The following is a 42747-nucleotide window of genomic DNA, read 5'->3' as shown; positions in this document are numbered from 1 at the left end:
AGTTTCTGGCTGACCTTGACGGTGAACGACGGCTGCTGGTCTTCAGTGACATTGCCGTTGCCGACGATGGTGACGGTAACCTTGTCGCCTTGGTTATCAGTACCTGGAGTGCCAGTACCTGGCTCGTCAGTCACGGTGGTGGTGACCGAGTTGTCGCCGAGGGTCAGTTTCTCGAAGTTGTCGCCACCGGCAACGGATTCGATCTTGTTGACGATCGAAGGCTGGCCACCGACAAACACGTCGTCCGGTGCGGTGATGGTGAAGGTACCGCTGGCGCTGCCGGCCGGGATGGTGACCTTGGTGCCATCGGTCAGGGTGAAGGTCAGGCCGTTGTGGCCGGTGACCGACAGGCCCTGGGCATTGGTCAGCGTGACGGTGTAGGTGATCTGGCCGCCTTCACTGACGGTGGTTTTGTCGGCAGACAGGGTCGCGACGACTTCGCTGACGGTGTCGTTGATCTGAACGCTGGCGTTGCCACCGAGCTCGAGGTTCTCGAAGGTCTTGCCGGTGACCGACGCATCGGAAATGCCGACGGTCAGGGTGTCGCCATCCTTGAAGACGTCATCGCCTTGGGCTGTAGCCTTGTACTCAACCTGAGTCTGTCCCGCCGGGATCACGACTTTATCGCCGTTGCTCAGGGTTACGGTCAGGTCCTGACCGAGTTTTTGGCTGACCTTGACGGTGAAGGCAGGCTGCTGGTCTTCGGTGACATCGCCGTTGCCGACGATGGTGACGGTGACCTTGTCGCCCTGATTGTCGGTGCCCGGAGTGCCAGTGCCCGGCTCGTCGGTCACGGTCGTGGTGACCGAGTTGTCGCCGAGGGTCAGCTTCTCGAAGTTATCCGCGCCGCTGACGCTTTCGATCTTGTTGACGATGCTCGGCTGGCCACCGACGAACACGTCGTCCGCAGCGGTGATGGTGAAGGTGCCGCTGGCGCTGCCAGCCGGGATGGTGACCTTGGTGCCGTCGGTCAGGGTGAAGGTCAGGCCGTTGTGGCCGGTGACCGACAGGCCCTGGGCGTTGGTCAGGGTGACGGTGTAGGTGATCTGGCCGCCTTCACTGACGGTGGTTTTGTCGGCAGACAGGGTCGCTACGACTTCGCTGACGGTGTCGTTGATCTGAACGCTGGCGTTGCCACCGAGCTCGAGGTTCTCGAAGGTCTTGCCGGTGACCGACGCATCGGAAATGCCGACGGTCAGGGTGTCGCCATCCTTGAAGACGTCATCGCCTTGGGCTGTAGCCTTGTACTCAACCTGAGTCTGTCCCGCCGGGATCACGACTTTATCGCCGTTGCTCAGGGTTACGGTCAGGTCCTGACCGAGTTTATGGCTGACCTTGACGGTGAAGCTTGGCTGCTGGTCTTCGGTGACCGCGCCGTTGCCAACGATGGTCACGGAAACCTTGTCGCCTTCGTTGCCAGTGCCTGGAGTGCCAGTACCTGGCTCATCGGTCACGGTCGTGGTGAGGGTGTCCTTGCCGAGCGTGAGCTTCTCGAAGTTATCCGCGCCGCTGACGCTTTCGATCTTGTTGACGATCGAGGGCTGGCCACCGACGAACACGTCGTCCGGAGCGTTGATAGTGAAGGTGCCGCTGGCACTGCCGGCCGGAATGGTGACTTTGGTGCCGTCAGTCAGGGTGAAGGTCAGGCCATTGTGGCCGTTGACCGGCAGACCTTGGGCGTTGGTCAGCGTCACGGTGTAGGTGATCTGGCCACCTTCCGACACAGTGGTCTTGTCGGCGGTGAGGGTCGCTACGACTTCGCTGATGGTGTCGGTGATCTGCACCGAGGCGTTGTCACCCAGTTCCAGGTTCTCGAAGGTCTTGCCATCGACGGCGGCATCGGTGATGCCGACGGTCAGGGTATCACCGTCCTTGAAGACGTCATCACCTTGGGCCTTGACCTTGTACTCGGCTTCGGTCTGACCGGCTGGAATGACGACTTTGTCGCCGTTCGACAGGGTTACGGTCAGGTCGTGGTCCAGTTTCTGGCTGACCTTGACGGTGAAGGCTGGCTGCTGGTCTTCGGTGACATCGCCCTTGCCGACGATGGTGACGGTGACCTTGTCGCCCTGGTTGTCGGTGCCTGGATTGCCGGTACCTGGCTCGTCAGTCACGGTGGTGGTGACCGAGTTGTCGCCGAGGGTCAGCTTCTCGAAGTTGTCGCCACCGGCAACCGATTCGATCTTGTTGACGATGCTCGGCTGGCCACCGACGAACACGTCATCCGGTGCGGTGATGGTGAAGGTACCGCTGGCGCTGCCGGCCGGGACGGTGACCTTGGTGCCATCGGTCAGGGTGAAGGTCAGGCCGTTGTGGCCGGTGACCGACAGGCCCTGAGCATTGGTCAGGGTCACGGTGTAGGTGATCTGGCCGCCTTCGGTGACGGTGGTCTTGTCGGCGGTCAGGGTCGCGACGACTTCGCTGACGGTGTCGGTGATCTGCACCGAGGCGTTGCCGCCCAGCTCCAGATTCTCGAAGGACTTGCCGTCAACGGCAGCATCGGTGATGCCGACAGTCAGGGTGTCGCCGTCCTTGAAGACGTCGTCGCCCTGAGCCTTGGCTTTGTACTCGGCTTCGGTCTGACCGGCTGGAATGACGACTTTGTCGCCATTCGACAGGGTCACGGTCAGGTCGTGCTCGAGCTTCTGGCTGACCTTGACGGTGAAGGCCGGTTGCTGGTCTTCGGTGACATCGCCTTTGCCGACGATGGTGACGGTGACCATGTCGCCCTGGTTATCGGTGCCTGGAGTGCCGGTACCTGGCTCGTCAGTCACGGTGGTGGTGACCGAGTTGTCGCCGAGGGTCAGTTTCTCGAAGTTGTCGCCCCCGGCAACCGATTCGATCTTGTTGACGATGCTCGGCTGGCCACCGACGAACACGTCATCCGGTGCGGTGATGGTGAAGGTACCGCTGGCGCTGCCGGCCGGAATGGTGACCTTGGTGCCATCGGTCAGGGTAAAGGTCAGGCCGTTGTGGCCGTTGACCGGCAGGCCCTGGGCATTGGTCAGGGTCACGGTGTAGGTGATCTGGCCACCTTCGTTGACGGTGGTCTTGTCCGCAGTCAGGGTTGCGACGACCTCACTGACGGTGTCGGTGATCTGCACCGAGGCATTGCCGCCCAGTTCCAGATTCTCGAAGGCCTTGCCGTCAACGGCAGCATCGGTGATGCCGACAGTCAGGGTGTCGCCGTCTTTGAAGACGTCGTCGCCTTGGGCTTTGGCTTTGTACTCGGTTTCGGTCTGACCGGCTGGAATGACGACTTTGTCGCCGTTCGACAGGGTCACGGTCAGGTCGTGGTCCAGTTTCTGGCTGACCTTGACGGTGAAGGCGGGTTGCTGGTCTTCGGTGACATCGCCTTTGCCAACGATGGTGACGGTGACCTTGTCGCCTTGGTTATCGGTGCCAGGAGTACCAGTGCCCGGTTCGTCAGTGACGGAGGTCTTCACTTCGTCCTGACCCAGGGTCAGTTTTTCGAAGTTGTCGGCGCCGGTGACGCCTTCCAGCTTGTTGGTGATGGTCGGTTGACCACCGACGAACACGTCATCCGGTGCGGTAATGGTGAAGGTACCGCTGGCGCTGCCCGCCGGAATGGTGACTTTGGTGCCATCGGTCAGGGTGAAGGTCAGGCCGTTGTGGCCGTTGACCGGCAGACCCTGGGCGTTGGTCAGCGTCACGGTGTAGGTGATCTGGCCACCCTCGGACACGGTGGTCTTGTCGGCGGTCAGGGTCGCGACCACTTCGCTGATGGTGTCGGTGATCTGCACCGAGGCGTTGCCGCCCAGTTCCAGGTTCTCGAAGGACTTGCCGTCAACGGCAGCATCGGTGATGCCGACAGTCAGGGTGTCGCCGTCCTTGAAGACGTCATCACCTTGGGCCTTGGCCTTGTACTCGGCTTCGGTCTGACCGGCTGGGATGACCACTTTGTCGCCATTCGACAAGGTGACGGTCAGGTCGTGGTCCAGTTTCTGGCTGACCTTGACGGTGAAGGCAGGCTGCTGGTCTTCGGTGACATCGCCCTTGCCGACGATGGTGACGGTGACCTTGTCGCCCTGGTTGGCGGTGCCTGGAGTGCCGGTACCTGGCTCGTCAGTCACGGTGGTGGTGACCGAGTTGTCGCCGAGGGTCAGCTTCTCGAAGTTATCCGCGCCGCTGACGCTTTCGATCTTGTTGACGATGCTTGGCTGGCCACCGACGAACACGTCGTCCGCAGCGGTGATGGTGAAGGTGCCGCTGGTGCTGCCTGCCGGAATGGTGACCTTGGTGCCATCGGTCAGGGTGAAGGTCAGGCCATTGTGGCCGCTGACCGGCAGACCCTGTGCATTGGTCAGGGTCACGGTATAGGTGATCTGGCCACCTTCGGACACAGTGGTTTTGTCGGCAGTGAGGGTTGCGACGACCTCACTGATGGTGTCGGTGATCTGGACGGAAGCGTTACCGCCCAGCTCCAGATTTTCGAAAGCTTTGCCGTCAACGGCAGCGTCGGTGATGCCGACGGTCAGGGTATCGCCGTCTTTGAAGACGTCATCACCTTGAGCCTTGGCCTTGTATTCGGCTTCGGTCTGACCGGCTGGAATGACGACTTTGTCGCCGTTGCTCAGGGTCACGGTCAGGTCATGGTCGAGCTTCTGGCTGACCTTGACGGTGAAGGCGGGTTGCTGGTCTTCGGTGACATCGCCTTTGCCGACGATGGTGACGGTGACCTTGTCGCCCTGGTTGTCGGTGCCTGGCGTGCCAGTGCCCGGCTCGTCAGTCACGCTCGTGGTGACACTGTTGTCGCCGAGGGTCAGCTTCTCGAAGTTGTCGCCACCGGCAACCGATTCGATCTTGTTGACGATGCTCGGCTGGCCACCGACGAACACATCGTCCGGCGCGGTGATGGTGAAAGTGCCGCTGGCGCTGCCGGCCGGGATGGTGACCTTGGTGCCGTCGGTCAAAGTGAAGGTCAGGCCATTGTGGCCGTTGACCGGCAAACCCTGGGCATTGGTCAGGGTCACGGTATAGGTGATCTGGCCACCTTCGGTAACGGTGGTCTTGTCGGCGGTGAGGGTGGCGACCACTTCACTGACAGTGTCGGTGATCTGCACCGAGGCGTTGCCGCCCAGTTCCAGATTCTCGAAGGCTTTGCCATCGACGGCGGCATCGGTGATGCCGACGGTCAGGGTGTCGCCGTCTTTGAAGACGTCATCACCTTGGGCTTTCGCCTTGTACTCGGCCTCGGTTTGACCGGCTGGAATGACGACTTTGTCGCCGTTCGACAGGGTCACGGTCAGGTCGTGGTCCAGTTTCTGGCTGACCTTGACGGTGAAGGCCGGCTGCTGGTCTTCGGTGACATCGCCTTTGCCGACGATGGTGACGGTGACCTTGTCGCCCTGATTGTCGGTGCCTGGGGTACCAGTGCCCGGCTCGTCAGTGACGGAGGTCTTCACTTCGTCCTGACCCAGGGTCAGTTTTTCGAAGTTGTCGGCACCGGTCACGCTTTCCAGTTTGTTGGTAATGGTCGGTTGACCACCAACGAACACGTCGTCAGGAGCCGTGATGGTGAAGGTACCGCTGGCGCTACCGGCCGGAATGGTGACCTTGGTGCCATCGGTCAGGGTGAAGGTCAGGCCGTTATGGCCGTTTACCGGCAGACCTTGGGCATTGGTCAGGGTCACGGTGTAGGTGATCTGGCCGCCTTCGGTGACGGTGGTCTTGTCGGCGGTCAGGGTAGCGACCACTTCGCTGACAGTGTCGGTGATCTGCACCGAGGCGTTGCCGCCCAGTTCCAGATTCTCGAAGGCCTTGCCGTCAACGGCAGCATCGGTGATGCCGACGGTCAGGGTATCGCCGTCCTTGAAGACGTCGTCGCCCTGAGCCTTGGCCTTGTACTCGGCTTCGGTTTGACCGGCTGGGATCACGACCTTGTCGCCGTTGGAGAGGGTCACGGTCAGGTCGTGGTCGAGCTTCTGGCTGACCTTGACGGTGAAGGCTGGCTGTTGGTCTTCGGTGACATCGCCTTTGCCAACGATGGTGACGGTGACCTTGTCGCCCTGGTTGTCGGTGCCTGGAGTGCCAGTGCCCGGCTCGTCAGTCACGCTCGTGGTGACACTGTTGTCGCCGAGGGTCAGTTTCTCGAAGTTGTCGCCACCGGCAACCGATTCGATCTTGTTGACGATGCTCGGCTGGCCACCGACAAACACGTCGTCCGGGGCCGTGATGGTGAAGGTGCCGCTGGCACTGCCCGCCGGAATGGTGACTTTGGTGCCATCGGTCAGGGTGAAGGTCAGGCCATTGTGGCCGTTGACCGGCAGACCTTGGGCATTGGTCAGCGTCACGGTGTAAGTGATCTGGCCGCCCTCGGACACGGTGGTCTTGTCGGCGGTGAGGGTTGCGACGACTTCGCTGATGGTGTCGGTGATCTGAACCGAGGCGTTGCCACCCAGCTCCAGATTTTCGAAAGCTTTGCCGTCAACGGCAGCATCGGTGATGCCGACGGTGAGGGTATCGCCGTCTTTGAAGACGTCATCGCCCTGGGTCTTGGCCTTGTATTCGGCTTCGGTCTGGCCGGCCGGGATCACGACCTTGTCGCCATTGGACAGGGTGACGGTCAGGTCGTGGTCGAGTTTCTGGCTGACCTTGACCGTGAAGGCGGGTTGCTGGTCTTCGGTGACATCGCCCTTGCCGACGATGGTGACGGTGACCTTGTCGCCTTGGTTATCGGTACCAGGAGTACCAGTGCCCGGTTCGTCAGTGACGGAGGTCTTCACTTCGTCCTGAACCAGGGTCAGTTTTTCGAAGTTGTCGGCGCCGGTGACGCCTTCCAGCTTGTTGGTGATGGTCGGTTGGCCACCGACGAACACGTCATCCGGTGCGGTAATGGTGAAGGTGCCGCTGGCGCTGCCGGCCGGGATGGTGACCTTGGTGCCATCGGTCAGGGTGAAGGTCAGGCCATTGTGGCCGTTGACCGGCAGACCTTGGGCGTTGGTCAGCGTCACGGTGTAGGTGATTTGGCCACCTTCCGACACAGTGGTCTTGTCGGCGGTGAGGGTCGCTACTACTTCACTGACGGTGTCGGTGATCTGCACGGTGGCATCGCCACCCAACTGCAGGTTCTCGAAGGTCTTGCCCGTCACGCTGGCATCGGTCACGCCGAGGGTCACGGAGCCGGCGTCCTTGAATACGTCGTCGCCTTGGGCCGGCAGGCTGTAGGTGGCCTGGGTCTGGCCGGCGCCGATAACCACAGTGGCGCCATTGGAAAGGGTCACGGTCAGGTCATGGTCGAGCTTCTGGCTGACTGAAACAGTAAAGGTCGGCTGTTCGGCCTCGGTCACGTTGCCATTGCTGGCGATGCTGACGGTCACCGTGTCGATGCTGTCGCTGATCACGGTCTGGGTTGGCGTGGTGTCGGGCACCAGTTTTTCGAAGTTGCCGCCGGTGGCGCCGGTGATGCTGGTGCTGACCGTGCTGCCGTTGACGAACACATCGTTGGCCGGGGTCTGGAAGTCGACGCTGCCAGCGCTTTCGCCGGCTTTGACGGTAATAGTCTGGCCATTGGACAGAGTGACGCTGACCGGAGTCTGGGCCGGGTTGGTCAGAGTCACGGTGTAGGTGATCACGCCGCCTTCGGTGACGCTTGGGGTCGCGGTCAGGGTGGCAGTGGTAGTGTCGATCGAATCGTTGATCTTCGTTTCCGCTGGTGCCGGGTTCGGCTCCAGTTTCTCGAAGTTGCCGCCCGTTGTGCCCGTGATCGTGGTGCTTACAGTGCTGCCATTGTTATAGACGTCATTGGCCGGGGTCTGGAAGTCAACGCTGCCGGACGACTTGCCGGCGTCGATGGTGACGGTCTGTCCGTTGGACAGGGTGATGGTGACTGGAGTCTGGGCCGGGTTGGTCAGAGTCACGGTGTAGGTGATCACGCCACCTTCGGTCACACTTGGGGTCGCGGTCAGGGTGGCGGTGGTAGTGTCGACGGAGTCGTTGATCTTCGTTTCCGCTGGTGCTGGGTTCGCCACCAGATTCTCGAAGTTGCCGCCCGTTGCCCCCGTGATCGTGGTGCTTACAGTGCTGCCATTGTTATAGACGTCATTGGCCGGGGTCTGGAAATCAACGCTGCCTGACGACTTGCCGGCTTCGATGGTGACGGTCTGGCCATTGGACAGGGTGACGGTGACCGGGGTCTGGGCCGGGTTGGTCAGGGTCACGGTGTAGGTGATCACGCCACCTTCGGTCACGCTTGGATTGGCGGTCAGCGTGGCAGTTGTGGTGTCGATGGTGTCGGTGACCTGGGTCACCGCCGGGGTGGTACTCGGCGTGACGATCAGGCCATTGCCGCCGCTTGTACCGGTGATGGTCGCGGAAATCTGGCCGCCATCAATGTAGGGCGTGTCGTTGGCCGGGATATTGACGTTGACGGTGCCGGTAGTCTGGCCGGCCGGGATCACGATGACGGCGCCGTTGGACAGGGTCACGGTCAGGTTGGTCAGCGGAGGCTGGCCGACGGTGGCGGTATAGACGATGACGCCACCCGCCTCGGTGATCGTGGGGGTGGCGCTCAGGGTCAGACCGGTGGTGAGCGGGACGTTGGCCGTGTTGGTGCTGGCAGCGTTGCCGTCCAGTCCGCCCAGCTCCTCGACCGCCAGGCCGTTGCCGAAGCCTATCGGACCGGTGGGGAAGCCGATGGTCGCGTCGACCACTCCGGCGGTTTCCTGAAGCAGGACGAAGCTATGCCCGCCGCCTACCGAACCGCCGCCCGCCGCGGCCGGGCCGGCTGCGGTGGCTTCAAGTTCGGTGGTCGGGTCGACGCCGGCGGCAATGGCTTGCTGCAGCTCTTCGACCGAGGGCGCCGCCTGGGCGGTGGCCTGGCTCAGGTCAATACTGCTGTCGGGGGCGTCGGCACTCCACTGGGTGTCGCGACCGAGGTCGAGCAAACGGCCGTCGGCCAGCTCCAGAGTGACCGCGCCGCCAGTGCCGGTGTCTACCTGTTCACCGGCAAGCAGGCGATCGCCTTCGATCAGAACGCGCCGGATGCCTTCTGGGGAAACTGCGATGACTTGGCCAACAATGCTTTTGACGATGGCAACAACAGTGCTCATTGGACTCTCCGGACTACCCGTTCAGTTGGCTTCCATGCCCGGCCGGCATTCGAAGGCGGCGACTGATGGAATGTTTCAATAATGTTTTTGACGCATAATTGCGTCAATTTTACGTCTATAATTTCTGGCTATTAAGTTTATGCCAAACTATTGACCTTCTGGCTGCCATCCTAAACAATCGCCAAGGTAATGTCACATTGATATTTGGCCAGCCAACCCCTTTCTTTTGTATTAATCGCACTGCCTATTCGGAAGCTTCCTACATACAGATCAGGGTTCGCCATTTTCCAAGGCAGGCACGGCTTCGGCTGTGATTTGGGACAACAGCTCTCTCGGGAACCAGTAAAAATGCGTGCGTCACTGTTCACCGCTCTTCCTTTCGCTCTCGCCGCCTCTTTCGTTCAAGCACAAACCTTGCCCGAAGCCATGCAGAAGGCCCTCGAGGTACACCCGGAAATCCAGGCCGGCGTGAACGCGCGCACGGCCGCGGACTATCAACTGCGTGCAGCCCAGGGCGGCTATTTGCCGCGGGTCGATGTGACGGCCGGTTATGGCCGCGAGGGCACCGACAGCCCAAGCACCCGCAACCGCTGGGAGACGCTCAACCGTGGCGAATCGGCGATCCGCCTGCGGCAAATGGTCTTTGACGGTTTTGCCACCTCCAGCGAGGTCGGGCGTCAACAAGCCACCGTCAACGCACGTGCCTACTCCCTGCTGGGGACCTCCGAGCGCACCGCGCTGACCGTCGCCCAGGTCTACCTGGACGTGCTATCGCGCCGTGAGATGGTGCGCCTGGCCGAAGAAAACCTGCGCAACCACGATCGTATCCTCGACCAGATCAAGTTGCGCACCAGCCGTGGAGTAGGCCGCATGGCCGACCTCGACCAGGCCGAAGCGCGCCAGGCCCAGGCCCGCAACAACCTGATCACCGAGCAGACCAACCTGGCCGATGCCAACACCAACTACCTGAGCGTCGTCGGGCAAATGCCCGACGAGTTAAGCACGCCCGCGCCATTTGTCGACCTGTTGCCGGCGACCCTCGATGAAGCTCGCCACCAGTTGGTCGAAGAGAGCCCGATCCTGCGTTCGGCCGAGTCGGACATCGCGGCTGCCGAGAAGCAATACGAAGCGGCAAAGTCTACGTTCTATCCACGTTTCGATGCCGAACTCGGACGAACGGCCGACAACAACCTCGACGGCGCGGTCGGCCACAACAACGAATGGCAGGCCATGCTGCGCATGAACTTCAACCTGTACGCCGGCGGCAGCAACAAGGCGGACCTGGAATCGAAGTCGTATCTGGCCAACCAGGCACTGGACATCCGCAACAACGCCTTGCGACAGCTCAATGAGGAGTTAGGCCTGGCATGGAATGCTCTGGAAAACGCCAACGCCCAGGTGCCGATCGCCCAGCAGTACGTCGATCACAGCAACCGGGTGCGCAGCGCCTATCAGCAGCAGTTCGGCCTGGGCGAGCGAACCCTGCTCGACTTGCTCGACAGCGAGAATGAAACCTTCACCGCCCAGCGCCGCCTGGTGGAGGTGAAGAACATACAAATGTTTACTCAGTACCGAATCAAGGCGACCATCGGCCAGCTGCTCAAGAGCCAGGGTGTCGTCGCGCCGATGGCGACGGTTGTGCAGAACGACCTGAAGCCCAAGGTGAACCTGCCGGGCATGAACTGAGGGAAGTCTTGAGTATCCCTGGCTCCTTCCGACGGTGGCTGCAGGCCGTTGGTTGGAGCGGGTTCAGCTGTTGGAATGGTCGACCTTGATGGTCGGATCGGCACCGCTGATCAGTGACTGGATCGTGGTGTTCGACCAGTTGACACCCTCGAGCTTGATGCTGACATCGGCATTTGCCAAGCCGCCGGCAGCGTTCAGTTTGCCGTCGCTGCTCGCCTGTAGCGTGGTCTCGCCGTCGACAGTGGTGATTCTGAGGAAGTTGTCGATGGCAATGTCCTCCTCACTCTGTAGCAGATCGCGCAGGTCGAGTCGGTCGCCTTCCTGGACGTTGAAGTCCCGGATCACATCGTTACCTTCGTCGCCGGCCCTCCACACGAAGGTATCGGCCCCTTTGCCTCCGATCAGCACGTCGTCACCTTTGCCACCCTCTATGTGATCGTCGCCACCCTGGCCGAAGATAATGTCCTGGCCAGCACCGCCCAGCAGTGTGTCGGCTCCATCATTTCTGCCCGAAACGTTAAATTCGGCGCTGTGCTCGGTGATGAAATTGTGCATGGTTTCGGTATTTACAGCATTCACCGGCATGTTCAATTTGTCGGCGACGTAATCTTGAATTGCATGAACACCAGCGCTGGCGATGCCGTCGAAGGTGATCAGGTCGCCGAAAAGAATGTCGTTGCCGCCACCACCATCGACGGTATCGTTACCCGGTCGGACAGACTCGGTGGTTCCGAAGATAGCCTCGGCCAGCTTGCTCGGGTCGATATTGGCCTGCGGCACGCCGTCGGAATCAAAAGGGTTCAGTTCCACAAGCTGGATACTGTCATTTATGCCGATGGCCTCGACATTGGACAGGTCTTTCAGCAGTTCGAAGCTGGCAAGTGCGTTGAGGAGGGAGTTAGGGCCCTGCTTTGGGTTTTCATGTACGACAGTAGACAGTTCGTAACCGCCATGGCCATTTGCGTACAATTTCCCAAGTGGCTCATGCTTCCATGTTTTATCGCTGTAATAGCTCAGCGTCAGGCTGCCATCGCTATCGATATTTATAGTGGAAGTGCCGCTGCCAAGGTGGCCGTTGTATGTCATGCCCTTCTGATAATCTATAGTGCTCAGGAAACTATCCAGAGTAGTGCCTGAGTCACCCAGTATCGGGTTGATGCGCTCTTCTTGATAATGGGTTGGTACGCCATCGGTGAGGAAGAACGTCTGGTTACTGGCACAGCTGCCAGCACTCTGGAGATTATTGAACCAATTGGCAGTTGTCTTGAATGCATCTTCATAGTTTGTGCCAGCGTTATCGCCCTCTCCCGGTTTGAGGGTGTTCAAGGCATCGAGCAATTGCTTTAAGCCTTCTTCGTTCAGGGTAACCGAAACGATGCTGTTGACGTTGGAGGAGAAGTCCACCAGGAGGATGTTCACGCTGCCTGAGTGGGCGCTCTGGGCGCTGGCGGCCAATACCTTGAACACTGTCTCGAGAGACTTTTTCGCTGCACCGACGCCTTCTTCTTTCATACTGGCAGAGGTGTCCACGATGAACGCAAGGTTGTAGTTCTGCCCGGGCAGGACACGCCAGCCCGCAATGTCTGCCACAACGATATTGTGATCAGCGGTGAGGGCGTAGGTGTCATCTCCCTCGTTCAGATTGATGCCGACGTAGGCCTGCGGCTGATCAGTAAAGGATGACGTCGCGTTAGGTGCATGGATCGTGTTGAGCGCCCGAGCGCCTGAGGTATATGCATTGCCAGGGGATTCGTGGAGATCGCTACAACTCGATGGCGTGCCAGTATCGGTTGGGAAGCCGATTCTCGGGGCGACCATCCCTGCGGTTTCTTCTAGCATGACGCGGCTGTGGCCACCGTCATCAGGGGCGTTTGGGGCGACGATTGGGATATCGAATTCGATAGTCGCGTCTGCGCCCACCGTGGTGGTTTGCTGCAGTGCTTCGCTCGACGATGCGGCTGTGCTGAGGTCGCTGCTGCCTGGAGGAGTGCCGGTCCACCGGGTGTCGCCACCCAGTTCGAAGATGCGACCATCGGCCAGTTCAAGGGTCACCGAGCCGCCGATGCCAGTGTCGAGTTGCTCTCCGGCAAGCAAGCGGTCGCCTTCGATCAATATACGCTGGATACCCTCTGGAGAAACTGCGATAACCTGGCCAACAAGGCTTTTTACGATGGCGGCAACAGTGCTCATTTAACTCTCCAAACTTTTATGCAGGGGTCTGCCATAGTGGCGGCCATGTGGTTATGTCACTTGGGCTTGGTGTGCTTGAATATGTGGCGCAAGCTTTAGGCTTTGCCTGCTCGATGGGCATGCTGCGTTGAAATAGGCTCGAGTTGAACTTTTACAGCCTGTAGGTTCGAGCACGGCCCGACCGCTCTTCGCCTTTTTTTGCCTTGCCTGATCGCCGCGCGACAACTATTCGTGATAACCCTAGGCCTGACTATGCCCCTAGGGTTTGCCTGAGTCCTTGGCATGTTTCGGATGATGCTAAGCAATAATTTTTGCACTTCATATCGGAAATCGTGTTTCTGAAGAGTATTCCTACATGCCGTACATGATTGGGTAAATATTCCTACTGCTACAAGTGAGCTTTCATCTTAAAAGGTTAGGAGGAATTAGCTCTTATAGTCGTGACAGTATTTTTCCGGGAATCAGTTGAATGCGTGTGTTCTTGTTCGCCGCTCTACCTTTCACTTTCATCACTACGCTTGTTCAAGCCCAGACGTTGCCCGAAGCCATGCAGAAAACCCTTGAGGTGCACCCGGAAATCCAGGCCGGCGTGAACGCACGCGCGGCTGTGGACCATCAATTGCGTGCAGCCCAAGGCGGCTATTTGCCGCGGGTCGAAGTGACCGCCGGCTATGGCCGCGAGGGCAGCGACAGCCCAGGCACCCGCAATCGCTGGGAGACGCTCAACCGTGGCGAATCGGCGATCCGCCTGCGGCAGATGGTCTTCGACGGCTTCGCCACTTCCAGTGAGGTCGGGCGTCAACAGGCTACCGTCAACGCTCGCGCCTACTCCCTGCTGGGCACCTCTGAGCGCACCGCGCTGACAGTTGCCCAGGTCTACCTCGATGTGCTGTCGCGCCGGGAGATGGTGCGCCTGGCCGAAGATAACCTGCGAAACCACGAACGCATCCTTGACCAGATCAAGTTGCGAACCAGCCGTGGCGTCGGCCGTCTTGCCGACCTCGACCAGGCCGAGGCGCGCCTGGCCCAGGCCCGCAACAACCTGACCACCGAGCAGACCAACCTGGCTGATGCCAATATCAATTACCTGAGCGTCGTCGGGCAGATGCCCGACGAATTAAGCATGCCTGCGCCATTTCTGGACCTGCTGCCGGCCACCCTTGAGGAGGCCCGTCATCAGTTGATCAAGAACAGTCCGATTCTGCGTTCGGCCGAGTCGGACATCGCCGCCGCCGAAAAACAATACGAAGCGGCAAAGTCCACGTTCTATCCGCGCTTCGATGCCGAAATTGGACGAACGGTAGCCAACAACCTAGACGGTGCGACCGGCCACAACAACGAGTGGCAGGCGATGCTGCGCATGAACTTCAACCTGTACGCAGGCGGCAGCAACAAGGCGGACCTGGAATCGAAGTCGTACCTGGCCAACCAGGCACTGGACATTCGTAACAACGCCTTGCGCCAACTCAATGAGGAGTTAGGCTTGGCATGGAATGCTCTGGACAACGCCAACACCCAGGTGCCGATCGCCCAGCAGTACGTCGATCACAGCAAGCGGGTGCGCAGCGCCTACCAGCAGCAGTTCGGCCTGGGCGAGCGAACCCTGCTCGACTTGCTCGACAGCGAGAATGAAACCTTCACCGCCCAGCGTCGTCTGGTGGAAGTGAAGAACATACAAATGTTTACTCAGTACCGAATCAAGGCGACCATTGGCCAACTGCTCAAGAGCCAGGGTGTTGTAGCCCCGATGGCCACCGTTGTGCAGAACGACCTGAAACCCAAGGTGAACCTGCCAGGCATGAACTGAAAGGCGCCTTGAACCCACCCCCCGCAAGGATGAAGAGAGCGCCGCGTGGAATCCGAAGTCAGTCGAGTCCAACTCAGCCACGATCCACGCAGTCAGCATGACGACCCGCTGCTGGACAGTCTGCTGACCCTGTGTGTCCTGCATCAGAAACCCGCCAGCCGGGCCATGCTGACCACCGGGCTGCCCTTGCCCTCACAACGCCTGACCGCCGAGTTGCTGCCGCGTGCGGCCGCACGGGCCGGGCTGCAGGGGCGCCTGTTGCAGCGCAAGCTGGAGCAGATACCCAGCATCGCCATGCCGGCGATGCTGCTGCTCAAGGAAGGCCGCTGCGCGGTGCTGCTGGGCTGGGAAAATGAAGACACCGCGCGGCTGCTGCTCAGCGAAAGCGACGGCGGCGAAGTGCATGTCACCCGTGAGGCGTTGCTGGGCGACTATAGCGGCAAGGTGTTCTTCGCCCAGCCCCAGCACAAGTTCGACGTCAACCACGGCAACCTGATCCCTCGCGCGCGCTCCTGGTTCCGCGACACGCTGCTGCGCAGCAAATGGCTGTACATCGATGCCATCGCCGCGAGCCTGGTGATCAACCTGATCGCCCTGGCAGCGCCGCTGTTCGTGATGAACGTCTATGACCGCGTGGTGCCCAACCAGGCCACCTCGACCCTGTGGGTGCTGGCGGTGGGTATCGCCGGGGCCTATGTGTTCGACCTGATCCTCAAAGGACTACGCAGCCTGTGCCTGGACCTGGCCGGCAAGAAGACCGACCTGATCATATCGGCGACGCTGTTCGAGCGTATCGTCGGCATGGCCATGAAGTACCGGCCGGCGCGGGTCGGCAGCTTCGCCCAGAACATCCATGAGTTTCAGGGCCTGCGTGACTTTCTTGCCTCGTTGACACTGACCAGCCTGATCGACCTACCGTTCACTCTGCTAATCCTGGTGGTCATCGCCATCATCGGGGGGCACCTTGTATGGATTCCGATCCTGGCGTTCCCCCTTGCCTTGGGTATTGGCTACGCCTTGCAGAAACCGCTGATGGCGACCATGGAACGCACCATGGCTTTGGCCTCCGAGCGGCAGTCGAGCTTGATCGAGACCCTGGCCGGACTGGACGGGATCAAGGTCAACAACGCCGAGAGTGAGCGTCAGTACATGTGGGAGCAGACCCTAGGCACCTTAAGCCGACTGGAACTGCGGGTGAAGGTGCTGTCGGGCCTGGCCATGAACATTACCGCGCTGGTCCAGCAATTGGCGGGCGTGGCCATGATCTGCGTGGGCGTCTACCTGATCATCGACGGCAATCTCAGCATGGGTGGCCTGGTGGCCTGCTACATGCTCAGCGGTCGGGCCCTTGGCCCACTGGGCTCGCTGAACGGCCTGCTGGCCCGCTATCAGCAAGCCAAGGTGACCATGGTTGCCACCGACCAGATGATGGAGTTGCCCCAGGAGCGCAATTTCGAAGAGCGTCCGCTGAGCCGTCAGGTGCTGCAGGGCGCGATCGAGTTCCGCGGCGTCGAGTTCACCTATCCAAACCAGCAGAACCAGGCGCTCAAGGGCATCAACCTGAATATCCGTCCGGGTGAGAAGGTTGGCATCATCGGTCGCAGTGGTTCGGGCAAGAGCTCCCTGGCCAAGCTGATCGTCGGCCTGTACGAACCAGATAACGGCTCGCTGCTGGTCGATGGCGTGGATATCCGCCAGATCGACGTCAGCGAACTGCGCCATAACATCGGCTACGTGCCCCAGGACATCCAGCTGTTGGCCGGCACCCTGCGCGACAACCTGGTCAGCGGCGCCCGCTACATCGAGGACGAGCTGATTCTCCAGGCCGCGGAACTGGCCGGCGTGCACGAGTTCGCCCGCCTGCACCCCGACGGCTACGAATTGCAGGTCGGCGAGCGCGGCCAAAATCTTTCCGGTGGCCAGCGGCAGAACGTCGCTCTGGGTCGTGCGTTGTTGCTCAACCCGCAGATTCTGCTGCTCGACGAGCCCACGAGCGCCATGGACAACACCGGCGAGGAGCGGCTCAAGCAGCGCCTCGCCGCAGTGGTCGAGAACAAGACCGTGCTGCTGGTTACCCACCGGGCGTCGCTGCTGTCGCTGGTGGATCGATTGATCGTCATCGATCGTGGACAGATCGTCGCGGATGGCCCGAAAGCCGCCGTCATGGATGCGCTGAAGAAGGGGCAGATCAGTGTTGCATAAGCTGGATATGGGGCGTTTCAAGGACAACCTGCGCCGCTACTTCAAGGGCTCCGAGTCGCTGGCCGGGCAGCCGCTGCCCGAGGTCAACAAGGCGCTGATCGAGGACGCGCCGCGAGTGGTGCGTCTGACCATCTGGGGCGTGATCGCGTTCTTCTTGTTTCTCATCGTCTGGGCCAGCGTCGCGCCCATCGACGAGGTGACCCGTGGGGAGGGCAAGGCCATCCCGTCATCCAAGGTGCAGAAAATCCAAAACCTTGAAGGTGGCATCGTTGCCGAGATCTTCGCCAAGGAGGGGGAGATCGTCGAAGTCGGCCAGCCGCTGCTGCGCCTGGACGAGACCCGCTTTGCCTCCAACGTCGACGAGACCGAGGCCTCGCGCTTGGCCATGGCTCTGCGTGTGCAGCGTCTGAACGCCGAGGTCGAGGACAAGCCGCTGCAGATTGACGAGGAACTGCGCAAAGCCGCCCCAAGCCAGGCGGCCAACGAGCAGTCGCTGTACCTGAGTCGGCGTCAGCAGCTGCAGGACGAGATTGGCGGTCTGCAACAGCAACTCGTGCAAAAGCAACAAGAGCTACGCGAGTTCAACTCCAAGCGCGCCCAGTACGCCAACAGCCTGCAGCTGCTGCGCCAGGAGATCGCCATGTCCGAGCCGTTGGTGGCCCAAGGCGCTATCTCTCAGGTCGAGGTGCTGCGGCTGCGCCGGGCCGAGGTTGAGAACCGTGGGCAGATGGACTCCACCGCCCTTGCTATCCCGCGGGCCGAGGCGGCGATCAAGGAGGTCGAGAGCAAGATCGAGGAGACCCGCGGCAAGTTCCGCAGCGAGGCGCTGACCCAGCTCAACGAGGCCCGCACCGAGCTGAACAAGGCCACCGCCACCAGCAAGGCGCTGGATGACCGCGTGCACCGCACCATGGTCACTTCGCCAGTGCGAGGTATCGTCAAGCAGTTGCTGGTCAACACCATCGGTGGAGTGATCCAACCGGGCAGCGACATCATCGAGATCGTGCCGCTGGACGATACCTTGGTGATCGAGGCGAAGATCCTGCCCAAGGATATCGCCTTCCTGCATCCAGGCCAGGAAGCCACGGTCAAGTTCACAGCCTATGACTACACCATCTATGGCGGGATGAAGGCCAAGCTGGAGCAGATCGGCGCCGATACCATCACCGACGAAGACAAGAAGACCACCTACTACTTGATCAAGCTGCGCACCGAGAAGAGCCACCTGGGCAGCGACGAGAAGCCGCTGCTGATCATCCCGGGAATGGTGGCGACGGTAGACATCATGACCGGCAAGAAGACCATCATGAGCTACCTGCTCAAGCCGATCATCAAGGCGCGCAGCGAAGCGCTGCGTGAGCGCTGATCGCCTCAAGGGGCATCAGCAGTGCTTGTGGGAGCGGGCTGCGCCCGCGATGGCGTAAGTGCAAGCAGAGATGTTGCTTGGTCCGATGCCATGGCGGGGCAGTCAGTCATTCCAGATATTGCGCCGCCGCGTTGACCAATGTCCGTGCAATCTCTTCACGTAGCGTCTGCGGCGCTTCCACCACCAGTCCATCGCCCTGGCTCAGCAACCACCAGCGCAAGGGCCAACCGTCCGCCACCGTCGCTCGCAGTCGGTGCCCCTGATCCAGGGCGGTCAACCGCATATCCGCGCTCAGCGGTGTCTCGCGCAGGCGGCGGGCCAGCAAATCGCTGATCCACGCCTGCAGTTCGATGCCCTGACCTTGTCCAGGCTGCAAAGTATCGCCGCGCAGATACCCCTGCAGGTCGAAATTTCCGCGTAACTCCCCGCCGGCGTTGGCCGACCAGTGCCAGCCGAACGGGATGCTCTTGTCATTGCGCTCCAGTGGAAAGATCAGCGACAGCTCGTTGAGGTCGCGCTCGACCGTGCGTTTGCTGACATTGAAGCCCACGTCACGCAGGCGCCACACCAGTTCGGCACTGGTGATCCCGGGGGAGCGGCTGGGCAACTGGCGCAGCAATGCCCATTGGCGGCTGAGGGTGGCACGGGTGGTGGCGAACGGCAAAAGGAAACGTCCTTGTCTAGGCTTGCGGGCATAGGATGGCGGCACGTGCAGGGCATGGCAATTGGCCACAGCCTGCTCAGATCAAGGAAGATGCAATTGGTTGCCTGGGATCAATTCGTTCGCGACAGGTTTTGTCGTGGCATCGCGCAGAATCACGCCTCATCACAGTGGAGGTTGGAGCTGTGGGTCGTTCAATGAGGATGAACATGTCTGCCGCCAGCAATATCCACTCGCTGCTTGCCCGGCTTCTACCGGAGCGGATCGTCCCGGCGCCGGCTCGCCCGGGGCAGCGCCACCGGCTGTTCGCCGGGGTCGGCATGCCCGCCCAACAGGCCCTGAGCGGCGAGCGCTTTGGCCTGATCGACCGCCTGGACGAGGCAGTCGACCTGCAGGCGGTCTACCACGACCTCTGCCGCCAGGCCCTGCTGGGCAATGTCGCGGCGCTCAACGACCTGGGCTGGGTCTGGCTCAATGGCAAGTATTGGCGCGGCGACACGGTGCTGGCGGGGCACCTGTTGCGCATGGCGGCGTTGCAGGGCAACGCTGCCGCCTGGTTCAACCTCGGCCAGCAGCAATACTTCGGCAAGGGCGTCGATGTTTCCTACGTTAACGCGGCCGAATACTACCGCCATGCTTTCGAGCGGGGCATGGTGCATGCCGCTGCGGCGCTGGGCGATCTGTACGAGGAAGAGGTGTGCGACGGCGAACAGGAGTGGCAGGTCGACCCTCTCGAGGCTTACCAATGGTTTCTGCGTGGCGCCGAGCGTGGCGAGAAGCGCTGCCGCTTCGAAGTGGGGTACCGACTGCTGCACGGCCTGTACGTCGAGGCCGATATCAAGGCCGGTCTGTACTGGCTGGAGTTGGCGGCGGCAACCGGGGTGATGCAGGCCGCCGAGGAGCTGGCTGTGCATTTCAGCAGCCGCGACGCGGCGCGCTACCTGGGCTGGCGCGACCAGGCAATCCAACTGGGCAGCACGCTGGCACTGACCATGAAGCTGGAAGACCAGATCCAGCCTTAGCGCAGCGCGCCTGCCGGGATCATGAACAACCTTTCATGTTTTCCCTCCGTCACCTGCGGTTGACGACAGGGGGAGGGCAGGGCGTATATTGATAGTTAGCAAACTATGAATATCCTCGGTTCTCACATGTCCCTCGACGCACTGCACCTGAAAATCAGCAGCGGCATGGTTGTGGCTGCCCGGCACTGGCGCCGCCTGTGCCAGGGCGCCCTGACCGGCTACGGTATTTCCGAAGCCTGCGCCGTCCCCTTGCTGATGATCGTGCGCCTGGGCGATGGCGTGCATCAGGTGGCGGTGGCCCAGGCGGCCGGGTTGGAAAGCCCGTCGCTGGTGCGCCTGCTCGACCAGCTGTGCAAGGCTGGCCTGGTATGCCGCAGCGAGGATCCGCTGGACCGTCGTGCCAAGGCGCTGAGCCTGACCGTCGAGGGCCGCGCCCTGGCCGAGTCCATCGAAGGCGAGCTGGTGCGCCTGCGTCGTGAGGTGCTTGGAGGCATAGACCAGGCCGACCTGGAGGCCACCTTGCGGGTCATCCATGCCTTCGAACAGGCAGGCCTGCAGCCATGAGTGGCTTCTTCAGCTCGGTCCCGCCTGCCCGCGACTGGTTCTACGGCGTGCGCACCTTCGCCGCCTCGATGATTGCCCTGTATATCGCCCTGCTGATGCAGCTGCCGCGCCCGTACTGGGCCATGGCCACGGTCTATATCGTCTCCAGCCCATTCCTCGGCCCGACCACATCCAAGGCGCTGTACCGCGCCCTGGGCACCTTGCTGGGCGCTGGCGGGGCGATCCTGCTGGTGCCACCGCTGGTGCAATCGCCGCTGCTGCTGAGCATCGCCATCGCCCTGTGGACCGGCACGTTGCTGTTCCTCTCGCTGAACCTGCGCACGGCCAACAACTACGTGCTGATGCTGGCCGGCTACACCCTGCCGATGATCGCCCTGGCGGTGGTCGATAACCCGCTGGCAGTGTTTGACGTGGCCTCGTCCAGGGCCCAGGAAATCTGCCTGGGAATCGTCTGCGCGGCGGTGGTTGGCGCGGTGTTCTGGCCGCGCCGGCTGGCACCTGTGGTGGTCGGCGCCACCGGCAGCTGGTTCGGCGAAGCGATTCGCTACTGCGACACCTACCTGGCCCGCGAAGCCGGCGCCGACAAGGTCGGCGGCATGCGTGGCGCGATGGTCGCCACCTTCAACTCGCTGGAGCTGATGATCGGCCAGCTCGGCCATGAAGGCGCCGGCCCGCATACCTTGAAGAACGCCCGCGAATTGCGCGGGCGGATGATCCATCTGCTGCCGGTGATCGACGCGCTCGACGATGCCCTGATCGCCCTTGAAGGTCGTGCCCCGGCGCAGTTCGCCTTGCTGCAACCGGTGCTGGACAGCGCCCGTAAATGGCTCGAAGGCACCGCCGACAGCGCCTCGGTGGCACGCTGGACCGCCCTGCACGAGCAGATCGACCGCCTGCAGCCGGGCGCCGCCGCCCTCGACCAGCGCGCCGAGCTGCTGCTGTCCAACGCCCTCTATCGCCTGACCGAATGGGCCGACCTCTGGCAGGACTGCTGCAGCCTGCAGCACGCCCTGCGCAAGGACGACGCCACGCCCTGGCGCGCGGTCTATCGTCACTGGCGCCTGGGTCGGCTGACGCCGTTCTTCGATCGCGGCCTGATGCTCTACTCGGTGTTTTCCACCGTCACCGCCATCGTCGTCGCCTGCGGCCTGTGGATCGGCCTTGGCTGGAACGACGGCGCCAGCGCGGTGATCCTCGCCGCCGTGTCGTGCAGTTTCTTCGCCGCCATGGACGACCCGGCGCCGCAGATCTACCGGTTCTTCTTCTGGACGCTGATGTCGGTGATCTTCTCCAGCCTGTACCTGTTCCTGGTGCTGCCCAACCTGCATGATTTCGCCATGCTGGTGCTGGCGTTTGCCGTGCCGTTCATCTGCGTCGGCACCCTGACCGTGCAGCCGCGCTTCTACCTCGGCACCTTGCTGACCATCGTCAACACCTCGACCTTCATCAGCATCCAGGGTGCCTACGACGCTGACTTTTTCACCTTCCTCAATTCCAACCTGGCCGGTCCCGTGGGGCTGCTGTTCGCCTTCATCTGGACCCTGGTGGTACGCCCGTTCGGCGTGGAACTGGCGGCCAAGCGCATGACCCGCTTCGCCTGGCGCGACATTGTCGAGATGACCGCGCCGGCCACCCTGGCCGAGCACCGCCAGGTCGGCGTGCAGATGCTCGACCGCCTGATGCAGCACCTGCCTCGCCTGTCGCAGACCGGCCAGGACAGTGGCGTGGCCTTGCGCGACCTGCGCGTGGGCCTGAATCTGCTCGACCTGCTGGCGTACATGCCGCGCGCCGGCGCCCAGGCTCGCGAGCGCCTGCAGACGGTGATCGAGGAAGTCGGCGCGCACTATGCCGCCTGCCTGCGCGCCGGCGAGCGCCTGCATGCCCCGGCGGCACTGCTGCGCAACATGGAGCGCGCGCGCCTGGCGCTGAACCTCGATGAGCTTTACGAGCGCGGCGATGCCCGCACCCACCTGCTGCACGCCCTGGCCGGTTTGCGCCTGGCGCTGCTGCCAGGTGTCGAGGTGATGCTCGAGCCCGCCGAACAAACGCAACTGCCCCCGGGCCTCGACGGAGCACCCCTGTGATCGGTGAACTGGATATCAGCGGGGTGTTCCTGCCCACGCTGCTGGTGATGATGTTTGGCACCTACCTGTTGTACCTGGGGGTGCACGCAGTGCTGGTGCGCCTGCATTTCTGCCGCCTGGTCTGGCACCGGGCGCTGTTCAACGTTGCCCTGTATGCCGTGCTGCTTGGCGCGGTGGACCACTTTTGCCGAAGCCTGATGCTGCCATGAAAAAACCTTTGCTGACCTTGGGCCGCGTGGTCCTGACCTTGCTGGTAGTGACCTTCGCCGCCGTGCTCGTGTGGCAGATGGTGGTGTACTACATGTTCGCCCCCTGGACCCGCGACGGCCATATCCGCGCTGACGTGATCCAGATCGCCCCGGATGTCTCCGGGCTGATCCAGCAGGTCGAGGTGCGCGACAACCAGACCATCAAGCGCGGTGACGTGCTGTTCACCATCGACCAGGACCGTTTCACCCTGGCCCTGCGCCAGGCCAAGGCAACCCTGGCCGAACGCCAGGAAACCCTGGCCCAGGCCTCCCGCGAGGCCCAGCGCAACCGTAAGCTGGGCAACCTGGTGGCGGCCGAGCAGTTGGAAGAGAGCCAGTCCCGCGAGGCCCGCGCCCGTTCGGCGGTGAGCGAGGCCCAGGTGCAGGTGGATGTCGCCCAGCTCAACCTCGACCGCTCGGTGGTGCGCAGCCCGGTGGATGGCTACCTCAACGACCGCGCCCCGCGCGCTCATGAGTTCGTCAGCGCCGGGCGCCCGGTGTTGTCGGTGGTCGACAGCGCCTCGTATCACGTCGATGGCTATTTCGAGGAAACCAAGCTGGGCGGGATCCATATCGGCGACGCCGTGGATATCCGTGTGATGGGCGACCCCACCCGCCTGCGCGGCCGAGTGCAGAGCCTATCCGCCGGTATCGAGGACCGCGACCGCAGCAGCGGCGCCAACCTGCTGCCCAACGTCAACCCGGCGTTCAGTTGGGTGCGCCTGGCCCAGCGGATCCCGGTACGCATCACCTTCGACGAAGTGCCGGCGGACTTTCGCATGATCGCCGGGCGCACCGCCACGGTGTCGATCGTAGAGGGCCAACGCCCATGAAACAGCTGATCCTGGCGGGGCTGTGCCTGTCCCTTGGCGCCTGCATGATGGTCGGCCCGGACTACGAGCTGCCCAAGGAGGCCGCCGTGCAGCGCGGCGACCTCAACGGCCCGCTGCGCCAGGACGCCGATAGCGTGGTCTCGGCGCCAGTGCCCGAGGACTGGTGGCAGCTGTACCAGGATCAAAGGCTCAACCAGCTGGTGCGCGAGGCGCTCGGCGCCAACACCGAGCTGCGCGTGGCTGCCGCCAACATCGCCAAGGCCCGCGCCCAGGTGGAGGTGGCCGAGTCGCAGGGTGGCTTCAATGGTGGCGTCAAGCTGGGTGCCCAGCGCCTACAGGAGTCCGGCGAAGCGTTCCTGCTGCCGGAGAAAGTGCCGGTTGCCAACATTGGCGAGGCGATCATCAGCGCCAGCTACCAGTTCGACCTTTGGGGCACCTTCAAGCGCGGCACCGAGGCCGCCAAGGCCAATGCCGATGCCGTGCAAGCCGCCGCCGACACCGCGCGCATCACCCTGGTGGCCGATGTGGTCAAGGCGTACACCCAGGTGTGCTCGGCCAACGAGGAGTACCACATCGCCCGCGAGTCGCTGGACCTGCAGCAGCAGAGCGTGCAACTGACCCAGCGTCTGCGCGACGCCGGGCGTGGCGACGAGAGCCAGGTCACCCGGTCGCAGACCCAGTTCAAGTCCTTGCGCGCCGAGCTGCCGCGCTTCAAGGCCGAGCGCGAGGCGGGCCTCTACACGCTGGCCGCGTTGCTGGCCAGGCCTGTCGAGCAATTGCCTGCCGGCACCGCCGATTGCGCCGAGCTGCCACAGCTGTCACAACTGGTTCCGGTCGGCGATGGCGCCGCTCTGCTCAAGCGCCGCCCGGATGTGCGTCAGGCCGAACGCCAGCTGGCGGCAGCCACTGCCACCATCGGTGTGGCCACCGGCGCGCTGTACCCGGATATCAGCATCGGCGCCCAGGTGGGCACCATCGGCATCCTCGACAACCTCGGTGAGCCGGCCACCAACCGCTGGGGCTTCGGCCCGCAGGTCAGTTGGGCCATCCCCACCAACGGCACCCGCGCGCGCATCCGCATGGCCGAGGCCTCGACCCAAGCGGCGCTGGCACATTTCGATGGGGTGGTACTGAATGCCATTCGCGAAACCCAGACCCGCCTGGCGCAATACAGCGCGCTGCTGGATCGGCGCGACGCGCTGGCCGAGGCGGAGCGCTCCGCCAAGGAGTCGGCGGACCAGACCCACATGCGCTATCAGGTGGGGCGTGAGTCGTTCCTGGCGGATCTGCAAGCGACGCGGACCTACACCGATGCACGGGCGCAGCTGGCGGCGGCCAACAGTCAGGTGGCGATGGGGCAGATAGGCGTGTTCCTGGCCTTGGGTGGCGGCTGGAAAAGCAGTGCCAGACCTTGAGGAAGAGTGTGGGAGCGACGCATCGCCGCTCCCACGAACCCCTATGAAGCCCCCATTTCCCTTGGGGGAGAGGCTTAGTTCAGCACCCGCGCCGGCTCATCCGGCGGCAGGTTGTCCCGCCCACGCGGCTGCTTCGCCTGCCCGGGCACCGAGCCGCCCAACTGCTCGGCCAACTGCTGCGCCACATCCTCGCCCAGTGCCTTCGATACATCGCGCACCACCCGCGGACGGTTCAACGTCACGCGGCGGTCTTGGCTTTTCACCAGCTTGGTGTCCTGCCCTTCACCCATGGCGGTGAACGCCGAGGTGATCTCGTAGGTGCGGGTGTTGATCAGGCTGAAGTCGGCGACCACGGTCAGGCCCAGCACCGCCGAGTAGCTGTCGGTGTGGTCCAGCGAGTTGATGTCCTGCTGGAAGTCGATGTCCGACAGGGTGCCGAACAGCACGTAGTCGGCACCCTTGAACGCGCCGTTCTTGATGCGGCGGATCACGTCGTACACGTCCTCCTTCGAGTCGGCGGTGTAGGGGCGGCCCTGGACCAGCTGGAACATGCCGGTCTTGAGGATCTCACCCTTGATGTCGCCACCGAACTTGCGCAGCTCGGTCTGCTCGATGTAGCTGTTGAGGCTCTCGTACTCGCTGTAGCTCGACTGGCCGCTGGCGTGGTACATGCCGGCCTGGCCGCTGCTCTGGGCGTTGATGGTGTGGATGTATTCCTCCACCTGCGCCTGGTAGGCCAGGTCGGTCACCGCCACCTTGGGGGCCGCCTGCGCGCCGAAGGCGCAGGCCAGGCCGATTATTGCCATCCATGCACGCATCGATCAGCGCTCCGTGGTCTTGCGGATTTCTTTTTCGTCCATCCACTCGGCCAGGCCGCTTTCCACGTCGATCAGCTGCAGGCTGAACTTGTAGAACACGTCCTTGTAGTCGCTGCTGCGCTTGACGATCGAGCTGATCGAGCCTTCCAGGCGGTATTTGGCGGCTATCATGTTGCCGGTCTTGGCCACGGTCTTCTTCTTGTACAGGCCGCTCTGGTTCTGCAGCTTGAGCTGGTCGACCTGGCTCTGCATGTCGGTGTTGTCGCTGGCGAAGCGGGCGGCGCCGGATTTCATCAGCTGGGTCTTGATCGAGGTGGTGATCTCGCGGGTGTCGATGTACTCGCTGGTCTTGTTCTTCACGTCGTACACCTGCACCACCGGGCGGCCGTGCAGCACGCCGGACTGGGCCAGCGAGCGGGTCATGCTCTCGGCTATCATCTGCAGGTCGGTGGAGCCGAACTCGTTGGTCACCAGTTCGACGGCCTTGCTGTCGCCGTAGCTGATGTTCTTGCCGCCGAGAACCGGCGAAGGGGTGCTGCAGCCGCTGACCAGGGCGATGGCGAGGGCGGCGAGGGAAAGGCGTGCAAACATCGAACGTGCTCCTGAAAGGGGGTTACCGGGTGTGGACTTCGAGGCGGAAGTCACGGGCTGCGGGGGTCGGTGCGATGGCGGGCAGGAACTTGGCCTGCTTGCCGTACAGCGGCAGGGCCTTCCAGCTCTCTTCATCGGCCACCGGGAAACCATCGCTGCCCAGCCAGGCGAAGCGGTAGAACAGGGTCTGGTTGCTGCGGCTGCTGTTGGTCAGCGCCACGTTGACGGTGAGATAGCCGTTTTCGCGGGCGACGCGCATCTGGCCGATCTCGATGTCATCCAGCTGGCCCATGGTCACCACCTTGCTGGCGGCGCTGCCCGGGGCAGGGGGCGGGGTGGCGCAGCCGGCCAGGAGGGCGACGGCGGCCAGGGCGAGGCATGTTTTGCGCATGTTCGATCCTTGGGTTACTTGAGGCTGGCGACAGCAGTGGCTGCGGCCTGCGGGGCGACTTCGACGGACGGGCCGCCAGCGAACACGCGGTTGCCGACCACGCGCAGGCTGACCACCTGGTAGGGGCGATCGACTTTCACCGTGATCTGGGTACCGCCGAGGCTCGACGGCAGGCTCACGTGGTGTTCGCCCTGCTTGAGGCGTACACGGGCCACCTGGGTTTCGTTTGGCAGGGTGCGCCAGGTACGGGTATCGGCACCTTCCAGCACGGTGGAGGCAATGCCCACCACCAGCCCGGCCATCGGGTTGGTCTGGTTCAAGTTCTTCTGCGCCACGCCGCGGCTGATGGCGCGCACGCTGGTGCGCAGGATGATGCCAGGCATGTCGTCGCGCAGGGCGCGGCGTGACATGGCGGTGGTGCTGTTGAGCGCGGTCAGGGCCAGGACCTTGTCGTTGAGCTGAATCTCGCTCAGGTGCGCGGTCGAAGTGTCCTCCCTGATGATCGGGAACGACAACGGAGTGATCACCAGGTTGTCCTGGATCGGCAGTGGCAGCGGGATGCGGATCGAATCACGAGCCGGGGCCAGGCCGGTCTGTACCACGATCAGCACGTCGCTTTCACCGGCCTTGGCGCTGTTCTTGTCCAGCTCCAGCAGCGCCTGGTCCAGCAGCGGGGTATTCGGGCGCAGCTCGGCGGCCTTGCGGTAACCCGGCGCGGCCAGGCCCTTCTCGCCGAGGGCTTCGTAGACATAGCCGGACAGGTAATGGCTGAAGGCGCTCTGGTAGCTGTTCTTCAGGCCGACCACCTCAGGGGCGTCGAGGCTGGCGACCGGGTAACCCTGCAGGTCCTTGTATTCGGTCTTGATGCCTTCCTTCTCGGCCTCTTCCTCGCGCTTGAGGTATTCCTTGTCGCGCAGCTCGGCGATGATCGCCTCACGCTCGTGGGTCTTCTTGATCTCGGTGCGGGCGCCGTCGAAGTCGTTCTGCGCCAGCAGGTTCAAGGCCATTTGCGTGGTCAACATGACTTTTTCGTAGTCGTAGCCTTCGTAGCGGCGCACCTTGTCGTTGACCAAGTAGCTGCCAAACTGGCTCAGGTACTTGTCGGTGTCGAGCTTGACCGACTCTTCCCACTGGAACACCACGCTGTCGGCCGAGCGCCAGGCGTCCTGGCTGCCCTTGAGGTCGCCCTTGGAGCGCAGCAGCTCGCCTTTCTCGAAGTAGTAGAGCAGGTCTTTCTTGTCGCCCTTGTTGTTGCTTTCCAGCAGGGCGAGGGCGGCGTCGACATTGCCGGCGGCCAACTGCTTGTTGGTCTCCTGCAGTTCGCTGTCGTAGCTGCGGAACACCGAGCAGCCGGTAAGCTGCACGGCGGCGACCAGGGTCGCCAGGGTGAGGGCGCGGGATACCATCGGACTTCTTCTTTCCCTGAAACGGTTGGCCGCGTGGGCGGGGGCGGCAGATCCCTCTGTTTTATCGCCAGAACCTCTCGATGGAGGCGCCTTGATTGCTAATGGCTATTACGGCGGCGCGGAATTATACCCAAAGTAGTAGCTATGTGATGGCGAATTGCTTCGCATTTTCTGCAGGCGTGCCATCGGTCGAAAAAGCGCTTTCCAGGCTGTTGACAGGTCAATTTGTCGCAAGATTTTTCATGAAATCTGCCAGTGAGCCTTGAGCGGGAGAGAGTGGAAGTGAACAATGTTCTCTTTCGTATTTCCGTCGAGATTGGCCATGATTTCCCGTTCCCGTCTGCTTGCCTGGCTGCCTGCCCTGTTGCTTGGCCCGGTGATGGCGCTGTGCAGCACCCCGACGCTGGCCGAAGCACCCGCCGAGGCGACCAAGGCGTTGCATCTGCTGGATTACATCGGTGCCGACTACCCACCGACCGTGCGCGACGGCAAGGTGGTGGACGACGGGGAATACCGCGAGCAACAGGAGTTCAGCGGGGTGCTGGCCGAGCTGGTCAAGGGGCTGCCCGAGCATGCCGAGCGCGGCGCGCTGGAGCAGGGTGTCCAGAGCCTGCGCCAGGCCATCGACCAGCGTCAGGATGGCGCCGGCGTTGCCCGTCAGGCCCGCCAGCTGGGTGCGCGGCTGGCCGTGGCCTACGAGGTAAGCCAGGCACCGGTGATCACCCCGGACCCGGCCCGCGGCGCATCGCTGTATGCCCAGAATTGCTCGATCTGCCACGGCGATACCGGGCTGGGCGATGGCCCGGCCGGCGTCGGCCTGGAGCCTGCGCCGGCCAACCTGCGCGATGCCGCGCGCCTCGACCAGCTCAGCCTGTTCGACCTGTACAACACCCTCGGGCTGGGCATCGAGGGCACCGAGATGCCCTCGTTCGCTGACCAGCTCGACGAGCGCCAACGCTGGGACGTGGCGGCCTACATCGCCAGTTTCACCGCCGATCCGCAGGCGGCAAAGAGCGACAAGACCTGGAACCTCGCCGACCTGGCCCGGCAGACCCCGGCCGAGGTTGCCGCCAATGAAGGCGCAAACGCCGTGGGCGCGTTCCGCGCCCGGCGGGCGCAACCGCCGCAGGTCAAGCGTGGCCCGGCGCAGCTGCTCGAGTACACCTCCAGCACCCTGGACAAGAGCCTGGCGGCTTACCGTGCCGGCGACCACGACCAGGCCTACGACTTGTCGGTGGCGGCTTACCTGGAAGGCTTCGAGCTGGTGGAAAGCTCGCTTGACAACATCGACACCCAGGCCCGCAAGGACACCGAGAAGTCGCTGATGGCCTACCGTCAGTCGCTGCAGGACGGCCTGCCGGTGGCCCAGGCCGAACAGCGCCTGGCTGAAGCCAAGGTCAAGCTCGAACAGGCCTCGAAGCTGCTGGGCAGCGATGGCCTTAGCTGGTCGTTGAGCTACATCTCCGGCCTGCTGATCCTGCTGCGCGAGGGCCTGGAGGCGATCCTGGTGCTGGCGGCGATCCTCGCTTTCCTGCGCAACACCGGCCAGCAGTCTGCGGTGCGTAGCGTCAACGTCGGCTGGGCCCTGGCGCTGGTCGCCGGTTTCGCCACCTGGGCCCTGGCGGCCTACGTGATCGATGTCGGTGGCGCGCAGCGTGAGCTGCTCGAAGGCTGCACGGCTTTGTTCGCCGCGGTGATGGTGCTGTGGCTCGGCGTGTGGATGCACGACCGCCGCCACGCGGCCGCCTGGCAGGACTACATCAAGAGCAGCCTGGTCAGTGGCGGCGGGCGCTTCGGCTTTGCCGTGCTGGCGTTCTTCTCGGTGTATCGCGAGTTGTTCGAGGTGATCCTGTTCTACGAGACCCTGTGGCTGCAGGCCGGGCCTGCTGGCCACCAGGCGGTTCTGGCAGGCGGTGCCACGGCGCTGGTGCTGCTGGTGGGCCTGGCCTGGGTGATCCTGCGCGGCTCGGCCAAGCTGCCGCTGTCGCTGTTCTTCAGCATCAACGCGGCTTTGCTCTGTGCGCTGTCGGTGGTGTTCGCCGGGCATGGCGTCAAGGCGCTGCAGGAGGCCGGCGTCCTGGGTACGCGGCCGGTGGCGTTCTTCGAGTTCGACTGGCTGGGGATCCACGCCGATCGCTACTCACTGAGCGCGCAGGCGGTGGCGTTGCTGGCTATCGTGTTCCTCTATGGGCGCAGCCGCTTGGCCGAGAAGCGCCGGGCGGCGGCCAGCTGAGTCTGTGCAGTGGGAAGGGGTGGTGTGCCGCCACCCCGCCCCGCAATGAGGCTGGGGCTGGCATAATGTCCGCCCGGAGCACAGGATTAATCTCATGCGTGTATGGATCGATGCCGACGCCTGCCCCAAGGCGGCCAAGGACCTGATCGTCAAGTTCGCCCTCAAGCGCAAGCTGGAGGTGGTGATGGTGGCCGGCCAGCCGCAGATCAAGCCGGCTTTCGCCTGCGTGCGGCTTATCGTGGTGCCCAGCGGCATGGACGCGGCCGACGACTACCTGGTGGACAACGCCGAGCCCGGCGAGCTGGTGATTTGCAGCGACGTGCCGCTGGCCGACCGCCTGATCAAGAAAGGCGTAGCCGCGCTGGACCCGCGTGGCCGCGAGTTCGACGAGCGCAACATGGGCGAGCGCCTGGCGGTGCGCAACCTGTTCACCGAACTGCGCGAGCAGGGGCAGGTGGGTGGCGGGCAGGCACCTTATGGCGAACGCGAGAAGCAGGCGTTCGCCAATGCCCTGGACCGGATTCTGGGACGGCTTTCCAAGCGTTGAGTACGTGGGGTTGCCGGTTCCCGCATGTGTAGGTGATCCTGTGGGAGCCGGCTTGCCGGCGATGGCCTGCGTAGCAGGCCTTCGAGGCCTTACTTGTCACCCTCGTGGGTCAGCTCCAGCACCCGATCCACCAACTTGTAGATGCCACCCGCCGCCTCGCTGATCGACTTGGCCAGCATGTACGCCGGGGTAGTCACCAGCTTGCGCTGGGTATCTTCGACGATGTCATGCACATCGCACTCTTCATGGGTGCCGCCCATCTTCACCACCGCCGCGCTGGTATCGGCGTCAGTGCCGATGGTGCAGACCACGCCCGGCCCATAGATCTTCGCCGCCAGGGCCGGCGAGATGCAGATCAGCCCGACCGGCTTGCAGGCGCCGGCAAAGGCCTCGGCCAGCGCCAGCACGTCCGGTTGCACGGTGCAGTTGGCGCCTTCGACGGCAAAGTTCGACAGGTTCTTCGCCGCGCCGAAGCCTCCCGGCACGATCAGGGCGTCGAAGTCCTCGACCTTGGCTTCGCGAATGTCCTTCACCTCGCCACGGGCGATGCGCGCCGACTCCACCAGCACATTGCGCGATTCGGGCATCTCTTCCCCGGTCAGGTGGTCGATCACATGCATCTGCGCGATGTTCGGCGCGAAGCACTGCACCTGGGCGCCGCGCTGGTCCAGGCGCAGCAGGGTGATCACGCTCTCGTGGATTTCGGCGCCGTCGTACACGCCGCAACCGGACAGAATCACCGCAACTTTTTTCGTCATGCTCAATACTCCAGTGTCGAGGCGCTAAATGTCCTCTAGTTTGGCAGATGTAGCCATGGGATTTGCCCCAGTGCGGGCCTAATCTTCGTGGACAACCTTGGAGGTGGCCGTTCATGGACCTGATTCTGCTGGCCGTGCCGTTCTTCTTCGTGCTGATCGCGGTGGAGCTGATCGCCGACCGCGTACGCGGGCGCCGCAACTACCAGCTTGCCGACTCGATCAACAGCCTGAGCACCGGTGCGCTGTCCACCAGCACCGGCCTTCTGACCAAAGGGGTGGGGCTGATCACCTATGCCGTGGCCTGGGAGCACCTGGCCTGGCTGCGGCTGCCGGCGGGTGCCTGGTGGGTGTGGGTGGTCGCTTTCGTGCTCTACGACCTCTGCTATTACTGGCTGCACCGCCTGGGCCACGAGCGCAACGTTTTGTGGGCCGCGCACTCGGTGCATCACCAGAGCGAGGAGTACAACCTCACCACCGCCTTGCGCCAGACCAGCAGCGGTTTTCTGTTTTCCTGGATCTTCTACCTGCCGCTGGCGTTGCTGGGTGTGCCGCCCCTGGTGTTCCTCACCGTGGCCTCGCTGAACCTGCTCTACCAGTTCTGGGTGCACACTCGCCATGTGCCCAAGCTGGGCTGGCTTGAGTGGATTTTCATTACGCCGTCCAACCATCGCGTCCACCATGCGCAGAATCCTCTGTACTTGGATCGCAACTACGGCGGCGTGTTCATAATCTGGGACCGGCTGTTCGGCACCTTCCAGGAAGAGGACGATCGCGAGCCGGTGATCTTCGGCGTGACCACGCCTTTGGCGAGCTGGAACCCGCTGTGGGCCAACGTGCAGTTCTACGCCCAGCTGTGGGACGACGCCCGGCGAACGGCCCGTTGGTGGGACAAGCTGCGTATCTGGTTCATGCCCACTGGCTGGCGGCCAGCGGACGTGACCGCCGCTTATCCACAGGCCAAGCAGGACCTCGCCGCGTTTCGCAAGTTCGCGATCCCGCTGGGCGGTGCACAGCAGTTGTACGTCACGGCGCAGTTCGCGGTCTACGTGGCGTTGGGCAGTTATCTGATGGAGATGGCGGACCAGGTGACGCCCGCAGCCCTGGCATTGGGCTGGACGGTAATGGCGTTCGGGCTGTTCGTGCTGGGCGTGGCGCTCGAGGATCGACCCTGGGCAGCGCGCCTGGAGCTGGCGCGCCTGCTGTCGAATGCGCCAGCGCTGTACCTGGCCGGCGCGCTGGGCTTAGTGCTGGTCACGCCCCTGTTCTGGCTGCTGCTCCTGGGTTACAGCCTGCTCAGCCTCGGCGGCCTGGCCCTCTGCCGCCGCGCGACGCTCGGCGCGGCTGTTGCGAAAGCGCCGGCGCAGCCAGAGCGCGAGGCCCAGCACCAGCAGGCCGCCGAGCACCCATAGCTCGTATTTCTTGATGCTGCCCAGCATGCCTTCGAGTATGGCGCCGAAGTGATAGGCGGCCAGGCCCAGGGCCAGGGCCCAGACTGCGGCGCCGATGCCGTTGAGCAGCAGGTAGCGGCGTGGCGGGTAGCCGGACAGGCCGATGGCCACCGGCATCACCGTGCGCAGGCCGTAGACGAAGCGGAAGCTCAGCACCCAGATGTCCGGATGGCGGCGGATATGCTCCAGCGCGCGGTCGCCCATGGCTTGCCAGCGAGGCTTGCGGGCGAGGATCTTGCGCCCGTGGCGTCGACCCATGAAATACCACAACTGGTCACCGGCATAACTGCCACAGAAGGCCACCAGGACCACCAGCTTGATATCCATGTATTCGCGAAACGCAAGAAACCCTGCGAGCACGAGGATGGTCTCGCCTTCGAAGAACGTGCCGAGAAAAAGGGCAAAGTAGCCGAAATCGTTCAGGAATTGTTGAAGCATTTTCTGGCGTGCTGGCGAAATGAACGCGCAGCCTACCCCTTCGGGCGCGTTCGGGAAAGTGTCCAAATGTGTCTCGACGTGAACAATTCCTACAAGGACAATGACTGCGGCCACAAGTCGCAGGGTTGCCCTCGGGTGTCACACAGGCGTCATAATGGCCGCTTATAACTGTCGCGCTCGCCCGCCTGCGCGGGCTCAGGAGTCTGCCGTGAGCTTTACCCCCGCCAATCGTCTGTTTCCTGCCACCCGTCTGCGTCGCAACCGTCGGGACGAATTCTCCCGTCGTCTGGTTCGCGAAAACACCCTGACTGTCGATGACCTGATTCTTCCGGTATTCGTACTGGACGGCGAGGGCCGCCGCGAAGAAGTGCCGTCCATGCCGGGCGTCGAGCGCCTGTCGATCGACCTGCTGCTGGAAGCCGCGCAGGCTTGGGTAGAGCTGGGCATTCCGGCGCTGGCGCTGTTCCCGGTGACCCCGACCGAAAAGAAATCCCTCGATGGCGCCGAAGCCTGGAACCCGGACGGCATCGCCCAGCGTGCCACCCGCGCCCTGCGTGCCCGCTTCCCGGAACTGGGGGTGATCACCGACGTGGCCCTTGACCCGTTCACCACCCACGGTCAGGACGGCATCCTCGATGAGGAAGGCTATGTGCAGAACGACATCACCGTCGACGCCCTGGTGCGTCAGGCGCTGTCCCATGCCGAGGCCGGCGCCCAGGTGGTCGCCCCGTCGGACATGATGGACGGCCGTCTCGGCGCGATCCGTGAAGCCCTCGAAGTGGCCGGCCACGTCAACGTGCGCATCATGGCCTACTCGGCCAAGTACGCCAGTGCCTACTACGGCCCATTCCGTGATGCGGTCGGCTCGGCGCTGAACCTGGGCAAGGCCAACAAGGCCTCCTACCAGATGGATCCGGCCAACAGCGACGAGGCCCTGCACGAAGTGGCCACCGACCTTGCCGAAGGCGCCGACATGGTCATGGTCAAGCCGGGCATGCCGTACCTGGACATCGTTCACCGGGTGAAGACCGAGTTCAAGGTGCCGACCTTCGTCTATCAGGTCAGCGGCGAGTACGCCATGCACATGGCCGCGATCCAGAACGGCTGGCTCAGCGAAGCCGTGATCCTCGAATCCCTCACCGCATTCAAACGGGCAGGCGCCGATGGCATCCTGACCTATTTCGCCGTGCGTGCCGCTCAAATGATGAGAGGGCAGTAACGCTCTCCAGGAACGTCAGATGAATAACGAAGTGCTCAACCCTGTCGCGATCAAGGATGCCCAGGCCGTGCCCGAAGAAATGGTGCAGACCCCGCCCGACCTGCCGGCGGTAGCGCAGCCGGAACCTGTCGCTGAAGCCGCCCCGGCCCCTGTGCCTGCGCCGGCCCCGGCGATCGCCGTGCCGAGCCTGGACGACAGCAGCCTGTACATTCATCGCGAGCTTTCGCAGCTGCAGTTCAATATCCGCGTACTGGAGCAGGCGCTGGACGAGTCGTACCCGCTGCTCGAGCGCCTGAAGTTCCTGTTGATCTTCTCCAGCAACCTGGACGAGTTCTTCGAAATCCGTGTGGCGGGCCTGAAGAAGCAGATCAACTTCGCCCGCGAACAGGCCGGCGCCGATGGCCTGCAGCCGCACCAGGCGCTGGCGCGGATCAGCGAGCTGGTGCACCTTGAAGTGGATCGGCAGTACGCGATCCTCAACGACGTGCTGCTGCCGGAGCTGGAAAAACACGCCATTCGCTTCATCCGGCGCCGTTACTGGACACCCAAGCTCAAGACCTGGGTACGACGCTTCTTCCGCGACGAGATCGCGCCGATCATCACCCCGATCGGCCTCGACCCGACCCACCCGTTCCCGTTGCTGGTGAACAAGAGCCTGAACTTCATCGTCGAGCTCGAGGGTGTCGACGCCTTCGGCCGCGATTCGGGCTTGGCGATCATCCCGGCACCGCGCCTGCTGCCGCGGGTAATCCGGGTGCCGGAAGACGTCGGCGGGCCTGGCGACAACTATGTGTTCCTGTCGTCGATGATCCATGCCCATGCCGATGACCTGTTCCAGGGCATGAAGGTCAAGGGCTGCTACCAGTTCCGCCTGACCCGTAACGCCGACCTGGCGCTGGACTCGGAAGAGGTCGACGACCTCGCCCGTGCCCTGCGCGGCGAGTTGTTCTCGCGCCGCTACGGCGATGCCGTGCGCCTCGAGGTAGCCGATACCTGCCCCAAACACCTCTCCGACTATCTGCTCAAGCAGTTCAGCCTGAGCGAGAGCGAACTGTACCAGGTCAACGGCCCGGTCAACCTGACCCGTCTGTTCAGCATCACCGGGCTCGACAGCCACCCCGAGCTGCAGTACACGCCGTTCACCCCGGCGATCCCCAAGCTGCTGGTGAACGCCGACAACATCTTCAGTGTGATCGGCAAGCAGGACATCCTGCTGATGCACCCGTTCGAATCGTTCACCCCAGTGATCGACCTGCTGCGTCAGGCCGCCAAGGACCCGCACGTGCTTGCCGTGCGCCAGACGCTCTATCGCTCGGGTGCCAACTCGGAGATCGTCGACGCCCTGGTGGACGCGGCGCGTAACGGCAAGGAGGTCACGGCAGTGATCGAATTGCGCGCACGCTTCGACGAAGAGTCCAACCTGCAGATGGCCAGCCGCCTGCAGGCCGCCGGCGCGGTGGTGATCTACGGGGTGGTCGGTTTCAAGACCCACGCCAAGATGATGCTGATCCTGCGCCGCGAGCAGGGCGAGATCGTCCGTTACGCACACCTGGGCACCGGCAACTACCACGCCGGCAACGCCCGCCTGTACACCGACTACAGCCTGCTGACCTCCGACGACGCCCTCACCGAGGACGTCGGCAAACTGTTCAGCCAGTTGATCGGCATGGGCAAGACCCTGCGCATGAAGAAGCTGCTGCACGCGCCCTTCACCCTGAAAAAGGGCATGCTCGACATGATCGCCCGGGAGACCCAGTTCGCCCTGGAGGGCAAGCCTGCGCACATCATCGCCAAGTTCAACTCGCTGACCGACGCCAAGATCATCAAGGCGCTGTACAAGGCCAGCCAGTCGGGCGTGCGCATCGACCTGGTGGTGCGTGGCATGTGCTGCCTGCGTCCGGGTATACCGGGGGTGTCGCACAACATCCATGTGCGCTCGATCATCGGCCGCTTCCTCGAGCATACCCGGGTGTTCTACTTCCTCAATGGCGGCGAGGAGCAGATCTACCTGTCCAGTGCCGACTGGATGGAGCGCAACCTCGACAAGCGTGTCGAGACCTGCTTCCCGGTGGAAGGCAAGAAGCTGTTGCTGCGGGTCAAGAAGGAGCTGGAAGGGTACCTGACCGACAACACCCAGGCCTGGACCCTGCAACCGGACGGGCGCTACGTGCGCAGCACCCCGACCGGCAACCAGAATCCGCGCAGTGCCCAGGCGACCCTGCTGGAGCGCCTGAGCAACCCGGTCCTCAACGTACGCTGAGAACGAAGCCGACCCGGGCCAGCCACTCCGCCTCGTTGGCGAAGTCGGCCTGGGTCAGCTGGTTTTCTTCCAGCCAGTTTCCAGGGAAGATCACTTCCAGGCTGTTGTCGCCGGCCTGCAGCACCACTTTCGGCATCTGCTGGGTGCCGCGGATGTGATGGAAGAGGATGGCGAAGCGCAGCAGCACGCACAGGCGGATCAGCTTGATGCCTTCGTCGCCGAACTCGGCGAACTTGTCCTTGGGAATGTTGCGGCGATGGCCGCGCACCAGCAGGGCCATCATCTGCTGGTCCTCGCGGGAGAAGCCGGACAGGTCGGAGTGCTCGATCAGGTAGGCACCGTGCTTGTGGTAGTGGTAATGGGCGATGTCCAGGCCCACTTCGTGCACTTTCGCCGCCCAGCCAAGAAGATCGCGCCAGTTGCCGTCCTCGAGGTCCCATGCCTTGGCCACTTGGTCGAAGGCGTGCAGCGCCTTGCGCTCGACCCGTGCGGCCTGGCCCTGGTCGACGTGGTAACGCTCCATCAGCGAGTTCAGGGTGCGCTCGCGCACATCTTCGTGATGGTGGCGGCCCAGCAGGTCGAACAACACGCCTTCGCGCAGGGCACCGTCGCAGTGTTCCATACGCTGCAGCTCCAGCGCATCGAAGATCGCCTCGAGGATGGCCAGGCCTGCGGGGAAAATGGTTCGGCGATCGGGCTTGACCCCTTCGAAGTCGATCTTGTCGGTCTCGCCCAGCTTGAACAGCTTGCGCTTGACCCAGGCCAAGCCCTCGGCGTTGACCTCGCCATTACCCAGTCCGCCGGACTTGATGGCGGCGCCGATGGCGCGGATGGTCCCGGACGAGCCGATGGCCTCATCCCAGGTCAGGCGGTGCAGGGCGTTCTCGATGCTCATCAGCTCCAGGCGCGCGGCGGTGTAGGCCTGTGCGTAGCGCGCCGGGGTAATCTTGCCGTCGCGGAAATAACGCTGGGTGAAGCTGACGCAGCCCATTTGCAGGCTTTCGCGCAGCAGCGGCTCGAAACGCTGGCCGATGATGAACTCGGTGCTGCCGCCGCCGATGTCGGCAACCAGGCGCTTGCCCGGGGTGTCGGCCAGGGTGTGGGACACGCCCAGGTAGATCAGGCGCGCCTCTTCACGGCCGGAAATGACCTCGACCGGGTGGCCGAGGATGGCCTCGGCGCGCTGGATGAATTCGTTGCGGTTGCGTGCTTCGCGCAAGGCGTTGGTGCCGACGATGCGCACCGCGCCCTGGGGCATGCCGTTGATCAGCTGGGCGAAGCGCTTGAGGCATTCCAGGCCGCGTTGCATGGCTTCTTCGCTGAGCTTGCGCTCATCGTCGATGCCGGCGGCGAGCTGAACCTTTTCTCCAAGCCTTTCGAGGATGCGGATTTCCGTATGATGGGCCTTGGCCACGACCATGTGGAAGCTGTTGGAGCCCAGGTCGATGGCGGCGATCAGAGACAGGTTCTTCGCGGTGGTATGCGGCATGGTCTGGAGGTTCTCGGTCGTTAACCCGGCAATCGTGCCACGATCGTGGTCCTACGCCAACGAGCGGCACTGCAAGGCTTGATGCATGGCAATGTCATAGCAATGTTATGACCGTGATATGACAGTTTCGATTCGTGGCGTCTTGCACAACTATAGTTACACTCAATCGTCTGTGGCTTCCTGTCGCGCCTGGGTGCGGCTATGATGGGCAACGTTTTTTTGTGCTTACGACCTGGAGATATCCATGAGCAGCGATCTTATCAAACATGTCACCGACGCTACCTTCGAAGCCGAAGTCCTGCAGGCTCAAGGTGCGGTACTGGTCGACTACTGGGCTGAATGGTGCGGTCCATGCAAGATGATCGCTCCGGTTCTGGACGACATCGCCACTGAATACGAAGGCAAGGTGACCATCGCCAAGCTGAACATCGACGAAAACCAGGAAACCCCGGCCAAGCACGGCGTGCGTGGCATCCCGACGCTGATGCTGTTCAAGAACGGCAACGTCGAGGCCACCAAGGTCGGCGCGTTGTCCAAGTCGCAGCTCAAAGCGTTCCTCGACGCCAGCCTGTGATGTGAAGAAGCCCCGCAAATGCGGGGCTTTTCTTTATCTGTTGTAGGTGGTTTTCCTGAGGGCTGGCGAGCCCCGGCCTTGCGGCCATCCAGTCGGATGGCCCCGTAAAACACTGGCCAAAACCACTAGACGTCGAAAAAAGCAAGTGTTACATTCGGCCTCGCACTGCTTCTCCAGTGCCCTCTGCACGCCGTCGCCGAAGCATCCCTAATTCGAATCAGTACGCGATCCTGTCGCCATCTAGCGGCGCGGCCTCATTAAGCCAACTGCTTAATTTTTCCCTTCCTTACATGATTACGTCACTCCCCTTATGAACCTGACAGAACTCAAGCAAAAGCCGATTACCGATCTTTTGGAAATGGCCGAACAGATGGGCATCGAAAACATGGCCCGTTCGCGCAAACAGGACGTGATTTTCGCCCTGCTGAAAAAGCATGCGAAAAGCGGCGAAGAGATCTCGGGTGACGGCGTGCTGGAGATTCTCCAGGATGGTTTCGGTTTCCTGCGTTCGGCGGATGCCTCTTACCTGGCCGGCCCTGACGACATCTACGTTTCGCCCAGCCAGATCCGTCGCTTCAACCTGCGCACCGGCGACACCATCGTCGGCAAGATCCGCCCACCGAAGGAAGGCGAGCGTTACTTCGCGCTGCTGAAGGTCGATACCATCAACTTCGACCGTCCGGAAAACGCGAAGAACAAGATCCTGTTCGAAAACCTGACGCCGCTGTTCCCGAACAAGCGCCTGAAGATGGAAGCCGGTAACGGCTCCACCGAAGACCTCACCGGTCGCGTCATCGACCTGTGTGCCCCGATCGGCAAAGGCCAGCGTGGCCTGATCGTCGCACCGCCGAAAGCCGGTAAGACCATCATGCTGCAGAACATCGCGGCCAACATTACCCGCAACAACCCCGAGTGCCACCTGATCGTCCTGCTGATCGACGAGCGCCCGGAAGAAGTGACCGAGATGCAGCGCACCGTGCGCGGCGAAGTGGTCGCCTCGACCTTCGACGAGCCGCCGACCCGCCACGTGCAGGTCGCCGAGATGGTCATCGAGAAGGCCAAGCGCCTGGTCGAGCACAAGAAAGACGTGGTCATCCTGCTCGACTCCATCACCCGTCTGGCGCGTGCCTACAACACCGTGATCCCGAGCTCTGGCAAGGTGCTGACCGGTGGTGTCGATGCCCACGCCCTGGAGAAGCCGAAGCGCTTCTTCGGTGCCGCCCGTAACATCGAGGAAGGCGGTTCGCTGACCATCATCGCCACCGCGCTGGTCGAGACCGGCTCGAAGATGGACGAAGTGATCTACGAAGAGTTCAAGGGTACCGGCAACATGGAGCTGCCCCTGGACCGCCGCATCGCCGAGAAGCGTGTGTTCCCTGCCATCAACATCAACAAGTCCGGTACCCGCCGCGAAGAGCTGCTGACCGCCGACGACGAACTGCAGCGCATGTGGATCCTGCGCAAGCTGCTGCACCCGATGGACGAAATCGCCGCCATCGAGTTCCTGGTCGACAAGCTCAAGCAGACCAAGACCAACGATGAGTTCTTCCTGTCGATGAAGCGCAAGTAAGCTTCCCGGCCAGGTACTGAAAGGGGCTGCTTTGCAGCCCATCGCCGGCAACGCGGCGATGGGATCGCGAAGCGGCCCCTTTTCATTTTTTGCCCCCAAACAAGGCGTGAACGGCGCTACACTCTGCACCCCGACCGATACGCCCAACACGAGGCCTTTGCATGCAGTATCGCGATCTGCGCGACTTCATTCGTGGCCTGGAACAGCGCGGTGAACTCAAGCGCATCCAGGTTCCCATCTCCCCAGTTCTGGAAATGACCGAAGTCTGCGACCGCACGCTGCGCGCCAACGGCCCGGCCTTGCTCTTCGAAAAGCCCACTGGGTTCGACATGCCGGTGCTGGGCAACCTGTTCGGCACCCCCGAGCGCGTGGCCATGGGCATGGGCGCCGAGTCGACCGAAGAACTGCGCGAGATCGGCAAGCTGCTGGCGTTTCTCAAGGAGCCCGAGCCGCCGAAGGGCCTGAAGGACGCCTGGTCGAAGCTGCCGATCTTCAAGAAGGTCGTGTCCATGGCGCCGAAGGTGGTCAAGGACGCGGTATGCCAGGAAATCGTGGTCGAAGGCGATGACGTTGACCTCGGCCAGCTGCCGATCCAGCACTGCTGGCCGGGCGATGTTGCGCCGCTGATCACCTGGGGCCTGACCGTGACTCGCGGGCCGAACAAGGAACGCCAGAACCTGGGCATCTATCGCCAGCAGGTGATTGGCCGCAACAAGGTGATCATGCGCTGGCTGAGCCACCGCGGCGGGGCGCTGGACTACCGCGAATGGTGCGAGAAGCATCCTGGCCAGCCGTTCCCGGTAGCCGTGGCGTTGGGCGCGGACCCGGCGACCATCCTCGGTGCCGTGACCCCGGTCCCGGACACGCTTTCCGAATACGCCTTCGCTGGCCTGTTGCGTGGCAACCGCACCGAACTGGTCAAGTGCCGTGGCAACGACCTGCAGGTACCGGCTACCGCCGAGATCATCCTCGAAGGCGTGATCCACCCCGGCGAGATGGCCCCGGAAGGCCCGTACGGCGACCACACCGGCTACTACAACGAAGTGGACAGCTTCCCGGTGTTCACCGTCGAGCGCATCACCCACCGGCAAAAGCCGATCTACCACAGCACCTACACCGGCCGGCCGCCGGATGAGCCGGCGATTCTCGGCGTGGCGCTGAACGAAGTGTTCGTGCCGATCCTGCAGAAGCAGTTCCCCGAGATCACCGACTTCTACCTGCCGCCGGAAGGCTGCTCGTACCGCATGGCGGTGGTGACCATGAAGAAGCAGTACCCGGGCCATGCCAAGCGCGTCATGCTGGGTGTGTGGTCGTTCCTGCGACAGTTCATGTACACCAAGTTCGTTATCGTCACCGACGACGATATCAACGCCCGCGACTGGAACGATGTGATCTGGGCCATCACCACGCGCATGGACCCCAAGCGTGATACGGTGATGATCGACAACACCCCCATCGACTACCTCGACTTCGCGTCGCCGGTATCGGGGCTGGGGTCGAAGATGGGCCTGGACGCCACGCACAAATGGCCGGGCGAGACTACACGCGAATGGGGCCGGGTCATCGTCAAGGACGAGGCCGTCACCCGCCGTATCGATGAGTTGTGGGACCAGTTGGGAATAGATTGATGCAGGTAACCTTGCAGCCTTCCGGGGCGGTACTGGCGGTCGAACCGGGTGAAAGGATTCTGGATGCGGCACGGCGCCTGGGCTATGACTGCCCGAGCAGCTGCCGCAACGGCAACTGCCATGTATGTGCCGCGCTGCTGGTGGAAGGCAGTGTTCGCCAGGAAGGCCAGGTGCGCGATCACGGTGAGCTGTTCACCTGCATCGCCGAGCCGCTGGAGGACTGTGTGT

Annotated in this window: 28 protein-coding genes and 1 pseudogene (1 of these 29 only partly in view); 19 read left to right on the top strand and 10 right to left on the bottom strand. The window is 62.9% G+C overall.

What is annotated here, in order from left to right:
• On the bottom strand, positions 1 to 9071 hold a 9071-nt coding region (locus OH705_RS09750; protein WP_267302051.1), incomplete at its 3' end, for a retention module-containing protein.
• Positions 9072 to 9419: 348 nt separating this feature from the next.
• Between OH705_RS09750 and OH705_RS09745 the strand changes: the two genes are divergently transcribed.
• Positions 9420 to 10757 (top strand): TolC family outer membrane protein, encoded by a 1338-nt coding sequence (locus OH705_RS09745; protein ID WP_038707140.1) that lies wholly within the window; start codon positions 9420 to 9422, stop codon positions 10755 to 10757.
• Between the two features lie 63 nt (positions 10758 to 10820).
• Here the strand turns inward: OH705_RS09745 and OH705_RS09740 are convergent, their stop codons facing one another.
• Positions 10821 to 12947 carry a retention module-containing protein gene (locus OH705_RS09740; RefSeq protein WP_267302049.1) on the bottom strand — a complete coding sequence of 709 codons (2127 nt, stop codon included), beginning with the start codon at positions 12945 to 12947 and terminating at the stop codon, positions 10821 to 10823.
• Between the two features lie 469 nt (positions 12948 to 13416).
• Between OH705_RS09740 and OH705_RS09735 the strand changes: the two genes are divergently transcribed.
• Genes OH705_RS09735 through OH705_RS09725 form a run of 3 tightly spaced genes read left to right on the top strand, consistent with a single transcriptional unit; the run spans position 13417 to position 18322 of the window.
• The gene (locus tag OH705_RS09735; RefSeq protein ID WP_094011626.1) at positions 13417 to 14754 is read left to right on the top strand and encodes a TolC family outer membrane protein; all 1338 of its coding nucleotides are present in this window, start codon (positions 13417 to 13419) and stop codon (positions 14752 to 14754) included.
• A gap of 45 nt (positions 14755 to 14799) precedes the next feature.
• Positions 14800 to 16956, top strand: a complete 2157-nt coding sequence (locus tag OH705_RS09730) for a type I secretion system permease/ATPase (protein ID WP_038707141.1) — start codon at positions 14800 to 14802, stop codon at positions 16954 to 16956.
• Positions 16957 to 16963: 7 nt separating this feature from the next.
• The gene (locus OH705_RS09725; RefSeq protein WP_031315213.1) at positions 16964 to 18322 is read left to right on the top strand and encodes an HlyD family type I secretion periplasmic adaptor subunit; all 1359 of its coding nucleotides are present in this window, start codon (positions 16964 to 16966) and stop codon (positions 18320 to 18322) included.
• 106 nt (positions 18323 to 18428) lie between these two features.
• Here the strand turns inward: OH705_RS09725 and OH705_RS09720 are convergent, their stop codons facing one another.
• Positions 18429 to 18986, bottom strand: coding sequence for a WYL domain-containing protein (locus OH705_RS09720; protein ID WP_094011625.1), 558 nt, complete (start codon positions 18984 to 18986; stop codon positions 18429 to 18431).
• A gap of 206 nt (positions 18987 to 19192) precedes the next feature.
• On the opposite strand from OH705_RS09720, the gene OH705_RS09715 reads away from it, so the two are divergent.
• The 6 genes from OH705_RS09715 to OH705_RS09690 all read left to right on the top strand — a co-directional run bounded on the left by OH705_RS09715 (position 19193) and on the right by OH705_RS09690 (position 25149).
• Positions 19193 to 20005: a tetratricopeptide repeat protein gene (locus OH705_RS09715; protein WP_094011624.1), complete on the top strand. Its 813-nt coding sequence runs from the start codon at positions 19193 to 19195 to the stop codon at positions 20003 to 20005.
• Between the two features lie 126 nt (positions 20006 to 20131).
• Positions 20132 to 20569 carry a MarR family winged helix-turn-helix transcriptional regulator gene (locus OH705_RS09710; protein ID WP_023630816.1) on the top strand — a complete coding sequence of 146 codons (438 nt, stop codon included), beginning with the start codon at positions 20132 to 20134 and terminating at the stop codon, positions 20567 to 20569.
• Entirely contained in the window at positions 20566 to 22653 is a 2088-nt protein-coding gene (locus OH705_RS09705) for an FUSC family protein (protein ID WP_038707142.1), read from the top strand. The genes OH705_RS09710 and OH705_RS09705 overlap by 4 nt, the downstream gene beginning before the upstream one ends.
• Entirely contained in the window at positions 22650 to 22862 is a 213-nt protein-coding gene (locus OH705_RS09700; RefSeq protein WP_267302047.1) for a DUF1656 domain-containing protein, read from the top strand. Before OH705_RS09705 ends, OH705_RS09700 begins: the two co-directional genes overlap by 4 nt.
• A complete protein-coding gene (locus tag OH705_RS09695; protein ID WP_094011623.1) occupies positions 22859 to 23734 on the top strand; it encodes an HlyD family secretion protein in 876 nt (291 codons plus the stop codon). Before OH705_RS09700 ends, OH705_RS09695 begins: the two co-directional genes overlap by 4 nt.
• On the top strand, positions 23731 to 25149 hold the full coding sequence (locus OH705_RS09690) for an efflux transporter outer membrane subunit (RefSeq protein WP_094011622.1): 1419 nt from the start codon (positions 23731 to 23733) through the stop codon (positions 25147 to 25149). The genes OH705_RS09695 and OH705_RS09690 overlap by 4 nt, the downstream gene beginning before the upstream one ends.
• A gap of 74 nt (positions 25150 to 25223) precedes the next feature.
• Here the strand turns inward: OH705_RS09690 and OH705_RS09685 are convergent, their stop codons facing one another.
• From OH705_RS09685 to OH705_RS09670, 4 genes are read right to left on the bottom strand one after another with little or no spacing between them, the layout of a single operon-like run.
• Positions 25224 to 25967, bottom strand: coding sequence for a hypothetical protein (locus OH705_RS09685; protein WP_046857545.1), 744 nt, complete (start codon positions 25965 to 25967; stop codon positions 25224 to 25226).
• A 3-nt stretch (positions 25968 to 25970) separates the two neighbouring features.
• Positions 25971 to 26558 carry a penicillin-binding protein activator LpoB gene (gene lpoB / locus OH705_RS09680; protein ID WP_023632455.1) on the bottom strand — a complete coding sequence of 196 codons (588 nt, stop codon included), beginning with the start codon at positions 26556 to 26558 and terminating at the stop codon, positions 25971 to 25973.
• A 22-nt stretch (positions 26559 to 26580) separates the two neighbouring features.
• Positions 26581 to 26949 (bottom strand): YcfL family protein, encoded by a 369-nt coding sequence (locus tag OH705_RS09675; protein ID WP_038707145.1) that lies wholly within the window; start codon positions 26947 to 26949, stop codon positions 26581 to 26583.
• Between the two features lie 14 nt (positions 26950 to 26963).
• Positions 26964 to 28355, bottom strand: coding sequence for a COG3014 family protein (locus OH705_RS09670; RefSeq protein ID WP_267302042.1), 1392 nt, complete (start codon positions 28353 to 28355; stop codon positions 26964 to 26966).
• Positions 28356 to 28644: 289 nt separating this feature from the next.
• On the opposite strand from OH705_RS09670, the gene OH705_RS09665 reads away from it, so the two are divergent.
• Both OH705_RS09665 and OH705_RS09660 read left to right on the top strand, forming a co-directional pair.
• Positions 28645 to 30588 carry a cytochrome c/FTR1 family iron permease gene (locus OH705_RS09665; RefSeq protein ID WP_267302040.1) on the top strand — a complete coding sequence of 648 codons (1944 nt, stop codon included), beginning with the start codon at positions 28645 to 28647 and terminating at the stop codon, positions 30586 to 30588.
• A 94-nt stretch (positions 30589 to 30682) separates the two neighbouring features.
• Positions 30683 to 31135: a YaiI/YqxD family protein gene (locus tag OH705_RS09660; RefSeq protein WP_023630873.1), complete on the top strand. Its 453-nt coding sequence runs from the start codon at positions 30683 to 30685 to the stop codon at positions 31133 to 31135.
• A gap of 89 nt (positions 31136 to 31224) precedes the next feature.
• Here the strand turns inward: OH705_RS09660 and elbB are convergent, their stop codons facing one another.
• Positions 31225 to 31893 carry an isoprenoid biosynthesis glyoxalase ElbB gene (gene elbB / locus OH705_RS09655; protein WP_094011619.1) on the bottom strand — a complete coding sequence of 223 codons (669 nt, stop codon included), beginning with the start codon at positions 31891 to 31893 and terminating at the stop codon, positions 31225 to 31227.
• 113 nt (positions 31894 to 32006) lie between these two features.
• On the opposite strand from elbB, the pseudogene OH705_RS09650 reads away from it, so the two are divergent.
• Positions 32007 to 32633, top strand: a pseudogene (locus OH705_RS09650) (sterol desaturase family protein); the annotation flags it as partial.
• A 501-nt stretch (positions 32634 to 33134) separates the two neighbouring features.
• On the opposite strand, the gene OH705_RS09645 reads toward OH705_RS09650, so the two are convergent.
• A complete protein-coding gene (locus OH705_RS09645; RefSeq protein WP_081941314.1) occupies positions 33135 to 33779 on the bottom strand; it encodes a DedA family protein in 645 nt (214 codons plus the stop codon).
• Positions 33780 to 33987: 208 nt separating this feature from the next.
• Between OH705_RS09645 and hemB the strand changes: the two genes are divergently transcribed.
• Complete coding sequence (hemB, locus tag OH705_RS09640; protein ID WP_094011618.1) at positions 33988 to 34998, top strand: porphobilinogen synthase; 1011 nt, start codon at positions 33988 to 33990, stop codon at positions 34996 to 34998.
• A 79-nt stretch (positions 34999 to 35077) separates the two neighbouring features.
• A complete protein-coding gene (gene ppk1, locus OH705_RS09635) occupies positions 35078 to 37258 on the top strand; it encodes a polyphosphate kinase 1 (protein ID WP_371041541.1) in 2181 nt (726 codons plus the stop codon).
• Here ppk1 and ppx read toward each other — a convergent pair.
• Positions 37245 to 38747, bottom strand: coding sequence for an exopolyphosphatase (ppx, locus tag OH705_RS09630; RefSeq protein ID WP_023630296.1), 1503 nt, complete (start codon positions 38745 to 38747; stop codon positions 37245 to 37247). The genes ppk1 and ppx overlap by 14 nt on opposite strands.
• 244 nt (positions 38748 to 38991) lie before the next feature.
• Here ppx and trxA point away from each other — a divergent pair, with 244 nt between their 5' ends.
• The 4 genes from trxA to OH705_RS09610 all read left to right on the top strand — a co-directional run.
• Positions 38992 to 39321, top strand: a complete 330-nt coding sequence (trxA, locus tag OH705_RS09625; protein WP_094011616.1) for a thioredoxin TrxA — start codon at positions 38992 to 38994, stop codon at positions 39319 to 39321.
• Between the two features lie 310 nt (positions 39322 to 39631).
• Complete coding sequence (gene rho, locus OH705_RS09620) at positions 39632 to 40891, top strand: transcription termination factor Rho (RefSeq protein ID WP_011536308.1); 1260 nt, start codon at positions 39632 to 39634, stop codon at positions 40889 to 40891.
• A gap of 161 nt (positions 40892 to 41052) precedes the next feature.
• On the top strand, positions 41053 to 42519 hold the full coding sequence (ubiD, locus tag OH705_RS09615) for a 4-hydroxy-3-polyprenylbenzoate decarboxylase (RefSeq protein ID WP_267302032.1): 1467 nt from the start codon (positions 41053 to 41055) through the stop codon (positions 42517 to 42519).
• Positions 42519 to 42747 carry the 5' portion of a CDP-6-deoxy-delta-3,4-glucoseen reductase gene (locus OH705_RS09610; protein WP_038707150.1) on the top strand. 740 nt of this gene lie beyond the right edge of the window, so the window shows 229 of its 969 coding nt (coding positions 1-229); it begins with the start codon at positions 42519 to 42521; the stop codon falls past the right edge of the window. Before ubiD ends, OH705_RS09610 begins: the two co-directional genes overlap by 1 nt.

Source organism: Pseudomonas sp. BJa3, from assembly GCF_026343815.1.
Taxonomy (GTDB): Bacteria; Pseudomonadota; Gammaproteobacteria; order Pseudomonadales; family Pseudomonadaceae; genus Aquipseudomonas; species Aquipseudomonas soli.
Note: the sequence above shows the minus strand (reverse complement) of the source record. Positions and strands in the feature narration are given on the sequence as shown.

What these genes read in the sequence shown, in the direction of transcription:
- OH705_RS09745 (WP_038707140.1), top strand. Translation starts at nt 9,420, where the DNA reads ATGCGTGCGTCACTGTTCACCGCTCTTCCTTTCGCTCTCGCCGCCTCT.
- OH705_RS09740 (WP_267302049.1), bottom strand. Translation starts at nt 12,947, where the DNA reads ATGAGCACTGTTGCCGCCATCGTAAAAAGCCTTGTTGGCCAGGTTATC.
- OH705_RS09735 (WP_094011626.1), top strand. Translation starts at nt 13,417, where the DNA reads ATGCGTGTGTTCTTGTTCGCCGCTCTACCTTTCACTTTCATCACTACG.
- OH705_RS09725 (WP_031315213.1), top strand. Translation starts at nt 16,964, where the DNA reads ATGGGGCGTTTCAAGGACAACCTGCGCCGCTACTTCAAGGGCTCCGAG.
- OH705_RS09715 (WP_094011624.1), top strand. Translation starts at nt 19,193, where the DNA reads ATGTCTGCCGCCAGCAATATCCACTCGCTGCTTGCCCGGCTTCTACCG.
- OH705_RS09710 (WP_023630816.1), top strand. Translation starts at nt 20,132, where the DNA reads ATGTCCCTCGACGCACTGCACCTGAAAATCAGCAGCGGCATGGTTGTG.
- OH705_RS09705 (WP_038707142.1), top strand. Translation starts at nt 20,566, where the DNA reads ATGAGTGGCTTCTTCAGCTCGGTCCCGCCTGCCCGCGACTGGTTCTAC.
- OH705_RS09695 (WP_094011623.1), top strand. Translation starts at nt 22,859, where the DNA reads ATGAAAAAACCTTTGCTGACCTTGGGCCGCGTGGTCCTGACCTTGCTG.
- OH705_RS09690 (WP_094011622.1), top strand. Translation starts at nt 23,731, where the DNA reads ATGAAACAGCTGATCCTGGCGGGGCTGTGCCTGTCCCTTGGCGCCTGC.
- OH705_RS09685 (WP_046857545.1), bottom strand. Translation starts at nt 25,967, where the DNA reads ATGCGTGCATGGATGGCAATAATCGGCCTGGCCTGCGCCTTCGGCGCG.
- lpoB (WP_023632455.1), bottom strand. Translation starts at nt 26,558, where the DNA reads ATGTTTGCACGCCTTTCCCTCGCCGCCCTCGCCATCGCCCTGGTCAGC.
- OH705_RS09675 (WP_038707145.1), bottom strand. Translation starts at nt 26,949, where the DNA reads ATGCGCAAAACATGCCTCGCCCTGGCCGCCGTCGCCCTCCTGGCCGGC.
- OH705_RS09670 (WP_267302042.1), bottom strand. Translation starts at nt 28,355, where the DNA reads ATGGTATCCCGCGCCCTCACCCTGGCGACCCTGGTCGCCGCCGTGCAG.
- OH705_RS09665 (WP_267302040.1), top strand. Translation starts at nt 28,645, where the DNA reads ATGTTCTCTTTCGTATTTCCGTCGAGATTGGCCATGATTTCCCGTTCC.
- OH705_RS09660 (WP_023630873.1), top strand. Translation starts at nt 30,683, where the DNA reads ATGCGTGTATGGATCGATGCCGACGCCTGCCCCAAGGCGGCCAAGGAC.
- elbB (WP_094011619.1), bottom strand. Translation starts at nt 31,893, where the DNA reads ATGACGAAAAAAGTTGCGGTGATTCTGTCCGGTTGCGGCGTGTACGAC.
- OH705_RS09645 (WP_081941314.1), bottom strand. Translation starts at nt 33,779, where the DNA reads ATGCTTCAACAATTCCTGAACGATTTCGGCTACTTTGCCCTTTTTCTC.
- ppk1 (WP_371041541.1), top strand. Translation starts at nt 35,078, where the DNA reads ATGGTGCAGACCCCGCCCGACCTGCCGGCGGTAGCGCAGCCGGAACCT.
- ppx (WP_023630296.1), bottom strand. Translation starts at nt 38,747, where the DNA reads ATGCCGCATACCACCGCGAAGAACCTGTCTCTGATCGCCGCCATCGAC.
- trxA (WP_094011616.1), top strand. Translation starts at nt 38,992, where the DNA reads ATGAGCAGCGATCTTATCAAACATGTCACCGACGCTACCTTCGAAGCC.
- rho (WP_011536308.1), top strand. Translation starts at nt 39,632, where the DNA reads ATGAACCTGACAGAACTCAAGCAAAAGCCGATTACCGATCTTTTGGAA.
- ubiD (WP_267302032.1), top strand. Translation starts at nt 41,053, where the DNA reads ATGCAGTATCGCGATCTGCGCGACTTCATTCGTGGCCTGGAACAGCGC.